The organism is Mesorhizobium sp. M0001 (genome assembly GCF_040324255.1).
Classification (GTDB): domain Bacteria; phylum Pseudomonadota; class Alphaproteobacteria; order Rhizobiales; family Rhizobiaceae; genus Mesorhizobium.
The window spans coordinates 112608-169742 of sequence record NZ_JAMYVS010000009.1 but is presented as its reverse complement, the minus strand read 5'-3'; the positions used below and the strand labels follow the sequence as shown (position 1 = coordinate 169742).

Genomic DNA, 57135 nt, shown 5'->3' with positions numbered 1-57135 from the left:
CGCAGCCCAGCCAGGCGGTGGTGATCGTGCATGGCATGGGCGAGCAGCGGCCGATGGGTACGCTGAGGGGATTCGTCCAGGCGGTCTGGAGCAGCGATCCCACCCGTGCTCCACCCTACGCCCAGATTCCCGATCCGGCCGTTTCCGGCGCCACGATCAACCAGAGCTGGATCACGCCCGACAGCCGGACCAAGTCACACGAGCTGCGCCGCATCACCACGCCCTACGACGTCGATGGCCGCCGTACCGATTTCTACGAGCTTTATTGGGCCGACATCACGCAAGGCACGACGCGCGGCCGGCTGGCCGCCTGGGTGACGAACCTGTTGTGGCGCAAGCCCGCCGACATTCCGCCCGACGCCCGCAAGCTTTACGTCGCCACACTTCTGATCGTTATCGTCATTCTGGGCGCAGCACTCGTGCTGGCAACATCGGTCTGGCAACAGGCCGTTACCTTGACGACCGGCCTGATGATCACCACCCTCGCTTCTTTTGTCATCTGGGCGGTGGATCAGTTCGCCCTGCCCTATTTCGGTGACGTCGCAGCTTATGTGCGCGCCGAGGCGGCGGCGATCGAGAAGCGTGCGCTGATCCGCGACAGAGGCCTGACGTTGCTCAAGACGCTGATGAAGGACGATGCTTACGACCGCATCGTGCTGGTCTCGCACAGCCTTGGGTCGATCATCGCCTATGATTTGCTGCAGATCCTGTGGGCCGAGTTCCGGCCGCGAAGGCTGGAAGCGGTCCGCGACAAGGCCAAACTGGCGGCGGTCGAGGCCGTCGACAAGGCAACGCTCGGCTCTGATGGGTCAGCGTGGCCAAAGAACCTTGAAGACCTCGCCGGATTCCGGCGCGGTCAATGGGCGCTCTACCAGCAGCTTCGGACCAAGGACGCCGACCACCCGCTGCCCTGGAAGATCAGCGATTTCGTCACGCTTGGCAGTCCGCTCTCCCACAGCGAATTCCTGGTGACCTACAATCTCGCCGAATTCAGGCGTGGCCTTGCCGAGCGCCTGTTCTCGGCTTGCCCGCCGATTGCCGATGACGGGCGCCCCGGCGGCACCGTGCTTTACCGGGAAGGACACAGCCAAGGCAAGGCGCAGCGCGCGGTGCATCATGGCGCGGTGTTTGCGGCAACGCGCTGGACGAACGTCTACGACCGCGGCAATGGCTGGGCGACAGGCGATCCGATTTCCGGTCCGATGACGGAAAACTTCGGCCCCGGTGTGGAGAACATCCAGATCGAGCTTCGCAGCTCACTTGGCCGTATCTTCACCCACACGCTTTATTGGTCATCGACGGCAAACGGCGTCGAAATCGCCCTGCCGGCGGGCACCGCGCCGCGCTCGCATCTGCAAGTGCTGCGCGACGCGGTGGACCTTGGTCGGAAGCTGGAGCCAAAGGCCTGACCCGGAGTGGAGCTCCGGCGGCAAGGCCCCCAGCCCTCAAATGTCCAGATTGGCAACTGACAGCGCGTTGTCCTGGATGAATTCGCGCCGCGGTTCGACCTCGTCGCCCATCAGCCGCGAAAACAGCGAATCCGCATCGGTGGCGTCATTGACCTTGACCTGCAGCAGCGAACGCACATTCGGGTCGAGCGTGGTTTCCCAGAGCTGCTCGGCATTCATCTCGCCGAGGCCCTTGTAGCGCTGCATGGTCAGGCCCTTGCGGCCGGTCGCAAACACCGCGTTGAGCAGCGCCAGCGGCCCCGAAATGGTTTCGGAGACATCCTTGCGGCGCAGCACCGGCGGCTCGCCATAGACTTCCATGAGGCGCGGGGCATAGCGGTCGAGCTGGCGTGCGTCGGCCGAATTTATCAGCCCGGCATCGAGCTGCGCGAATTCCTTGACGCTGCGCACCGTGCGTTCGAACACATAGCCGCCGACGCCTTCATTGGAGGTCGACAGCCGGCCGGTCCAGCCGCGCTCGGTGTCCTCGGCAATGATGTCGAGGCGCTGGGCGACGCGTTCGGCCATGGCATTGGCGCGGCCGAGGTCGTTTAGCACATCGGCGTTGAGCGCGCCGGCGATCGCCGCCTGTTCGACCACGCCCCTGTTGTAGCGCGTGTGCAGCCCGTTGATGAGCTGGCGCACGGCCAGTGCATCATCGATCGAGCCGCGCAGATCCTGTCCGGCCCGCGCCTCGCCGGAGGCAAGCGTCAGCGACGCCTCCTCCAGCCCGGAGCCGATCAGGAACTCCTCGAAGGCGCTCTCGTCCTTGATGTATTGCGAGCTTTTTCCGCGCGTCACTTTGTAGAGCGGCGGCTGGGCGATGTAGAGATGGCCGCGCTCGATCAGCTCCGGCATCTGGCGGAAGAAGAAGGTGAGCAGCAAGGTCCTGATATGGGCGCCGTCGACGTCGGCGTCGGTCATCAGGATGATCTTGTGGTAGCGCAATTTGTCGGCGTTGAACTCGTCCTTGCCGATCGAGGTGCCGAGCGCGGTGATCAGCGTGCCGATCATCTCGGAGCCGAGCATGCGGTCGAAGCGGGCGCGCTCGACATTGAGGATCTTGCCGCGCAACGGCAGGATCGCCTGGTTCTGGCGCGAACGGCCGCCCTTGGCCGAGCCGCCGGCGGAATCACCCTCAACGATGAAGATTTCGGATTTCGCCGGGTCGCGCTCCTGGCAGTCGGCGAGCTTGCCAGGCAGCGAGGTGACGCCGAGCGAGCTTTTGCGGGTGATGTCGCGGGCCTTGCGCGCGGCTTCGCGCGCCGCAGCCGCCTGGATCACCTTGTCGATGACCACCTTGCCCTCGGTCGGGTGTTCTTCCAGCCAGGTGCCAAGCGCCTCGTTGACCAGGCCTTCGACCACGGGCCGCACCTCTGACGAGACCAGCTTGTCCTTGGTCTGCGAGGAGAATTTCGGATCGGGAACCTTGACCGACAGCACCGCCGTCAGGCCCTCGCGGCAGTCGTCGCCGATCAGCGCCACCTTTTCCTTCTTGGTCAGGCCCGACGATTCGCCATAGCCGGTGATCTGGCGCGTCAGCGCGCCACGGAAGCCGGCCAGATGGGTGCCGCCATCGCGCTGCGGGATGTTGTTGGTGAAGGCCAGCACGTTCTCGTGGTAGCTGTCGTTCCACCACATCGCCACTTCGACGGTGATGCCGTCGCGCTCGGCCTTGATGGCGATCGGCTTGTCGATCAGCGGTTTCTTGACCCGGTCGAGATATTTGACGAACTCTTCCAGGCCGCCATCATAGTGCAACTCGTGGCGCACGAGATCGGCATGGCGGGCATCGGTCAAAATGATGCGCACGCCGGAATTCAGGAAGGCGAGCTCGCGCAGCCGGTGCTCCAGCGTGCCGAAGTCGAACTCGACCATGGTGAAGGTTTCGGACGACGGAAAGAAGGTGATCTCGGAACCGCTGCGGCCCTCATAGGTGCCGGGCTGCTTGTTCTGCTCATAGCTGCCGGTCGCCTTGAGCGGCGCATCGGCATTGCCATGCGTGAAGCTCATCTCGAAAATCTGGCCGTTGCGGCGGATTTTCAGCTTCAGCCAGGCCGACAACGCGTTGACCACCGAGACGCCGACGCCGTGCAGGCCGCCAGACACCTTGTAGGAATTCTGGTCGAATTTGCCGCCGGCATGCAGCTGCGTCATGATCACTTCGGCCGCCGAAATGCCTTCGCCAGTGTGAATATCGGTCGGAATCCCGCGGCCATTGTCGATAACGGTGACCGAACCGTCGGGATTGAGCGTCACCGTGACCAGATCGGCATGGCCGGCCAGCGCCTCGTCGATGGCGTTGTCGACCACCTCATAGACCATGTGATGCAGGCCCGAGCCGTCGTCGGTGTCGCCGATATACATGCCCGGCCGCTTGCGGACAGCGTCCAACCCCTTCAAAACCTTGATGGAATCGGCGCCGTATTCGGCCTCAGCGCCGTTGGCGTTGTCGCTTTGATCGCTCATGAAAACCTGTCTGATTGATGCCGCATGCTCAGCGCGAAAAAATGGCTTCGAATCACGCCGCTTTGATGTCCTAGATATAGGCGCAAAAGGCGGTTTTTCCAAGGTTTGCGGGCATTTCAGGGCTGAATCCCGAGCTGGCAGCCGGCTATTTTTTCGCGGCTTTCAATTTGGCCAGAAGACCGCGCAGATATTTGATAGTGGGTTTGTCCCTCGGCGCCAGTTTGCCTGTGCGGTCAAGCTCCAGCGTCAGGTCTAGCGCCTGCGACAACACAGCCTTCGGATTCTTCGCCACATAGGCATAGTTGATGTAGGCCTGTACCAGATCGAATTGCCAGATCGCATTGTCCGGATCGGACAGGGCCAACCGCTGGCGGATGGCCAGGCTGGCTTCGAAGGCCTTCTTCGAGCCCTCATAGTGGCGCTGCTTGGTCTCCAGCAGGCCTATTTCCTCGAACGTGATCGACAGGTCGCGCTGCCAGTCGGAATTGCCCGGGTCGAGATTTGCCAAACGGTTGGCAATAACGAGACTGTCCTGATAGTTCTGCAAAGCACCGGCGATATTGCCCTCGGCATCAAACACGCCGGCAATTTTTTCCAAACAGACCGACAGGTCGCGCTGCCAGTCGGTGTTGCCTGGGTCGCTGGCGGCAAGGTCTCGCGCCGTGGCCAGCGCTTGCTGGTAGGCCTCCAACGCGAGTGGCCAGTCCTTCTGGTCGCCGTAAGCATTGCCGATCTTGGCGTAACCGACCGACAGGTCGCGCTTCAAATCGGTGTCGTTTGAGTCGCGGCGCACCAGCGCTTCGGCGATTATTTGGCTCTTGTTGTAGGCGTCGAGCGCGCCCGCAGCGTCGCCACGCTCGCGCAGAACGTCGCCGATCCTTGTGTAGCTGACGGAGACGGCGCGCTGATGCCTGGGGTCGTCGGGGTTGTTCTGCGCCAGCGCCAGCCGAATTCTCAGGCTCTCTTCGAATGCAGTCTGGGCGCCATCCAGCTGGCCGGCGGTACGGGCAAGACCGCCGATTTCGTCGTAGGTAATGGTCAGGTCGCGCAGCAGATAGACGCTGTTCGGCTCGGCATCGGCCAATTGCTGCTTGATGGACAGGCTTTGCTGGTAGGCCTGGGCTGCCGCACCCACGTCGCCTTGCGTGGCCAGCACATTGCCGATCTTGTCATTGGCCATGGCGAGATCGCCGAGCCAGTCCTTCTTGTCCGGCACGTCTGTGGTCAGGCCCTGCAACATGTCCCTGGCCGCCTCATAGTTTTGCAGGGAGGCCGGCAGATCGCCTTGCGCCATCTTGATGTTGGCGAACTTGATATGGCCGATGGCCAGGTCGCGCTTGACGCTCGGATCGGTTTCCTGGCGCGCTCGCTGCTCAAGATTGGCGACCAGCGCCGCAAAGGCGCGGCTGGCGGCGTCGGTGTTGCCGACCGTTGTGTAGAGGATGCCGAGCTCTTCCAGCGTGCGGCTTTGGCGGTCGGCCTGTTCCAGGCTGAGCGAGGTCTGCCCGGCTTCGCCATAGAGCGCCAGCACCGTTTCATAGTCCTTGATGGCGGTTGCATAGTCCAGGGTGGCACGCGCCGCGCCGCCCGAGAGAAATCGCGTCGCGGCTTCGGACAGGGTGCGGCTGACGAAATTGGCCTTCAACGCCTGGCGCGAGACATTGTCGACGTCGGCGGCCTTGGCGAGGATCACGCGTGCGCCATCGAAAGCGCCGAGCGCCAACTGTTCCTCGGCCTGGCGGCGCAGTTCGGTCACCTGCGGGTCGTCGGCGGCCAGCGTCTTCATCTCGCCGCGCACCTTGACGAAGGCGTCGGCCGCCTCGCGCAGCTTGGCGTCCAGGCTTTCGCCGGAGAGATGGCTGGTGTCGGAACTGATCAGCGCGCCATAGAGCGGCGCCAGCGGCATGTCGGCATCGCTGGCGACCCGTTCGACCGCGCCGCGCATTTCCGGCGTCACATCGGCCATGGCAAGCAACAGCCGCTCGCGCTCCGGCAGTTGTTCCTTGGCCGCCGAGGCGAAGAACAGCTTCGGCAGCCCGCTCTCGACGTAGGGCAGCTGTTTTCCGCGCGAAAGGTCGTAGACCTCCTGCTGCACCAGCGTCAGCACCGAGCGGATTTCGAGCCCGTCGGTGCCGAGGTATTTGATCAGCGCCGCTGTAAAGGGCGAATTCGCACCGGTACCGTCGGCAGCCGTCTCGCCGGGCGCCGCCGAAAAGGCGAACAGGATGTTTTCCGCCTTGCCGACGCGTCCGAGGCCCGGCTTGATCTTGTCCACCAGGTCCTTGATCAGCGATGTGGCGCCACGCCCGTCGCCGCTGCCGCCTGTGAACGGATCGCTGCGGCAGGCGTCGAGCACGATCAGCCCGACCTTCGCCGTGGCGGCAACCGCATCGCGCACTTCCTCCAGCGGCAGGCTGGTCTTCTCCAGCTGGTCGAGCGAGGAGGCATCGGCATCGACCGGCAGAAGACGGTTGTCGCCGGAGATTTCGACGCCATGGCCGGAGAAATACACCAGCGCCACGTCGGCGCCCATGGCGTCCTCGCGAAAATCGTCGAGAGCCCGGCGCATGCGCCTGAGATCACGATTGGTCTCGACCACGACCTCGAAGCCGAGCTTCTTCAGCGCCACTTCCATCACCTCGCCGTCATTGACAGGATTGGCCAGCGGCCGCACCAGCCGGTAGTCGTCCTCGGCAATGACCAACGCCACGCGCCGCTCCGCCACCGCTGTGGCGGTGGTCGCAAGCATCAACAGCAAGGCAAACAACAGGCGCAAATCGAACCGCCCCCGGCTCAGTCACCTGCCGACCATTCCACCTCTTTATGGCATGAGCAAGCCGGGGCCGGCTGCGTTACGTAGCCCGCATCGGCTTCAGCGCCCCGCTCCAGCGCGAGAGCTCGTCCAGCATGGTCTTGGTCCCACCCTCTACCTGCTCACTAGCCTGGAAGGAGCCGTCGCTCTCCAGCAGTTTCTGATACATCGGCAGCGCGACGCCTTCCGAGATGGGCATGACGCCCACCGCGGTCAGCAGCGGCTTCAGCGCCTGCGCGGCGCGCAGGCCTCCGGAAACGCCGCCATAGCTGAAGATGGCGGCTGGCTTGTATTTCCATTCGCGCGCAAGGTAGTCGATGGCGTTGACGATCGCAGGCGCCACGAAATAATTGTACTCCGGCGCCACGAACACGAAGGCGTCGGCGGCATCAATGACCTTCGACCAGGCTTTGGTGTGGTCGTTCTGGTAATTGCCGAGCCTGGGGTGATGCGGCTCGTCCAGAACCGGCAGATGGAACGTGGCAATGTCGGTCAGCACCGGTTCGAATTTGCCGTGCTCGCGGGCAAAATCCTCCAGCCAGTGGGCGAAGACCGGCCCGGCGCGGCCCGGCCGCGTGCTGCCGATTATGATGTTCAGCTTGTGCTTCAAGCGGACTCTCCTGGGCGATTGGCAGTAGCTGTTGGTAACTGTCACCTATGGCAGAGTGTCCAACCGGACAAGCCGCAACCGTTTCACCGGCGGTCACGATCCGATGAACACACCGTCTGTCGGGCACACCGGGCGCTGCAGCGTTTCAGTTTGCCGTTCGGTCACATGGACGCCCGGATTGCCAGCCACTACATCTGAGCTATCAGCGGAGCACCTCATGGACACGCAGCCCGTCCCCTTCGTGCCGCCGGCGCCCAGGCCGCGCACGACGCCGCCTTCGACGCTGGAGATGATGCGGATCGTCTACCGCAATCCGCTCGAACTGTGGGGCGAGCACACCTACAACGAGCCCTGGATTTCGGCGAATGGCGTCGGCGGGCATCTGATCGTCGCCAACGATCCCGGCCTTATCCGCCACGTGCTGATCGACAACGCCAAGAACTACAAGATGGCGACGGTGCGCCAGATGATCCTGCGACCGATCTTGCGCGACGGGCTGTTGACCGCCGAAGGCGAGGTGTGGAAGCGCTCGCGCAAGGCGATGGCGCCGGTGTTCACGCCGCGGCATATCTTCGGCTTCGCCGAGCCGATGCTGCGCCGCACGATGCAGTTCGTCGCCCGCTATGACGAAGGCGGCATGACCGATGTCGCCCATGACATGACGCTGCTCACCTACGATATCCTGGCCGAGACGCTGTTTTCGGGCGAGATTGCGGGCGAGCCCGGCAGTTTCGCGCAGGAGATCGACCGCCTGTTCGAGACCATGGGCCGCGTCGATCCGCTCGACCTGTTGCGCGCGCCCGAATGGCTGCCGCGGCTGACCCGCATCCGCGGCCGCAAGACCATGGCCTATTTCCGCAAGATCGTCACCGATACGGTCAAGATGCGCGAGGAGCGGCTGAAGCGCGACCCCGACACCGCGCCGCAGGATTTCCTGACGCTTCTGCTGCGCGCCGAAGGCCCCGACGGGCTGACGCGGGCGGAAGTCGAGGACAACATCATCACCTTCATCGGCGCCGGCCACGAGACCACCGCGCGGGCACTGGGCTGGACGATCTACTGCCTCGCCGAAGCGCCGTGGGAGCGCGAAAAGGTCGAGCGCGAGATCGAGGCCGTGCTGGCGCGCGAACCCGACCCAACGAAATGGCTCGAGGCAATGCCGTTCACCCGCGCCGCCTTCGAGGAGGCGCTGCGGCTTTATCCGCCGGCGCCGTCGATCAACCGCGAGCCGATCGAGACGGAGACCTGGAACGATCTGGTGCTCCCCAAGCGCGCGGCCGTACTGGTGATGCCTTGGGTCGTCCACCGCCACAGAAAACTGTGGGACATGCCCGACGCCTTCATGCCCGAACGCTTCCATCCGGGAAACCGCGAGAAGATCGACCGCTTCCAGTATCTGCCGTTCGGCGCCGGTCCGCGCATCTGCATCGGCGCCAGCTTCGCCATGCAGGAGGCGATCATTGCGCTGGCCATCATGCTGTCGCGCTTCCGCTTCGATGTGACCGCCGAGACCAAGCCGTGGCCGGTGCAGAAACTGACGACACAGCCGCAAGGCGGCCTGCCGATGCAGGTGACGCGGCGCGTTTAACGGCGCAACGCCTTGTTACGCGATGCCGGCGGGCTTGCGCTGGAACTGGCCTGCGGCGCGGAAGCGCCAGAGATAGCTGGGCAGGATTGTGCCGATAGACTGCGGCTGGATGTCGAGGCCGGCAAGGTTCCGGTTGGCCTTGTTGGCCTCCTCCGACACAATGTTGGGCTGGCGCAGCAGCAGCACCTGGTCTTTGGTCAGCAACGGGTTGGGCAGCAGGCCGAGGATCGAGGCCTGCAGATTGGCCATCCACCACGGCACCGGCACCAGGAGCCGCTTGCGCTCGATGACGGTGAGCAGCTCTTCTATGCACTGCTTGAAGGTGAGCACTTGCGGCCCGCCGAGTTCATAGATCTGGCCGCCCTTGATCTTGCCCTCGACCGAACGCGCCACCGCTTCGGCGACATCGCCGACATAGACCGGCTGGAACTTGGTCTGGCCGCCGCCGATCAGCGGCAGCACCGGCGAATAGCGCGCCATGTCGGCGAAGCGGTTGAAGAAACTGTCCTCGGGTCCGAAATTGATCGACGGACGGAAGATGACGGCGTCGGCGATCGTCTCCAGGACAGCCTTTTCGCCGAGCGCCTTGGTGCGCGCATAATCGGACTCGGCGTTGAGGTCGGCGCCCAGCGCCGAAATATGGGTCAGTCCTGCGCCGACCGAGCGCGCGGCTTCGGCGACGGCGCGGGCGCCGAATTCGTGCACGGTGTTGAATTTCTGCCGGCCGCTTTCATGCGGGATGGCGACCAGATTGATGACATGGTCGGCGCCCTGCACGGCGCGGTCGACGGACCAGCGCACGCGCACATTGGCCTGCACCGGCTGGATCTGGCCGACATTGCCGAGCGGCTGCAGATGTCCCGCGAGATCGGGCCGGCGCACCGCCACCCTGATGCGGTAGCCGCGCTTGGCCAGCGCCCGCACGATGTGGCGGCCGACGAAGCCGGAGCCGCCGAAGACGACCACGAGCTTGGGGATCTGCAGGATTTCGGTCATGGCTGGCTCCGGCGCTCGAAAGCTTGGCTGAAGCCGTTTCATAGTCCGTTTTGGGCCAAAGGCAAAGGGTGACGCGTCGTCGCTGCCACCCTCTTATAGACCCTTCAGAACGCCTCGCCGATGCGCGCGTCGAACGACTGGCGGTTGCCGCCGCGGATGACGAAGAACAGCAGGATCGCCGCCCACAGCAGCGACTTTTCAGCGCCGGAAAAGCCCTGGCCGACAGTGATCCAGTGGAACCAGACGGTGACCAGCAGCACGATCATGCCGGCAAAGGCGGCGGGCCGAGTCAACAGGCCGATGGCGATCAGAATGCCGCCGAAGAATTCGGTGCAGGACAAAAGCAACGACCAGAACGCGCCGGGATAGAAGCCGAGGCCCTTCGACCATCTCGGCGCCGAAAGGGTTGGTGATCTTCTGCGAGCCGTGAATGGTGAGAAACCCGCCGGCGACGACGCGCAGAAGGGTTTCGGCGCCATCATGCAGCGACGAATACAGGCGGCCAAACACCGGAATGATCAGTCTGCCGCGGGAGCGTCGGTGGTTGCGGACATCGTAGCTCCTGTTGTTGTGATGACCTCTCGCAAACGCCCGATGGTTCCGGCAAGTCAAGTTAACACGAACGCAGAAAACCCCGCCGAAGCGGGGTTTTCCGGGTGACGCAACTGTCGGGACAGAGCGCAACGCGGCGGATAACCTGAGACGGCATACGCCCGCCCGGGCCCTAAACGCATCCGACAGAAGACACCGACCGGGCAAACCCGACCCGGCAGCTATTGGTCGTTGCGATCGGTAGAAAGGTTCAGCCAGGTCGCGTAAAAATTCGTTGTCGCAGGACTGCTTCAGCCCGAATAGCGCTCGGCGAATTCGGAAATGCGCTGCACTACGGCTTTGGAGGCATTGATGCCGCGCGCCTGCGCCTTCTCGGCCGCTTCGGCCCGCGCCCGGCCCGGCACGTGCACGCCAAAGCGCCGGCGCAGCCGGTCGAGCTGGTCCTTCATGCGCTGCTCGAAATCCGGGTCGAGCAGCTTGGGCTCGACAGCGAGCACGAACAGGCCGGTTCCGGGGCTGTCCGGTCCGCCGGAGAACCACGGCGCGTCGAGCGACCAGTTGGCGCCCGACAGGCCGGCAGCCAGGACTTCGACCATCAGCGCGATGTTGGCGCCACGCTGGCCGCCGAAGGCCAGCATGGCGCCCTTCATGGCCGCGGCCGGATCGGTGGTCGGATTGCCGCTGGCGTCCAGCGCCCAGCCTTCGGGGATCTTCTTGCCGTCCTCGGCCGCCTTGCGGATGTTGACGAAGGCGGTGGCGCTCGACGACTGGTCGATGACCAGCGGCGCGCCATCGGCGGCGGGTGCCGCAAACGACATCGGGTTGGTGCAATAGACCGGCTTGACCGAGCCCGAGCCTGCCAGCACCGCCGGCCCGTTGGTGGCGGCGAAGGAGACCAATCCCAGCTGCGCCAGACGCCCAGTGAAATAGCCTAGTGCGCCGCAGGTATAAGCGTTCTTCTGCGAGAAGATGGCGACGCCGAACAGCTTTGCCGCCTTGGCGAGGTCGTCGATGGTGCGGTCGAAGCCGGTATGGGCGAGGCCGCCACGCGCATCGGATTGATAGACGGCGAGCGCCGGCCTGGTGATCACGGGATCGGCATTGCCGTCGATGCGGCCGGCTTCCAGCGCTTCGAGGTAATCGATGAAATGGGTCAGCCCGACGGTCGAAAGCCCTTCCGCCTCGGCGGCAATGATCGAGGCGGTGAGCGACTTCGCCGCCTCCTCATTGGCGCCGGCGCCGAGCGCCGCCATCCGGCACAGCCCTGTTGCCTGGTCGAGAGAGAGTTGCATGGTGCGGACCCGATTGGTGGTGAGTGATTAGGGAGTAGTCAGTAGGGAGTAGCGAAAGCAAGCGGTTTCCCGGTCATATGCTGACTACTCACTACTGCCTACTCACTATTCCCTAGCCCACCTTGTTCGGTATGCGCGCCTCGATCTTGCTGAATGCAAACACCAGTATGCCGGTGATGATCATGTAGATCAGCGCCAAAAGCAGCAAGGGTTCGTAGGTGAGGTAGGTGTCCTGCCGGACCTTGGACGAGACTGCGAAGATGTCGATGACGCTGATCGTCGCCACCAGCGGCGTCGACTTCAGCTGCAGCACGGTTTCGCCGGTCAGCGTCGGCAGCGCCCGGTAGATGGCCTGCGGCAGCCAGATGCGGCGGAAAATCTTCCAGCGGCTCATGCCGAAAGCGCGGGCCGCCTCTAACTGCCCCTTCGGCACGCCGGCAAAGGCGCCGCGCATCACTTCGCCCTCATAGCCGGCGAAGGACAAGGTCAGCGCCAGCACTCCATAAGGCCAGGCTTGCCTCAGATACGGCCACATCCAGGATTCGCGGATCCAGGGAAATTGCGGAAACAGCGAGCCCAGCCCGTAATAGAGCAGCCATAGCTGGATCAGCAGCGGCGTGCCCCTGATGACGGTGCAGAATGTCCTGGCGGGCGCGGAAAACCAGAAAAAGCCGGCGGCCTGCGCGAGCCCGAGCGGCACGGCGAGCAGGAAGCCGAGAAAGCAGGTGACGGCCAGGATCCACAGCGACCGCCAGATGCCGAGAAGCCCCATTTCATAATATTGCGGCAGCCAGTCCCAGCGCATGAAGAAGGCGGCGCTCAGCACCAGCCCGATCGCGATCAGGATCAGCACGATGCGATGCGGCTGCAGCCACAGCGACGTCCGCGCGGCAACATTGATGATGATCGCTTCTCCGGCCATCAGCGCGCATCCTTGAGCGACGGCATACCGCGCCGCGACCAGGCCTCGAGGCGGCCGATGAGCAGGTTGGAGACCAGCGACAAGATGAGATAGAGCACGCCCGCGGCGAAAAAGAAGGTGAAATAGGCTTTGGTGACGCCCGCCGCCTGCCGCGTCGCCAGCGCCAGTTCGTAAAAGCCGACGACTGCCAGAAGGGCCGTATCCTTGGTGGCGATCAGCCACAGATTGGCGAGCCCGGGTATGGCGAAGGGCAGCATCGCCGGCAAGGTGATGCGCCGCAGCATGAGCCCGGGTGACATGCCATAGGCGCGAGCGGCTTCGATCTGGCCCTGCGGTATGGCCAGGATGGCGCCACGGATCACTTCGGTCGAATAGGCGCCCTGGACAAAGCCGAGCACGGCGATGCCTGCCGCAAGGCCGCTGACGTCGACGCGCTGGTAGCCCATTGCCGTCAGCGCCTGGTTAATCAGGTCTGTTCCGGCATAATAGAGCAGCAGGATCAGCACCAGTTCGGGCACGGCGCGCACGATGGTGGTGTAAACCGCCAGCAAGTCGCGTACGACCGGCCCGCCGTAAAGTTTGCCAAAGGCGCCACCGGTGCCGATCAGGAGACCAAGGACCGTGGCGCCGAGCGCGATCTCGATCGAATGGAGCAGCCCAAGCAACAGCGTGCCGCCCCAGCCCGGCGGATTGGGCGAGAGAAGTTCTATGATGCCGGCCGCCGAGGCCGAAAGAAGTGCGTCGATCAGCGTCGCCCCCGGATTGCTGGCTTCAACCACCGCCGACGGCAGCGTCGGTGGCAGCATGTCTGGGAAAGGTCGGGCAGGAGGGGCATGGCGTTGGCGCCGTGCCCCTCAGCTCATGCGAGGATCGTCAGTTCGACTGCGCGCCGCCACCACCGTAAATGTCGAAATCGAAGTATTTCTTCGATATCTCGTCATATTTGCCGTTCGAGCGGATCGCCTTGATGCCGGCGTTGATCTTGGCCTTAAGGTCGGTGTCTTCCTTGCGCACGCCGGCGCCCACGCCCGGTCCGAGCACTTCATCGTCCGGAGCCACCATGCCCTTCAGATCGCAGCAGGCCTTGCCCTGGTCCGACTTCAGGAATGCGTCGAGCGCGATCGAATCCGCCTGGACGGCGTCGAGGCGGCCTGCGGCCAGATCGTTGTTGGCTTCGTCCTGGGTCTGGTATTCCTTGATCTCGGCGGCCGTGGGGCCGAAATGCTTCTTGGCATAGGCCGAATGGGTGGTCGACACCTGCACGCCGAGCACTTTGCCCTTGAGATCGTCCGGCGTGGCGCCGAATTTCTGGTCCTTCGGGCCGATGATGGCGGTCGGCGTGTTGTAGTACTTATCCGAGAAGTCGATGGTCTTCTCGCGTTCGGCGGTGATCGACATCGAACTGGCGATGACGTCGATCTTCTTGGTCGTCAGCGCCGGGATGATGCCGTCCCAGGCGACAGGCGTGATGACGCAGTCGAGCTTCTCCTCGGCGCAGACGGCGTCGATGAACTCGATTTCCCAGCCAACCCATTTGCCGGAAGCGTCCGGCGAGGTGAAGGGCGGATAGGGCTCGGCGGCGACACCGATCTTGACCGGATCGGCCTTGGCCACGCCCATGGCGGCAACGCCGAGCAGCAGCGCTGCGGCGAATGTTTTCAGAACAGTCTTCATGTCACGACTCCCAGTTTGTTGTTGGTTCCCGGTTTTCTTCCGTCCCGGCTTGTCCTAGCCGATGTTGCGGATGAACTGCTTCAGCCTTTCGGATTTCGGTGCGCCGAATATCTGCTCCGGCGGCCCCTCTTCCTCGACCAGCCCGTTGCAGAGGTAGACGACATGGGTCGCGACCTCGCGGGCGAATTTCATTTCATGCGTGACCAGCACCATGGTGCGGCCCTCGCGCGCCAGGTCGCCGATCACCTTCAGCACCTCGCCGACCAGCTCCGGGTCGAGCGCCGAGGTCGGCTCGTCGAACAGCATGACGCGCGGGTTGATGGCCAGGGCGCGAGCGATCGCCGCGCGCTGCTGCTGGCCGCCCGAGAGATAGGCCGGATAGACGTCGCGCTTTTCGGCCAGGCCGACGCGCGCCAAAAGCTTTTCGGCTTCCCTGATCGCCACGTCGCGCCTGACGCCCAGAACATGCACCGGAACCTCGATGACGTTCTCGATCAGCGTCATGTGGCTCCACAGGTTGAAGTTCTGGAACACCATGCCGAGCTTGGCGCGGATGCGTTCGATCTGCCGGCGGTCGGCGGGCACGGTGTGGCCGTGGCTGTCGGCCTTGAGTTTGATCTCCTCGCCATTGACGCGGATGATGCCGCTGGTCGGGTTTTCCAGGCAGTTGATGCAGCGCAGCAGCGTCGACTTGCCGGAACCCGAGCCGCCGATAATGGCGATCACCTCGCCGTCGCGCGCCGACAGCGAAACGCCTTTCAGCACATGCAGATGGCCGAATTTCTTGTGCAGGTTCTCGACATGGATGGCTTCGGCGGCGCCGTCCTGCGCCTTGCCGGATTGGACTGCGGCGGTTCCCGCCGCGCTCACCGGGGAACCTCTGCCACAGGGTCCACGGCAGATCGTCGAACGTCTATCCGGCTAATCAACATACGCTGTAATGCCCACTCCAGACTTCAGCATGGACCCAACAGCGCGAGCCCGTCAATCCCGCTCATTACGGCACTTGCGGCCTTATTGTGCAAGTGTATAAATAGCCTCCGATGAAAATTTTTCCATTTTTTTCACCTTGAACACGGCATTGAAAAGGGCACTGATGAGCGCTTTCGGATCACAATCCATGGCGGCGCCGTTGCGGCGCGTGCTGATGCGGTCGGCGGCCAATGCCATGCGCGGTGCCGACCGGGCTACCTGGCACTATGGCCCGGGTTTCGACCCGGCGAAAGCGGCGGCGCAGCACGCGGCTCTCGCTGAGCTGGTGACGGCGTCCGGCGCCGAAATCGAATGGATCGATGACAAGGCCGACGGGCTGTCGGATTCCGTATTCACCCACGACCCGTCGCTGATGACCGACCGCGGCGCGCTGATCCTGTCCATGGGCAAGCCATTGCGCGCCCGGGAGCCATCGCTGCATGAGGAAACCTACACACGCCTGGGTATTCCCATCCTCGGCCGCGTCCAGGCTCCCGGCCAGGTCGAAGGCGGCGATTGCGTATGGCTGGATGCCAGCACGCTGGTGATCGGGCGCGGGGTGCGCTCCAACCAGGAAGGCATACAGCAGGTTTCCAACCTGCTGACGCCGCTCGGCATTTCCGTCTACGGCTTCGATCTGCCGCTGTGGCAGGGCGAGGAGGCGTGCCTGCATCTGATGTCGGTGATCAGCCCGCTGGCCGACGACCTGGCCCTGGTCTATTCACCGCTTTTGCCGGCGCCGTTCTATCAGTTGCTGAAGGCGCGCGGCATCCGGCTGGTGGAAGGCGACGCCGAAGAGTTTGCCGCGTCCAACGGCCTCAGCCTGAACGTGCTGCCGACCAGCCCGCACAAGGTCATTGCCGTCGCCGGCTTTCCCAAGACCAAGGCCGCGATGGAAGCCGCCGGCTGCACGGTTCAAATCTTCGAGGCGGATGCCCTCTGCATCGCCTGCGAAGGTGGGCCGACATGCCTGACGCGGCCCATCCTGCGGCAATGAATGAGCGCCGCAAGTTCCGCCGCGAGGGCGAGGAGCGGCGGCGGCAGGATTTGATCGACGCGACCCTGGACAGCGTGGCCGAACATGGGCTGGAGGGCGCCAGCCTGCGCACCATCGCACTGCGCGCCGGCGTCACCGCGGGGCTGATCCGGCACTATTTCCCCGGCAAGGAAGACTTGCTGCAGGAAGCGTACGCGGCGGTGATGGGCCGTATGACCGAGCAGGCGAAGGCAGCATTGCTCATGGAAGACGCCGCGCCGCGCCAGCGCCTTGCGGCCTTCGTTACCGCCAACCTCAACGCCCCGATCATCGATGCACGCGTGTTTTCGCTCTGGGCAACCTTCATCGGCCGCGCCGGCGCGGATCCGAGCCTGGCTCGCGCCCACCGCGAAGGCTATCTTGGCTTTCGCAACGAGGTGGAAGCAGTCGTTGCTGAAGTGCTCGGCGCCGAGCAGCGCAGGCCAAACGCAAATGAACTGCGCCGCCATGCCATTGCCATCAACGCGATCATCGACGGGCTCTGGATCGAAGGCTGTATGGCCGCAGAGATGTTCTCGCCTGGCGAATTGGCGGCGATCGGCGTCAAAGCCATAGAGGCCGAGCTCGGCCTCGCACCGCAAAAGGGAGAGAAGCCATGACCACCATCGGCGAAGCGCTGATCACGCTGCTCGAAGCGCATGGCGTCGACACCGTTTTCGGCATTCCTGGCGTCCACACTGTCGAGCTTTACCGCGGGCTGGCGCGTTCAAAGATACGCCATGTCACGCCGCGTCACGAACAGGGCGCCGGCTTCATGGCCGACGGCTATGCCCGTGCCAGCGGCCGGCCGGGCGTTGCCTTTGTCATCACCGGACCGGGGCTGACCAACACCATCACCGCAATGGGCCAGGCGCGCGCCGATTCGGTGCCGATGCTGGTGATTTCGGGCGTCAACGCGATGCCGACGCTGGGAAAGGGGCTGGGCTTCCTGCACGAACTGCCGGACCAGCGCGGCATGATGGAGAAGGTGGCGCTGTTTTCGCAGCGTGTCACCGAGGCCAGCGAATTGCCTGGCGCTTTGGCGCGGGCCTTCGCGCTGTTTTCGTCGTCGCGGCCGGGCCCCGTCCATATCGAGATCCCGACCGACGTCATGGTCAAACCGGCCGACGGCATCGCTGCTTCGCTCACCAATGCAGCGCCGCCGGCGCCGGATGGCGCAGCCATTGCCGAGGCAGCCAAACTGATCGCAGCCGCGCGCCGGCCGCTGATCCTTGCCGGTGGCGGCGCCAAGCGCGCCGAACAGCCACTGCAGCGCCTGGCCGAGCGGCTCGGCGCACCTGTCGTCCAGACCGCCAATGCGCGCGGTCTGCTGCACGCGCATCCGCTTTGCGTGCCGGCCAGCCCCAGCCTGAAGGCGGTGCGTGCGCTGATGGCAGACGCCGATCTGGTCATCGCCGCCGGCACCGAATTCGGCCCGACCGACTATGACGGTTACAGCGACGGCGGCTTCGTGCTGCCCGCCAATCTGATCCGCATCGATATCGGCGCCGACCAGCTCGCCCGCCGCCCGGTGAGCGTCGGCATCCAGGCCGATTGCGCGGAGGCGCTTGGTGCACTGCTAGGCGCGCTCCACCCTGATCATGCCGCAGCGAAGGACGGCGAGAGCCGCGCAGCCGCGTCGAGGAAGGCGGCCTTTGCCGAGCTCAGCCCGGCCTATGCCGCGCAGGTGCGTGCGGTGGAAACCATCCGCGACGCACTGCCGGGCGCCATCATCGTCGGCGATTCCACGCAGCCGATCTACGCCGCCAATCTCTATTACGACCATGACCGGCCAGGCGGCTGGTTCAACGCCGCCACCGGTTTCGGCGCGCTCGGCTACGGGCCGCCGGCGGCGATCGGCGCAGCGCTCGCCACGCCCGGCGTGCCGGTGGTTTGCCTCACCGGCGACGGCGGCTTTCAGTTCACCTTGCCGGAGCTGGGCGCGGCGCTCGATGCACCCGCACCGGTCATCTTCGTCGTCTGGAACAACAGAGGCTATCGCGAGATCGAAACGTCGATGCTCGATGTCGGCGTCGAGCCGGTCGGCGTGTCCCCGGCGCCGCCGGATTTCTGCAAGCTGGCCGATGCCTACGGCATATCAGCCGAACGGCTTGCCGGTACTGCCGGTCTCGCCGATGCGCTCAAACGCGCACGCGCAACGGGCATGCCTCACGTCATCGAAATCACCATCGACTGACGCCTGGCCGCGCGCCGTACGTCCATGCGCGGGGGTCGGAAGGGGCGGTCGGCGGCTTCGAGCGATGCAAAGACGCAACAACTGCCATGTCGAGATGTCGGTTGAGTGATCGTGCAAAAGGCGCGACGCTCTGCGTCGGGTCGGCACGACAAGCGACATAATCATAAGAAACGACAGGAGCGTCCAGGATGACGGAAACAGTTCAGGGCAAGCATATCGTGGTGACCGGTGGCACCGGGGCGCTGGGTGCCGCGGTCGTCGGCAAATTGCTGGCGGACGGCGCGATCTGCCATGTGCCCAATGCCCACGCGTCGGCCCCCACGCATTTCCCCTTCGCGGCCCATGATCGCGTCCGGCTGGCGCACAATGTCGATCTCGCCGATCCTGCCAAGGTCGATGCCTTCTATGACAGCGTTCCCGAATTGTGGGCCTCCATCCATCTGGCCGGCGGCTTTGCCATGGCCCCCGTCGAGAAAATCGAATCCGCATCCTTTGCCGAAATGATGGACACCAACGCCCGCACCGCCTTTCTGTGCTGCCGCGCGGCAGTGCGCTCCATGTTGGGCTCGAACACAGCGGGCCGCATCGTCAATGTCACGGCACGCGCCGGGCTCGACCCGCGCCGAGGCGCCGGCATGGTCGCCTATACCGCGAGCAAAGCGGCAGTGGCGGCGATGACCGTGGCGATGGCGGAAGAGCTGAAGCACAAAGGCATACTGGTCAACGCGGTGGCGCCCTCGACGCTCGATACGCCGGCCAACCGCGCCGACATGCCGGATGCCGATTTCGGCAAATGGGTCAGCCTCGAAGCCGCCGCCGAGGCAATCGCCTATCTGGCATCACCGGCCAATCTGGCAATGAGCGGAACGCTGGCGCCACTTTACGGCCGCGCCTGAAGTTCCGCCGCGCAGGCGACTCATTTGGTTTGGCTTCCGATGGCGGCCTTTGCCGACCTCGCCTGAGTCTACAGCGGAGGTTGGCCATTCAATCATGGCGTCCGCCGACGCCTCCACGGCATTAGAAGGCCTGCGACTACGTCAGGTTCGAGACGCCCGCTTCCACGACCTCGACTGCGTCGCCGATGGCGATCGCGCCGGCGTTGTTGGGAATCGCATTCTGGCCGAAGATGATGCCGCCCTTGGCGGAGCAGTGGAGTTTGCCAAGCGTCTGCAACGGCTCGCGCGGGTCCGGCTGCTCGCCGCTCAACGGATCTCGGGTGGTGATGACGCAGCGCGAGCAGGGCTTTGCGATCCGCAACTCCACCGTGCCGATGCGGATCGTCTTCCAGCTGTCTTCAGGCCATGCGCCTTCTGCGTCGACGACGATGTTTGGCCGGAACCGCGCCATCTCGATGGGCCTGGCAAGATGGCTGTTCAGATGGTTCAGCGAGCCTGTCGTGGCGATCAGCAGCGGAAAACCGTCGGCAAAGCCGACGAAATCGCCGGGCTGGCCGAATTCCGCATCGACCGGCCGGTTTTGCGGATCGTCGAAATAGACGAGATCGACAGGCCGGCCAAGAATAGCCGAGAGATAGGCGCCGGCGGCCGGATCGCCCGGCCGCGCGGCAGCCATATCCTTCCAGATCTTGACTTGCCGGAGCGCGGTGCCGGGAGCCGGAGCCTCGACGAAGTGCGAGCCATGCCTGTCATGTTTCAACAGGATGCCCGTTCCGCGATGCTCGACGTCGATCGTCGTCATATCAGGTATCTGGCGAATGGTGAGGAACTGCCCATCCTTGTCGACGACCATCCAGCGGCGGTCGCCTTCCATGCCCATTGTCTCGATGTCGGCGCTCGGCACGGCATGGCCGCGCAGGCTCTTGACCGGATAGCGATAGAGTTCGACGACCTTCATCGCGCATGCTTCTCCGTTGCCCGAAGGGCCGGACTTCCGTGTTTACGTCTGCAACGACGGCCGAGCCTACAACCGCGCGTGTGGAATTGAAGGGGTTGCACAGTCTTAGTCTAGTGCCAATCGCGCAGCCGAGCATGAAAAACCCGCGAGCCTTGCGGCCCGCGGGTTTTCTTGTTCAGGCTGCGCGCGAGGCGCAGCCGAGGCTTACGCTTGCGCGAAGCGGCTTACGCGCTGCGCGCAAAGCGGCTTAGCTGCCCTGCTTCTTCAGCGCGGCGCCAAGGATGTCGCCCAGCGAAGCGCCGGAGTCGGTAGAGCCGTACTGTGCGACGGCTTCCTTCTCTTCGGCGATTTCCAGCGCCTTGATCGAGACCTGCAGCTTGCGGGTCTTCTTGTCGAAGGCGATGACGCGGGCGTCCAGCTTCTGGCCGACCGAGAAGCGCTCGGGGCGCTGCTCGTCACGGTCACGGCTGAGGTCGTTGCGCTTGATGAAGGTCTCTATGCCGCTGTCGACCAGCCGCACTTCCAGGCCGCCATCCTTGATGCCGGTGACTTCGCAGGTGACGACCGCGTTCTTGCGCAGTTCGCCTGAAGTCGCCGCTTCGCCGACCGTATCCTTGGCCAGCTGCTTGATGCCGAGCGAGATGCGCTCCTTGTCGATGTCGACGTCGAGCACCTGCGCCTTGACCATGTCGCCGCGATTGTACTCTTCGATGACCTGCTCGCCCGGACGGGTCCAGTCGAGGTCCGAGAGGTGCACCATGCCGTCCACGTCGCCTTCAAGGCCGATGAACAGGCCGAACTCGGTCTTGTTCTTGACCTCGCCCTCGACCTGGCTGCCGACCGGATGGCTCGCGGCAAAAGCCTGCCACGGATTCTCGAGCGTCTGCTTGAGGCCGAGCGAGATGCGGCGCTTGGCCGGATCGACCTCGAGCACGACCACGTCGACTTCCTGCGTCGTCGACAGGATCTTGCCGGGGTGCACGTTCTTCTTGGTCCACGACATTTCCGAAACGTGGATGAGGCCTTCGATGCCCGGCTCCAGCTCGACGAACGCGCCGTAGTCGGTGATGTTGGTGACGGTACCCTTGATCTTCTTGCCGATCGGGAACTTGGTGCCGATCTCGGACCACGGATCGCTCTCGAGCTGCTTCATGCCGAGCGAGATGCGGTGGGTTTCCTGGTTGATGCGGATGATCTGCACCTTGACCGTCTGACCGATGTTGAGGATCTCGGTCGGGTGGTTGACGCGGCGCCATGCCATGTCGGTGACATGCAGCAGGCCATCGATGCCGCCGAGGTCGACGAACGCACCGTAATCGGTGATGTTCTTGACGACGCCTTCGACAACCTGGCCTTCTTCGAGGTTCTGCACGATTTCCGAACGCTGTTCGGCGCGGCTTTCCTCGAGCACGGTGCGGCGCGACACCACGATGTTGCCGCGGCGGCGATCCATCTTGAGGATCTCGAAGGGCTGCGGGTTGTGCATCAGCGGAGAGACATCGCGGATCGGGCGGATATCGACCTGGCTGCGCGGCAGGAAGGCCACGGCGCCGTCGAGGTCGACGGTGAAGCCGCCCTTGACCTGGTTGAAGATGACGCCTTCGACGCGCTCACCCTTGGTGAACTTCTCTTCGAGCTTGACCCAGCTCTCTTCGCGGCGGGCCTTGTCGCGCGACAGGACGGCTTCGCCCAGCGCGTTTTCGATGCGCTCGACCATGACCTCGACCGTGTCGCCGACCTTGAGCGTCGAGTCCTTGCCCTTGACGCCGAATTCCTTCAGCGGCACGCGGCCTTCGACCTTGAGGCCGACATCGATGATGGCCATGTCTTTTTCGATCGCCAGGATCGTGCCCTTGACGACCTGACCTTCGCCGGAGTGACCGGTGGTAAATGATTCTTCGAGCAGGCTCGCGAAATCGTCGCGAGTGGGATTTGCAGCTGACATATTTTCTCCTGGAGTGCCCCGCATCTGAAGCGGGACGGGCGCCGTGGGTTAGCGTTGCGTTGGCCTGCCGGCGTTCCGGGCTACAAAAGCCCTGGGCCGCCTAAGCGGCAATTCCGGCGCATGAAGAATGCTGGCAGGCTGGTTCGTGCCCGATATGGGTATTTTCTTCGCTTCCGGCAATCGGTGGAGCGGGAAAACCCTGGATCAGGCTTTGTCTCTCTTGGCCAGGGCGTCGTCGATGATCGCTTTGGCCGCCAGAAACGCGGCCTCTATAGCCATTTCGGAGGTATCAAGCAAGTGCGCGTCCGCCGCCGGCTTCAGCGGCGAGTCGGCGCGGCCCATGTCGCGCTCGTCGCGGCGCACAATATCGGCAAGAATTTCGGCGAAATCGGCGGTGCCGCCGATGCTTTCGATCTCGGCCAGCCGGCGCTGCGCCCGCACTTCGGCGCTCGCCGTCACATAGAGCTTTATGTCGGCGTCAGGGCACACAACCGTGCCGATGTCGCGCCCGTCGAGCACCGCGCCTGGCGGTGTCCTGGCGAAATCGCGCTGCTTTTCGACCAGGATGCGCCGGACGGTAGGGTAAATCGCGACCTTCGAGGCCGCCTCGCCAACCGCATGCGCCGACAGCACCGCACGGTCGAGCTTTGCCAGATCGACCTGGCGTGCGGCGGTTTCGGCTGCTGAGACATTGTCGAGTGGCAGCGCGTGCCGGATCAACGCATAGGCGACGGCGCGGTAGGTGAGGCCGGTGTCGAGCAGGTTGAGGCGGTAGTGGTCGGCCAGCCGTCGGGCCAGCGTGCCTTTGCCGGCGCCGGCGGGACCGTCGATGGCGATGGTGAAGGTCATTGGCGGGCCAACACGAAAGACAGACGCCGCGATCCTTCGCGCCCCCCTCTGTCCTGCCGGACATCTCCCCCTCCAGAGGGGAGATCAGAAGCTTCTGCGCCCCACTCTTTCCTGCAATTTCGAAAACTGGCGAAAGCCGCTGTGACGGCCGATCTCCCCCCTTGAGGGGGAGATGTCCGGCAGGACAGAGGGGGGCGCTGTCCCGCCGACATCTCTGCTTGCTTTGCGCTTGGCATCAACCTACCCGATCTCCGCACCGAGCCCCGTCATCAGACCCATGAACTCCGGGAAACTCGTCGCGATCATGGCGGCGTCGTCGATGGTCACCGGCTTTTCCGTTGCCAGCCCCATTACCAGGAAGCTCATGGCGATACGATGGTCGAGATGCGTCTGCACCGTCGTGTCCTGGCCATTGGGATGGCCGCCCAGCCCCTTGCCGCCGGGCTTTCCGCGCACCGCGAGCGAAGCTTCGCCTTCGGCGCAGTCGACGCCGTTGAGCTTCAGCCCATTGGCAACCGCTGCCAGTCGGTCGGATTCCTTCACCCGCAGCTCTTCCAGCCCCTGCATCAACGTCTCGCCCTCGGCGAAGCTTGCGGCAACCGCCAGCACCGGATATTCGTCGATCATCGACGGGGCCCGCTCGGGCGGCACGGTGACGCCCTTGAGCTCGGAGTAGCGCACGCGCAGATCGGCAACATCCTCGCCGCCGGCATTGCGCGGGTTCAAGATGTCGATCTGGCCGCCCATTTCCTGCAACGTTAGAAGCAGGCCGGTGCGGGTGGGGTTCATCAGCACGTTCTCGATGACGATGTCCGAACCCGGCACGATCAGTGCCGCGACCAGCGGGAAGCCGGCCGAGGAGGGGTCGCCGGGCACGGCGATGGTCTGCCCCGTCAATTTGCCCTGGCCCTCGATGAAGATGTGGCGCACGCCGCGCTCGTCGGTCTCGACCGAGAGATTGGCGCCAAATCCCCTAAGCATCTTTTCGGTATGATCGCGCGTCATCACCGGTTCGATCACGGTGGTGATGCCGGGCGTGTTGAGGCCTGCCAGCAGCACGGCCGACTTCACCTGCGCCGAGGCCATCGGCACGCGGTAGGTAATGGGTGCGGCGTGTTTCGGCCCATGCAGCGTGATCGGCATGCGGTCGCCCGGCGTCGCCTTCAGCACCTGCACGCCCATCTGGCGCAAGGGTTCGAGCACGCGGCCCATCGGCCGTCCCGACAGCGATGCGTCGCCGATGAAGGTCGTTTCCATGTCGTAAGTGCCGACGAGGCCCATTGTGAGGCGGGAGCCGGTACCGGCATTGCCGAAATCGAGCGGGCCTTCCGGCTGCAGCAGCGCGCCATTGCCGGTGCCGCGGATCACCCACTCGGCGCCGCGCTTCTCGATATGCGCGCCCATCGCCTTCATGGCGGCCGCCGTGCGCATCACATCCTCGCCTTCGAGCAGGCCGGTGACGCGGGTTTCGCCGGAGGCAAGGCCGCCGAACATCATGGAACGGTGCGAAATCGACTTGTCGCCCGGCACGCGAGCGGTGCCGGAAAGGGCGGATGATTTGCGGGCGGTGGCCGGCTTGGCAGCGGCGGCGTGAGACATGGAATTTCCCTGGACGGAATGCCGGCGCGCCGGCGCTTTTCATTTGTTGCGGCGGTCTCGTATCACGGCGGGCACGAATGGTCATCCCCATGGTCGTCGCTTGGCGCGAGGCCTTTCAGTGCTTGGTTTTGTGACGCCGGCTTTTCGCTTTGACAGCGCGGTAAACTGTGGTTAAGGGGACCACTCTTTTACTGACGAGGCTTGACGTGGCAAAAAACGAACTTGGCACAAAGCGTGTCGACCCTGAAACGGGCCGAAAATTCTACGACCTGAACAAGGACCCTATCGTCTCGCCCTATACGGGCAAGACGTATCCGCGTTCCTATTTCGAGGACGGCAAGATCGCCGCACTCGAAGAGGAAGAGGAAGTGGCCGAGAAGGAAGTGGACGCCGAGGAAGAAGAAGGCGTTGAAGTCGTCTCGCTTGAAGAGGCCGACGAAGACGTCAAGGCCGGCGACGAGCTTCCCGACCTGGGCGACGACGAGGACGATGTCGATCTAGGCGACGATGAGGACGATACTTTCCTTGCCGACGAAGAGGAAGAAGACGACGACGTCGCCGACATGATCGGCGTCGGCGACGACGACGACGAAGTCTAGGAACGCTTCGAACGCATGCATTTAGCGGCGTTGACGGGCTATGACGAAAAAGCGGCCCTCGAAGGCTTGATCTTCAGGGAAGGCGGGGTTAGAAGCCGCCTGCACTAAACGGCGCGGTCCTGAAACCCGCGCCGGACCTCTCGCCGGCAACGGCGACGGCTGACTGCCGGAGTGGGGCCATAGCTCAGTTGGGAGAGCGCTTGAATGGCATTCAAGAGGTCGTCGGTTCGATCCCGATTGGCTCCACCAAACAGTCTTTTTCCGACGCTCGGTTTCGCGGCATTCGTGCTTGTCGCCTGCCAGTCGGCGCCTGAACCATCATCGCCGCCGCCAACGCCCGCACCTCAGCCCATGGCGCCTGCCGCGATCTCTGCTCCTGATGGTGCGGCGGTCCTCGATCCATCCGTGCGGGTTATGCCGCCCGGCGAAGGCGTCCCGGCCAAGTATGTCGCGTTTTCCGGCATATGGGGCGGACAGCTGGACGGGATGTATGACGGCAAGCTCGCCGTGCTGACGATTACGCGCGGCGGCAATGTCACCGCCACCTATGCCTGGGGCGATGTCGCCGACAACAAACCGGGCGTGGCCGACGGCGAAGGCAAGATTTTCGGCAACACGTTGAAACTGCGGCGCCTTCCCAATGGCGCGGACGTCAGCGCGGTCATTCAGGCGGACGGAACGCTGGCCGTCACCTATGGGCTTGCCGACCGAACCTATACGGGCACGTTCACCAAGCAATAATTGCGAGAGCTAATCTTCCGGGGGAGCCACGGCTGGCCCCTTCCCCGATCAGTGCAGGCCGAATTCGCGCAGCAGTTCTTCGCGATAGCGCACGAAGCGGCTCTCGCTGCGCTCGCGCGGGCGTGGCAGGTCGATGTCGATCAACCGCGCCGCGCCGCCTTTCTCCTTGGGCAGGATCAGCACCCGGTCGGCAAGATAGATCGCCTCCTCCAGATCGTGGGTGACCATCACCATGGTGACGTTCTCCTCGCTCCAGATGCGCGCCAGTTCCTCCTGCATGCCGATCTTGGTCATGGCGTCCAGCGCCCCCAGCGGCTCGTCGAGCAGAAGGATCTCGGGCTGCACGGTGAGCGCCCGGGCGATGCCGACGCGCTGCGCCATGCCGCCGGAAAGCTGGCTCGGAAAAGCATCGGCGAATTCGGCAAGGCCGACCAGGGCGACGTAGAAGCGGGCGCGTTCCTCGGCCTGCCTCTTGGGAACACCGCGCACTTCGAGGCCGAACGCGACATTGCCGAGCACGCTCAGCCACGGCAGCAGCCGCGGCTCCTGGAAGATCACGGCACGCTCGGCGCCGACGCCATGCACCGGCTGGCCGTCGATCGCGACACCGCCGCTGTCGGCCGCCTCCAGCCCGGCCAGAATACGCAGCAGCGTGGTCTTGCCGGAGCCGCTGGCGCCGACAATGACCAGGCATTCCCCCGAACGAATGTCGAGGTTGAGCGTCCGCAGCACGGCAAGCTGGCGCCCGCCGAGGCTGAAGGATTTGGACAGGTCGCGGATCGAGACCTCCCCGCCGCGGTTGGAACCGGTCATCTCATCTCTCAGCTATTTCAGAGCTCAGTTGATCTTGGTTTCGCCGGGCCGGTACAGAATGTCGGCGGCTTTCAGCTTGCCCTTGGCCAGACGGCCGTCGCGCTCCAGCACGGCGACCCAGAAGTCGATGTCGCGGTCGGTCGCCTGCGCACCTTCGCGCAGACCAAAGCCGGTCCAGTAGCGGGCGAGATCGCCGTTTTCACCGCGCTTGTCGAGGATAGTGGCCAGCACCTTGCGGGCTTCGTCCGGGTTCTGGCGCGACCAGTCCGAGGCGCGCGCCGACTGTTCGACGAAGTTGCGCGCCGCATCCGGGTTGGCGGCAATGAAGTCGCGCCTGAGTACGACGAAGCCGCCGGCGAGCTCGCCGAGCACCTGCGTGTCGTCGAACACGCCGCGCACGCCGCCATTGGCGACCAGCGCGCCGGCAAAGGTCGCCTGCCAGTAGCCGAGGCCGGCAATGTCGACCTGGCGCGAGCGCAGCGTCTGCTCAAGCTGCGGGCCGGGCACGACAATGAGGTTGGCGGCGGTCGGCGGCAGGCCGACGCTGTGCAGGGCCTCACGCACCGTATAGTCGAGATGAGCGCCGAGCGTGTTGACCGAGATGGTCTTGCCGGCAATGTCGGCGATCGATTTGATCGGGCTGTCTTCCAGCACGTAGAAGACGCTCTTCACATCCTTGTTGATGCCGTTGCTCGGATACGCCGCGACGAAGTCGTTGCCGCCCGAGATTGAGTTGATCACCGCCGCGGTGGCGGCCGAGCCGATGTCGACGCTGCCGGAAGACAGCGCAAACAGCGATTCCGGTCCACCCGAGGAATAGCCGACATTCTCCAGCTCGACGCCGAGCCCTTTGAAGTAGCCAAGCTCGTCGGCCAGCTCGTGCGGGGAGATGCTGCCACGGCTGGCGAGGTAGCGGAACTTGACGGCTGCGGCTTGCGCAAAGGCCATGCGCGGCAGGCCGGCGGCGATGAGGCCGGCGGCAAGCGGCGCGCCGGCAAGCAGCGAACGGCGGGTGATTTTCATGATCGGGTCCTTCCTGGAGGTAAACGGTGAGGGGCGGACTGCTCAGTTGACAGGATTGCTCCAGCGACAGAGCCGCCGCTGCAGGGTGACCAATGCCTGGTTGGCGATCAGGCCAAGCCCGGCGAGGATGACGATTGCCGCAAACATCAGCGGGATCTGGAAATTGTACTGCGCGTTCATCACCTGGAAGCCGATGCCCTTGTTGGCACCGATCATCTCGGACGCGATCAGCAGCAGCAGCGCGGTGGTGGCGCTCAGCCGCAAGCCGACGAAGATCGACGGCACGGCGCCCGGCAGTACGACGCGGCGAAACACGGTGAGCCGGCTCGCACCATAGACGCGCGCCATTTCAAGCAGCTTGGGATCGACTTCCTTGACGCCGCTGGTGGTATTGAGCAGCAGCGGAAACAGCGTCGCCCAGAAGATGACGAAGATCTTCGAGGTCTCGCCAAGTCCCAAGAGCAGGATGAACACCGGGTAGAGCGCCAGTGCAGAGGTCTGCCGGAACACCTGCAGGATCGGATCGAGCGCGGTTTCGACCGGGCGCACCTGGCCCATGAACAGGCCGAGCGGAATGGCAACGGCTACAGCCGCCGCAAAGGCGATGCCGGCGCGTTGCAGGCTGATGGCGATGTCGCCGAGCAGGCTGCCGCCGGCAAGCCCCTTCCAGAGTGCGACGACGATCATGTCGATCGGCGGCAGCACCGCCGCGTTGACCCAGCCGACGCTGCTCGCCACCTGCCAGAGCGCCAGGAAGCCGGCAAGCACGCCGTAGCGCTTCAGGAAGCGAACAGCCGCCTTGCTGCCGAGGTTCAGGAAGTCGGTGCCGAGCCCAGTTTCGCCACCACTGCGGCGAACCGTGATCTGCCGATCGATGTGCTGCAGCGTCATTGCTTCACCCCTTCGATGCCAAGGTCATTCGGCGGCAAGGACGGTCGAGCGGGCGACGGTCCATGGATTTTCCGGGCGCCTGAGGCCGAGATTCTCGCGCAGCGTGCGGCCTTCGTAAGCCGTGCGGAACAGGCCGCGCCGCTGCAGCTCGGGAATGACCAGGTCGACGAAATCGTCGAGCGCGCCGGGCAGCCAGGGCGGCAGGATGTTGAAGCCGTCGGCCGCCTCGCTGGTGAACCATTCCTCCAGCTGATCGGCGACCTGCGTGACGCTGCCGACGATGGTGTAGTGGCCGCGCGCCGTCGCTACCCATTGGTAAAGCTGGCGGATGCTGAAATTGTGCTCGTCGGCAATCTGCCGGATCAGCGCCTGGCGGCTTTTCATGCCTTCGGTTTCCTTGCTCGGCGGCAACGGGCCGTCGAGCGGATAGCCCCTGATGTCGAGCGTCTGGCCGGCCAGCCCGTTGAGCAGGGCGACACCGTCCTCGGGCAGGATAAGGTCGTTAAGCTGTTGGTATTTGGCACGGGCCTCGTCCTCGGTGCGGCCGACGAAGGGCGCGACGCCCGGCATGATCAGCACCTGGTCGGGATCGCGGCCGACTTCAGCCACGCGCGCCTTGATGTCGCGGTAGAATTCCTGCGCCGTCTCGAGCTTCTGATGGGCGGTGAAGATGACCTCGGCCGAGTGCGCGGCAAGCCCACGGCCGTCTTCCGACTGCCCCGCTTGTACGACAACCGGATGTCCTTGCACCGGGCGCGGCACGTTGAGCGGACCCTTGACGTTGAAATGCTCGCCCTTGTGGTCGATGTCGTGCAATCTGTCCTTGTCGTAGAAACGGCCCGACTGCTTGTCGCGGATGAAGGCGTCATCCTCCCAGCTGTCCCACAGCGCCTTGACCGTCTCGACATGCTCATGCGCCCTGGCATAGCGCTCGGCATGGCTGGGCTGGACGTCGCGGTTGAAATTGCGTGCCGTTTCGTCGCCGGCCGAGGTCACCACGTTCCAGCCGGCGCGGCCGTTCGACAACAGGTCGAGCGAAGCGAATTTGCGCGCCAGCGTGTAAGGCTCCTCATAAGTGGTGGACGCCGTTGCGATGAAGCCGAGATGCGTCGTCAGCGGCGCCAGCGCCGCAAACAGCGTCACCGGCTCGAAGCCGGCGATCTTGGCGTTGCCGCCCTCGCGGGCGCCGAGGCCGACGGTCAGGTTGTCGGCCAGGAAATAGGCGTCGAACAGGCCGCGCTCGGCGGTCAGCGCCAGTTGCTTGTGGAACTCGAAATTGGTGGCGCCGTCGGCCGGCGCATCGGGATGACGCCAGGCGGCGATATGCTGCCCGCCGCCGGGCAGGAAAGCGCCGAGCTTGATCTGCCGCGGCCTGCTATCGGACTTGCTGGCTCGAGTCATTGCAGGCGTCCTTCTGGTCTATGCGGGATGGAATATTGCGTCGCGGATCGTGGTTTCAGGCGGCAAGGACGACGCTGTAGGGCACGCCGGCCACCCGGCATGCTTCGGCGACCGCCTGCCGGGCTCGCGCCTTGACTGCCTCTGACACCAGCACGCCATCTGCAAAGTCCTTGTCCGAGGCGTAGATCGCGGTCGGCAGGGTCTGCGCCTCGAAGAAGCCGAACAACGGCCGCAACTGGTGTTCGACGACAAGCGAATGACGCTCGCCGCCGCCTGTTGCCGCCAGGATGATCGGCTTGCCGCGCAGCGACGACGGGTCGAGCAGGTCGAAGAAGTGCTTGAACAGCCCGGTGTAGCTGCCCTTGAAGGTCGGGGAGCCGACCACCAGCACGTCGGCGCCGAGCAGCTGCTCGATAATACCGCGCGCCGCCGGATCGAGATCGCCAAGCTGTCTTGCAGGCGCAAAGGACGGGCCGAGATCCTCGATGTCGAAAACGCTCAAAGCCGAGCCGGCCCGGCTCGCCACCTCACCGGCGATGTGGCTGACGAATGCCTTCGTCTTGGACGGACGGGTCAGGTTGCCGGACAACCCCACCACCAGCTTTTTTGACATCCGAGGCTCCTTCTCGCAAACGCACTATCCGCATTAAGCCTACCGATTTTGTAGAATTAAATGAGCGAGAAGATTTCAAAACCGGGCTCTGAAGCGAATGGAGTTTGCGGTACATCGCCTTTGGTTGGTTCATTTGGCCCCAAAAGCGCCGCGGCAGATGCTGACGCGGTCGCGCAAGGCATCGCCGGGGACCATGGCCTTGGTCCTTTGCGCACCGATGGGTATCGTCGCGAAACCGTCAAGGGCCGGCGGCATTGACACTGCGTTGTGTGAGTGTCGATTGAACCCGATCGCGTGGGCGACGAAGTAGGCAACTGGAATCAAAGAACAGGATGCGCGCATGAAGAAGATCGGCCTTCTTTCTTTCGGCCATTGGTCGCCCTCGTCGCAATCGCAGACGCGCTCGGCTTCCGACGCGCTGCTGCAGTCGATCGACCTGGCCGTCGCCGCCGAGGAGCTGGGCGCGGACGGCGCCTATTTCCGCGTCCATCATTTTGCCCGCCAGCTCGCTTCGCCATTTCCGCTTCTGGCCGCGGTCGGCGCCCGCACCAGCCGCATCGAGATCGGCACCGCCGTCATCGACATGCGCTATGAGAATCCGCTGTATATGGCCGAGGATGCGGGTGCTGCCGACCTGATCGCCGGTGGCCGGCTGCAGCTTGGCATCAGCCGCGGTTCGCCGGAGCAGGTGATCGACGGCTGGCGCTACTTCGGCTACGTGCCGCAGGACGGCAAAAGCGATGCCGACATGGCGCGCAACCATGCCGAGGTGTTCCTGGACGTGCTGCGCGGCGAAGGTTTCGCGCAACCCAATCCGCGGCCGATGTTCCCCAATCCTCCGGGAATGCTGCGGCTCGAGCCGTTCTCGGCCGGCCTGCGCGACCGGATCTGGTGGGGCGCCGCTACCAACGCCACCGCCGAATGGGCGGGCAAGCTCGGCATGAACCTGCAAAGTTCAACGCTGAAGTTCGATGAGAGCGGCCAGCCGCTCCACATCCAGCAGGCCGAACAGATCCGCGCTTATCGCGCGGCGTGGAAGGAGGCCGGCCATGCGCGCGAGCCGCGCGTGTCGGTCAGCCGCAGCATCTTTGCGCTAGTGAACGACCGCGACCGCGCCTATTTCGGCGGCGGCAGCAGCGAAGATCATTTCGGCTATATCGAGCCTGAGAAGCTTGCCGTCTTCGGCCGCTCCTATGCCGCGGAGCCCGATGTGCTGATCGATCAGCTGAAAGAGGACGAAGCGATCGCCGAGGCCGACACGCTGCTTCTGACCGTCCCCAACCAGCTCGGCGTCGAGTACAACGCCCACGTCATCGAGGCGATCCTGAAGCACGTCGCGCCGGCTCTCGGCTGGCGCTGACAAGAGGCGCCAGCCGCCGGGGAAACAAAGAGATTGAGCGTTTCGCCGCCAAACGGTGAAACGCTCAAGAGAAGAGATGGCTAAACATCCGCCTTGAAGGTCTGCTTCTGCTGGCCGAGCCCCTCGATGCCCAGTTCCACCACATCGCCAGCCTTCAAGAACACCGGCGGCTTCATGCCCAGCCCAACGCCGGGCGGGGTGCCGGTGGAGATGATGTCGCCAGGATGCAGCGACATGAACTGGCTGAGATAGGAAACGAGATAGGCGACGCCGTAGACCATGGTCCTGGTCGAGCCGTTCTGCATCGTCTTGCCGTTGACCGTCAGCCACATTTTGAGGTTCTGCGGATCGGCAACCTCGTCCTTGGTGACAAGCCACGGCCCGGTCGGACCGAACGTGTCGCAGCTCTTGCCCTTGGTCCACTGGCCCTGGCGCTCGGCCTGGAAGGCTCGCTCGGACACGTCATGGGCAACGGCATAGCCGGCGACATAATCCAGCGCCTCGGCTTCGCTGACATATTTGGCTTTTCTGCCGATGACCACGGCGAGTTCAACCTCCCAGTCGGTCTTTTCCGAACCGCGCGGGATCAGCACGTCATCGTCGGGACCGACAATGGCCGAGCTTGCCTTCATGAAGATGATCGGCTCCGGCGGCACGGTGGCGCCGGTTTCGGCGGCATGGTCGGAATAATTCAGGCCGATGCAGATGAACTTGCCCGTGCCGGCGACGCAGGCGCCGAGGCGCGGCTTGCCGGAAACCGCTGGCAGCGAGTTCGGATCGAGCTTCGACAATGTCTCGAGCGACGCCGGATCGAGCGCCTTGCCGGCAATGTCGGTGACATGACCCGAAAGATCGCGGATCGTTCCATCCGCATCGAGCAGGCCGGGGCGTTCGCTCCCTATCTCGCCATAGCGCAGCAGTTTCATCTTGCTCTCCAAATTGCGGCCCAAGGCCGTTTTCAAAACTCGTTCCGCCAAGCGATGACTGGGTGGACTCTGGCTATCGGACCCGACCTAGGGCAAGCCGGACTTTAGAACTGTTCGAGCCTGGACCTGCGGATCGAGGCTATTGCTCAGATCGACCAGCCGCCGTCGATATTATAGGCCTGGCCTGAGGTGTACGTGGCGCCGGCGAGGTAGACGGCAAGGTCGGCGATTTCCTCGGGCGTGCCGAGACGGCCCATCGGCTGGCGGGCAATGAAGGCCGCGCGGGCCGCCTCGTAATCGCCCTGCGCATGCATGCGGTCCTGTAGCGACGGGCTCTCGACGGTGCCGGGGCAGATGGCGTTGCAGCGAATGCCCTTGGCGACATAGTCCGCGGCAATCGCCTTGGTGAGACCGATCACGGCCGCCTTGGTGACGCCGTAGGCGAAGCGGTTGGGCACACCCTTGCCGGCGCCGGCGACGGACGACATGTTGATGATCGAGCCATCGCCGCGCTCCAGCATGCCGGGCAGTACGGCCCGAATGGTGCGGATCATGGCGCGGACATTGAGGTTGAAGGCGAAATCGAGATCGGCGTCCTTCATCTCGAGGATGGACCCGGAATGGACGAAGCCGGCGCAGTTGAACAGCACGTCGACGCGGCCGATTTCGGCGAAGCCGGATGCCACCGCATCGTCGTTGAGAACGTCGAGCTTGCGGGTCTTGATGCCGGAGGTCTTGGCGAGTTCGGCCAGCAGCGCCTCGTTGATGTCGGTGGCGTGCACGATGGCACCTGCCTTGGCGAAGGCCAATGCGCTCGCTCTGCCGATGCCTTGTGCCGCCGCGGTGACGACAACGACCTTGCCTGCCAGATCCGCCATGCGTTTCTCCTCGCCCTCTTTGGCCACTGCTCGGCCCGATTTACTGCCGGCTGACTGGGGCGTCCCGTGCCAGACAGGCGCGACTATGCGGCCCTGCACAATCCATCAGTCCATAACAAATGTTTTTTCTGGTTAAAGAACACATGTCCAAGCGTCAAGCCCGAACGCGATCACCTTCGCGACGGCTGATGTAATGCACATCGCTTGCTCTGATGCAACAACATGTATGACAACCGGACAACGAGTCACGCTGCCATGGTTCACTCAAGCACAGCGCGCTTCAGGCGGCATTAGTCGCCGTATGGCACCCAGACGTTCTTCACTTCGACGGCGCGGCGCAGCAGGGCATCGCCGGCGGCCTCGTCGGACGCCCAGTCGAGGCTGCTGCCGTTGCCGGTCCAGACGCGCTTGAGATTGCCGACGGAATCGGCCTCCGCCTTGGCGCAAGTGTCGGCATCGGCAAACAGCCAGAGCCCGTCGACATCGTCATGCTTGGCCAGCACGCCGGCAAGCTCCGCCGTGCGGCCGGTGACGATGTTGATGGCGCCTGCCGGAACGTCGGAATATTCGATCACCTGGTAGAGATCGGTGGCAAGCAGCGGGTATTTTTCCGACGGCACGGCCACTACCGTGTTGCCCATGGCAAGCGCAGGTGCGATCAGGGAGATCAAGCCGAGCAGCGGCGCGCTGTCCGGGGCGACGATGCCGACGACGCCGACCGGCTCGTGCAAAGCGAGCGTGACGGCGCGGGCCGGTGGCTGATGCACCCTGCCCTCATACTTGTCGGCAAGGCCGGCATAGAGGAACAGGCGCTCGATCGATTGTTCCACTTCCTCCCGCGCGGCCTTGGCGTTGGCGCCGGTCAGTTCGGTCAAGCGTGCGGTAAACTCGCCGGCACGGCCGGACAGATTTTCGGCGAGATAATATAGCACCTGGGAGCGATTGTAGGCGGTCGCCTCCGGCCACGCTTTGCAGGCGCGGGCGGCGGCAACGGCGTCGCGGATGTCCTTGCGGCTGCCGAGACCGACTTCGCCGGCCAGCTTGCCCCTGGCAGTGGCGACATAAACCGAGTAATTTCCATCGGGACGCACCTGCTTGCCGCCAATGAACAGCTTGGCCGTGCGGTCGATGGCGCCGCCATCCGATTGCTCGACGGGCTGCGCCGAAGACGCCGTCGGCTTGATCACCGGGCCGAGCGGCAGTTTTGCCGAGAGATATTCGAACATGCCCTCGCGCCCGCCCTCGCGGCCAAAGCCGCTTTCGCGATAGCCGCCGAAGCCGCAGGCGGCGTCGAACATGTTGGTGCCGTTAACCCAGACGACGCCGGCCTTCAATTGCGGAGCGACATGCAGCGCGAGGTTGATGTTTTCGCTCCACACCGAGGCGGCCAGCCCATAGCGCGTGTTGTTGGCAAGCTCGATCGCTTCCTCGGTGTTGCGGAAGGTCATGGTGGCCAGAACCGGACCGAACACCTCTTCCTGCGCCAGTATGTTTGCCGGCGAAACACCGGTGGCGAGCGTCGGCAGGTGGTAGTAGCCGGAAGACGGCAGCACCGCATCGGGCTGCCAGCAGACGGCGCCCTGCCTGGCGCCTTCGGCGACCAGACCCTTGACGCGGTCGAGCTGCGTGGCGTCGACCAGCGGGCCGACATCGGTGTTCTTGTCGAGCGGGCTGCCGACGCGAAGCCGGCTCATCCTGACCTTGACCTTGGCGATCAAGGCATCGGCAATGCCTTCCTGCACCAGAAGCCGTGACCCGGCGCAGCAGACCTGGCCCTGGTTGAACCAGATGCCGTCGACCAGTCCTTCGACGGCGCTGTCGAGATCGGCGTCCTCGAAGACGATGAAGGCCGATTTGCCGCCAAGCTCCAATGACAGCTTCTTGCCCGATCCAGCCGTGGCTTTCCTGATGATCTTGCCGACCTCCGAAGAGCCGGTGAAGGCGATCTTCTGGATGCCGGGATGGTTGACGATGGCGACGCCCGCTTCCGGCCCGCCCTGGACGATGTTGACGACGCCCTTGGGCACGCCGGCACGCTCGCAGATCTCGGCAAACAGGATGGCGGTGAGCGGCGTGAACTCGGCCGGCTTCAGCACCACCGTGCAGCCGGCGGCGAGCGCCGGCGCAATCTTCCATGCCAGCATCAGCAGCGGGAAATTCCATGGGATGATCTGGCCGACGACGCCGACACCCTTGTGGCCTGGGAAATCCTTGTCCAGCGCCTGTGCCCAGCCGGCATGATGGATGAAATGGCGGATGGCCAGCGGCACGTCGATGTCGCGGCTTTCGCGGATCGGCTTGCCGTTGTCGATTGACTCAAGCACTGCGAACAGGCGCTGATGACGCTGCATCGCGCGGCCAATGGCGTAAAGCACTTTTGCGCGCTGGTAGCCCGAGGATGCCGACCATTTCGGTAAGGCCTTGGTGGCTGCGGCGACGGCTGCGTCGATATCGGCGGCGCCGGCATCGGAGATCTTGGCCAGCAGCTTGCCGGAGGAGGGTTCGCTGGTCTCGAAAGTCTTGCCGCTGGCGGCCGCCTTCCAGCCGCCATCGATGAACAGCGCCTTGCCGAAATCGCGTCCGGCAAGCCAGGCATCGGCCTCGGTGCGGGCTTCCGGCGCCGGGCCGTATTCCATGGCGTGATAGCGTTCGAGAATGTTCATGACGCGCTCCAGATAATCTTCTTGGCAGGCGCTCTGTGGCGCCCCCCTCCTTCCTGCCGGACATCTTCCCCACAAGGAGGGAGATCAGCATTCGCGCCTGTCGGCTCCGAAACGTCGACGACTGGCGAAATCGTCAATGATAGCCAATCTCCCCCCAGGTGGGGGAGATGTCCGGGAGGACAGAGGGGGGCGCGAAAAAACTCGGCGTTCAAGGCCTTCACCCGCCTCACGCCATTGCGTGGCGGTGGTTGGCCGAATAATGCCCGGTCAGATGATGCTCGAGCTGGCGCTCGATATCGGTCAGCAGGCTCGAGGCGCCGAAGCGGAACAGGTCTGGCTCCAGCCATGGCCGGCCGAGCTCCTCCTTCATCAGCACCAGCCAGTCGAGCGAAGCCTTGGCTGTAGAGATGCCGCCGGCCGGCTTGAAGCCGATGAGAAAGCCGGTCTCCTCGAAATAGGCTCGGATGGCGCGCACCATGGCAAGGCCGACGGGCAGCGTGGCGTTGACGCTTTCCTTGCCGGTCGAGGTCTTGATGAAATCGGCGCCGGCCATCATCGCCACCATCGAGGCCAGCATGACATTGCGCAGCGTGGCGAGGTCGCCAGTGCCGAGAATGACCTTGAGATGCGCATCGCCGCAGGCTTCGCGCATCGAGACGATCTCGTTGTAGAGCTCCTGCCACTTGGCGCCGAAGACCAGGCCGCGCGGGATGACGACGTCGATCTCGTCGGCGCCGTCGCGCACCGATGCCTCGATCTCCTGCAGGCGGGTCGACAACGGCGCAAGGCCGTGCGGGAAAGCGGTGGAGACGGCGGCGACATGGATGCCGGTGCCGCGCACGGCATCAACAGCCGTCGCGACGAATGGATGATAGACGCAGACCGCCGCCGGGCGGATTTTTTCGCCCTCGATGCCAAGCCCCTCGACGATGTCGCGGCGGAACGGGTTGATCGCCTTGGCGCATAGGCGGCGCACCCGCTCTTCGGTGTCGTTGGAATTCAGAGTCGTCAAATCCATGCAGGAGACCGCGCGCAGCAGCCAGGCGGCCTGGTTGTCAGCCTTGATCGAGCGCCGCTTTGTGAGGCTGGCGACCCTGCGTTCCAGCGCCGAGCGGTTGACCGAGCGCACCGATTCCATGAAGCCGAGATCGAGCCGCATGCCGGTGTTGCGGGCAATACCGTGGCTTTGCGGCACGGGCGTGTTGGCTGCGGCACGCGCCGGCAGCGGCGTGACCTTGGACCCGCCGAGATCGGCTTCGCGGATTGTGCTGCTCATCTCCTGCCCTTTCGCTCGACGATTTTACGTCGTGGTGCGTGTCGTTGCTCCCGGACTTGGGCGACACACACCGAAGATAGCCCGTGAATCGATGCTTCACGAGTCCTTCAAGGGCTCATAACGGAAAAAGGCGGCAAAAGCAGCTGAATTTTGACCACATGGTCAAAACGTCAATTCAAGACGTGGCGCCGAGGCGCCGGCTGATGTCAGCCGACGAAAGCGCGCTCGACGACGAAGGTCGAGGGATGGCTGAGCGAGCCCTCATGGAAGCCGAGGCTTTCGGCCATTTCCTTGACGTCCTTCAGCATATGCATCGAGCCGCAGATCATAATGCGATCCGTCTCCGGATTGAGCTTCTCGATGCCGAGGTCGTCGTAGAATTTGCCGGAGCCGATCAGCGCGGTGATGCGGCCCATGCGCGCCGACTCTTCGCGGGTCGTCGAATTGTAGAGGGTGACGCGGCCGCCGGTCAGTTCGCCGATCAGGGGATCGTTCTCGAGCGCGGCCACCAGTTCCTGGCCATAGGTCAGTTCGGCATTGTCGCGGCAGGTGTGGGTCAGGATGACCTGATCGAATTTTTCGTAGGTATCGGGGTCGCGCAGAAGGCTGGCGAAGGGCGCAATGCCGGTGCCGGTCGAGATCATGAACAGGCGCTTTGCCGGGGTCAGCGCGTCGACAACCAGCGTGCCGGTCGACTTCTGGCGCATGATGACGGTGTCGCCGACCTGGATCTTCTGCAGTTCGGAGGTCAGCGGGCCGTCCGGCACCTTGATCGAGAAGAATTCCAGCTCTTCGTCCCAGGCCGGGCTTGCCACCGAATAGGCGCGGTACACCGGCTTTTCGGCATTGGGCAGCCCGATCATGACGAACTCGCCGGAGCGGAAGCGCAGCGACTGCGGACGGGTGATGCGGAACGAGAACAGACGGTCGGTGTAATGCTTCACCGAGACGACGGTTTCGGCATAGACGTTGGCCGGAATCGGGAACTGCAGCGGACGGGCGCCGGCGGTGTTGAGTGCGGATGTGGTGTTCATCAAATCCAACTCTGTCTTGCCCACGCCTGTGCGGGCGCCAAACCGTTTCCTGCGCGCCCAGACCATTCAGGTCCCGGCGTGCCGTTCACACACTCCAAAGCAGTGAGCTCTTGTGTCTCAGATTTATTAGTATACAAACGATATTTGTGTCAAGATACCACGCTAAAACAGCTTTCCAAACTGCGGCATATTCGTAGTTCCGCCATTTCGGATTTCGACAATGAAAGAGAATTTTTCGGTGCAACAACCGGATTCCCTGGGTCACGTCGTTGCCGGCATCGATGTTGGCGGAACCTTCACCGACCTCATTTTGATCGACGGAAATGACGGCGGAAAGGTGCATATCGCCAAGACGCCGACGACGGTCGACAACCAGGCGTTCGGCGTGGTTTCAGCGCTGGGCGCCACAGGCTTTGCCATAGACGGCATCGACCTCATCGTGCATGGCACGACCACCACGACCAACGCGGTTCTGGAACGCAGGCTGGCGAAAACCGGCATGATCACCACGCGCGGTTTTCGCGACGTGATTGAGCTTGGCCGCCGCACACGGCCGCAGCCCTATGGCATGACCGGAAGCTTCGTTCCGATCATCCCGCGTGATCTCAGGCTGGAAGTTTCGGAGCGCGTCGAGGCGTCGGGCGCGGTGCGCACGCCGCTCGACGAGGCCGAGATGCGCGACGCCGTGAAGACGCTGATCGTCGCCGGCTGCGAGTCCCTCGTCATCCATTTCCTGCATTCCTACGCCAACCCTGGGCATGAGCGGCGCGCCGCCGAAATCGCCGCCGAGCTTTGGCCGAACGGCTACATCACGACTGGCCATGCGCTGCTGTCGGAAGCCCGCGAATTCGAGCGCGGCGTGACCGCCGCGGTGAACGCCTCGGTGCAGCCGATCCTCGAGCGCTATGTCGAGCGGCTGCGCAGGGAGTTGGCCGCCAAAGGCTATGCCCGCGACTTCCTGATCATGAACGGCAATGGCGGCATGATCTCGGCCCGCTTCGTCACGCGCGAGTCGGCCAAGACCGTGATGTCAGGCCCGGCTTCGGGTGTCATCGCGGCCGCCTATACGGGCAAGCGCGCCGGCTTTGAAAACCTCGTCACCTACGACATGGGCGGCACCTCGACCGACGTGGCGCTGATCCGGAATGCGGAGCCCGCCGTCTCGAACGAGATCGAGATCGAATATGCGATGCCGATCCATGTGCCGATGGTGGCGGTGCATACGGTCGGTGCCGGCGGCGGCTCCATCGCCCGGGTCGATGCCGCCGGCCTGATCCAGATCGGCCCGGAAAGTGCCGGCGCCAATCCCGGCCCGATCTGCTACGGCCGCGGCGGCCTGGAGCCGACCATCACCGACGCCAATCTGGTGCTCGGGCGGCTGGCGCCGAAGAAGCTGCTGGCGGTCGAAAATCCGGTCACCGTCGAGCGGGTCACCGGTATCTTCGAAGACAGAATAGGCAAGGCCGCCGGCCTCTCCGGCGTCGAAGCGGCGGGCGCGGTGCTGCGCCTCGGCAACATGAAGATGGCCGGCGCCATCCGCATGGTCTCGGTGTCGCGCGGCCATGATCCGCGCGATTTCGCGCTGTTCGCCTTCGGTGGCGCCGGGCCGCTGCATGCCTCCGCCCTGGCGCGCGAACTCGGCCTGCCCCGCGTGCTGGTGCCGGCGCGTCCGGGCATCACCAATGCGCTCGGCTGCGTCGTGGCCGATCTGCGCCATGACTTCGTCAACACCATCAACCAGCCGGTCGCCGTGCTCGATGAAGCCAGGCTTCGCGAGGTGCTGGAACGTCACCGCGGGGAAGGCGAGGAACTGATCGGCAAGGAAGCGGTGAAGCCGGAAACGATCCGCGTTACGCACTCTGCCGACATGCAGTTTGTCGGCCAGACCCACATCATCAACGTGGCGCTGCCGTCTTCATCGGTGACAAGGCACGAGTTGCAGGCGCTGTTCGAAAAAGCCTATTTCGCCCGCTTCAAGGTCGAGTTGCCGGAGATCCGCGCCAATCTGGTCAACCTCAACACGTCGGTGACGGGCGTGCGGCCGGCAATCGACCTGTCACGGCTGATCGACCCGGCCGGACGTACAAAGACGCTAGACGAGGCGCTGCGCGAGACAAGGCCGGTCTGGTATGCCGGACGCTGGCACGATACGCCGATATACGCACGCGAAAAATTGCCGCTCGATGCCGTTATCCAAGGGCCGGCGATCCTCGAACAGATGGACGCCACCACCGTGCTCGAACCCGGCGACCGCGCAAGATCGGACGCCGACGGCAACATCATCATCGATATCGGCGAGGCCTGAGATGCAAAAGCTCGACGCCATCACGCTTTCGGTCCTGCAGGCAGCCTTGCAGCAGGTCTGCGACGAGATGGATCTCACTTTCTCCCGCGCTGCCTTCTCGCCTGTCATCGCCGAGGCCAATGACCGCTCCGACGGCATCTACTCGGCCGTCGATGGTTCGTTGATCGCACAAGGCAGCCAGGGCCTGCCGGTGTTCGTCGGCGTCATGCAGTATTCGACCAAAACGGTGATCGAGATGATCGCCGACGGCCGCTGCCTGCCGCCGGAACCCGGCGACATCTACATCGTCAACGATCCCTATCTCGGCGGCACGCATCTGATGGACGTGCGCTTCGCCATGCCGGTCTACCGCGGCGGCAAGATATTTTGCTGGCTATCGAATACCGGCCACTGGCCCGATATCGGTGGCTCGGTGCCGGGCGGCTTCTCCGCCTCCGCCACAGCCGTCGAGCAGGAAGGCCTGCGGCTGCCGCCGGTCAAGCTGTTCAAGAAGGGCGTGCTCGACTCCGAAATCTACGCCATCATCTGCTCCAACATCCGCGTCGCCGACCAGCGCATCGGCGATATAAGGGCGCAAGCCGCGGCACTGTTGATCGGTCAGGACCGGCTCAATGGAATCCTCGATCGTTACGGGGACGAAACCGTCGTCGGGGCGATCGCCGAACTGCGTCGCCGCGCCGCCGAGCAGATGCGCGCCAACATCTCCGCCATTCCCGACGGCACCTACAGCTCGAAGGCCTTTGTCGACTCGGACGGCGTGGTCAACGAGCCGCTGACCATCGCGCTCGCGGTGGAGAAGAAGGGCGACACGCTGACCTTCGATTTCACCGGTTCGTCAAAACCCTGTGCCGGGCCGATGAACAGCGTGCTGGCGACGACTTTGTCGTCGGTCTATCTCGCCATGCGCCATATTTTCCCGGATGTACCGATCAGCGCCGGCGCCTTCGAGCCCCTGATCGTCAAGCGGCCGGAAGGCACGTTCCTCGACGCCAAATACCCACGGCCGGTCTCGGGCTGCGCGGCTGAAGTCTCGCAGCGCATCGCCGAGGCGGTGTTCGCGGCGATGGTGCAGGCGCTGCCGGAAAAGGTGACGGCTGCACCCGCCGGCTCCAGCGGCAATTTCGCGCTGGGCGGCAACGATCCGGCGCGCGGCCGCGACTATGTGATGTATCAGATCTCCGGCGGCGGCTATGGCGGCAATTCAGGCCATGACGGGCTGACCAATGGCTGCTCTACCATCGGCATTTCCAAATCGCCGCCGGTCGAGATCATGGAGCAGGCGTTTCCTGTGCTCTACCGCCACTATGCCTTGCGCGAAGGCTCGGGCGGCGCCGGCAAGCAGCGCGGCGGCTTCGGCCTCGCCTATGAGGTCGAGATCTTGCGAGGCGAAGCGCGCGCGTCCTTCGTCATGGACCATGGCCGTTTCGGCCCGCAAGGCGCGCTCGGCGGCAGGGACGGCGCGGTCAACACGGTGACCGTGTTCCGCGCCGGCGAGGCACATGTGCCGCCGCATCTGTCCAAGGAACAGGACATCGCGCTCAAGGCCGGCGACCGCGTGCGCGTCGGCACGCCGGGCGGCGGCGGCTATGGCGATCCGCGTGAGCGCGACCCGAAACTGGTCGCCGAAGACATCAGGCTTGGTTACTACACCGTTGAACAAGCCAAAGAGCTGTTCGGAACCTGACAGCCGACAGGCCCGAGCCGCGTCAGGTCTGCAGCTTGGCCTTCAGCGCATCGGCGAATTTTTGCGCGATCTTCTTGAAGCCGGCGGGATCGGGATGCAGTTCGTTGGCCCAGTCGGCCACCTTCAACGTTCCCTGCGTGTCGACCAGATGGAAATTGTTGTTGGGATCGTCGGCCAGGCGCTTCACCACATCGCGGAACGCCGCCAGCGCGTCGTGAACGATGACCGTGCCCTTGGCGACCGTCCAGTTGCAGAAATCGAGCGACGGTTTCAGCCACGGGCCGACACAGGACGGATGCGCTCCGTTCGGGATCGGAAAATCATAGCAATGGCCAAAGATCGGCACGCCTGGCGCGACGCGGTCGCGCAGCGCGAACAAATCGAGATAGCAGGCCTCGACCATGCCGAGCGCCTTGGTGAAGCGGTTCTTGTTCAGCCCGGGGGCGTGGCCGTCATTGAAGTCGAGGAAGATGCAGAACTGGTCGCCGGCAATGTCGTTGCCACCGGCAGAGAACAGGATGGCATCGGGCTTGCCGTCCAGCCAGTTGGCCTTGTTGCGCAGGGCGGCGATCATGCGCTGCTGCTTGGGCAGCGACATCTCGTCGGTCGCCGCATCGCCATGATGGGCAAGGTTGAGGATGGTCGGCGGCATCGAGCCGATGCGGCGCAGCTGCGCGATCACGTCGGTGTCGACGAACGGAAAGCCGTTGCCGGTGAGCGGATAGTCGAACCAGGAATCGCCCTGCGCCAGCATCACCAGCGGCCGGTTGGCGACGGCCGCCTCGAGATTGCCGGCGCTTTCCCTTGCGGTTTCGAGCCGCTCGATGTTGGCCTGGTGAACCTTGATGCGCTTGGCGATGTCGTCGTCTATGCGCCGCTGCGCGGCTTCCTGCACGAATTCCTGCTGGTCCATCCCCAGGTCCCTCCCACGACCGTCTACTTCCAGCTGAGCATGCGCCCATGTCCATGATCGGTCTGTAATTTAGATCACAGTAAGATTCCTGGGGAAGGACGGCTTGCCGCGCCGTGATCGCCGCAGAGCATGTCGTTTCCGTCTCCGTGGGGCCTGCAAAAGACCATAGACTTCTATCCTTGTTTTCGCGCAATTCCGGACGGGAAACCGCCAACACCTTCCCTGGAATTGCTTAGTCAACGGAGATCAGGAACATGCGTCTTTTCGGTCGTTTCGTGCTTGCCGCTTCCGCCGCCCTGCTGCTTGGGACCGGTGCTGCCTCCGCCGAGAAACTCAGGATCGGGACCGAGGGCGCCTATCCGCCTTTCAACTATGCCAATTCGGACGGCACGCTGGGCGGCTTCGACATCGACCTCGGCAAGGCGCTGTGTGCCGAGATGAAGGCCGAGTGCGAATTCTCCGTACAGGATTTCGATGGTTCCATTCCGGCGCTGCAGGCCGGCAAGTTCGACGCCATCATCAACATCACCATCACGCCGGAACGGGCCGAGAAGGTCGAGTTCACCCACAAATATTACCAGACGCCGCCGGCCATCGCCGTGCCGAAGGATTCGACCATCGCCGGCACATCGCCGGACGATCTGAAGGGCAAGGTGCTGGGCGTGCAGAGCGCAACCATCCACCAGAATTTCGCCGAGCAGAAATACTCCGGCTCGACCGTGAAAGCGTATCCGACCGGCGACGACGCCCGCACCGACATGGCCAATGGCCGGCTCGACGCGATGATGGACGGCTCGATCATCCTGACCGAATGGCTGAAGAAGCCCGATGGCGCCTGCTGCAAATTGCTCGGCACGCTCACCGCTGATCCGGCCATTCATGGACCCGGCGTCGGCATCGCCCTGCAAAAGGGCAACAAGGAACTGGCCGACAAGTTCAATGCCGCCATCGACGCCCTGCGTGCCAACGGCAAGTACAAGGAAATCAACGACAAGTACTTCGCCTTCGACGTCTACGGGGGTTAATCCCTCAGCCAACCCGACCTCGGCAGCGCCACCCGGCGCTGCCGTTTTCATGAGATGACGGAGAAGTTTCTTGGTTGAGCGGCGCTCCCCTTTCTACACCAGCATCGTTGGCCTCGGCGCCACGATGGGCCGGGTCGGCGGCGACTTCGTCTCGGCCAAAACTTATTCCGGCATCGCCGACGAGCATCTGAACACGCGCAAGAATGTCGGCGTGCAGGATCTCAGCACCATGGGCAAGATGGACATCAAGGGGCCGGAAGCCGAGGCGCTGGTCAACCACATCATCGTCAACGATGCCGCCGCGATGAAGCCCGGCCAGGTGCGCTATTCCACCGTCTGCCGCGACGATGGCGGCATCATGGACGACCTCACCGTGTTCCGGCTGGCGCCTGAGCATTTCATGCTGGTGACCGGCTCGGTCAACCGGCTGAAGATGCTGCCCTGGCTGCAGCATCATGCTGAAGCGCGAAAGGCCTATGTCACCGACATCACCGCGGCCGTCGCCTTCCCGACCATACAGGGGCCGCGCTCACGCGAGCTGCTGAAAGCTATAGTGTCGGATGCCGATCTCGAAGAGTTGAAACGCTGGGCGTTCACTTCAGGGCGCGTCGGCGAGACCAAAGTCCTGATCTCACGCACCGGGGTGACCGGCGAGCTCGGCTTCGAACTGTTCGTGCCGGCGGACGAGGCCACTTCCGTCTGGGACGCGCTGATGCGGACCGGTAGCGATTTCGGCCTGAAGCCATACGGCGTGCTGGCCATGTTCACGCTCGGGCTGGAAAAGGCCTATCCGGCGCATGGCATCGACATGGACGAGAGCCGTACGCCCTTCCATGTCGGGCTCGATCGCTGGATCAAGTTCGACAAGGGCGAGTTCATCGGCCGCGAGGCATTGCTCACAATTCGCGGCAAGGGGCTCGACGAACGCTGGACCGGGCTGATTCTCGACGGTGACAAGCCGGCCGCGACGGATGCCAGGGTTTTCGCCGACGGCGAGGATGCCGGTGTCGTCACCTATAGCGATCACGGCTATTCGCTGGGCAAGGTGCTGGCGACCGCGCATCTGCGGCTGCCGTTCACCGCCATCGGCACCGAACTCAGCACCGACATTGACGGCAAGCGGACACGCGCGGTGGTGGCGCCGATGCCGTTCTTCGATCCAGAAGGCACGAGACTGCGCGCCTAGGCGAGTTTCGCCAGCAGCCGCATAAACGTAGCGGCCTCCTTGGCGGTCAGCGGCGCCAGCGTTTCCTGGGTGATGGCGCGGGCCAGCGGGATCAGCCGCTCGATCGCCTCGCGTCCCTCTGGCGTGAGGTTGACCAGCAGCCGCCTCTTGTCGACCTCGTGTTTGGTCAGATCGACCAGGCCACGCGCCTTCAGCCGGTCGATGACGCCCTTGACCGTCGCCGCATCCATGGCGATCAGCGTGCCCAACTGGTTCTGCGAGGTCTCGCCGACGTCGTGCAGCTTGGCAAGTGCAGCGAATTGCGGCGGCGTCAGGTCGCTGATCTGGGCGGCAAAGATCGAGACATGGCGCTGATGCGCCTTGCGCAGGATGAAGCCGACCTGCTCCTGCAGGCGGTAGTCATGTTCGTCGGGCTCTTCGGCCTCGACGAGCTTGAGAAGATTGTCCCCGCCGCTCATCGCAAGCCGTCCCAGGCCTTGATGTCGCCGACCGCCAGGCCGCCCATGCGGTCGTGCACGCGGGGGCCGCAGCTCATGGCGAGGCAGAACAGGATTTCGTCGGCGCGCGGCCCGTCGCTGAGACCGACCTCCATGGCGTCGAAATGGCTACGCACATAGGCGGCGTTGGTGTGGCCGAGCGGCACGTCGAGCCGCGAGCCGAAGGCGCCGACCTTGGTTGCCGACGGCACGATCGCCTTGGCGTCGCCCAGCCGCTCGCGCATGGCGTAACCGCCCGGCACATGCCACAGCGCGCCGTGTTCCAGCTCCCCTGACGAACCGACGATGGTGCCCTTGCCGTAGGCGTCGATCTGCTTGATGTCGCCGCCCAATGCGGCAATGAGCTTGTCGGTGAGCAGCAGGCCGAGCGGCTTCAGATCGTCCATGGCGCTCTGCAGTTCTTCGACGTAGCGGCCGGCGAACGGGTTCTTCACCAGGGCCACGGCTGCAGCGCGGCGGCGCGGCAGAGCAGCGACCGGCCCGCCATCGTGAAAGATCTCTTCGGTCAGAACCGCGATCTTGCGGATCGGAAACTCAGGCATGGGCAACTTCCTTCCCTGGATTTTTGTTGGGCGCGGCAAGCGCCATGGAACCACTGATGCGGGCTTCCCCACCTAGAAACAGCGCCGATGCGGCAATCAGGCCGCGCCGGCGAAAATCTTCGGCGACGGCAAGGCCATTGTCCAGCGCCCGCTCCACATCGCCACGCGCGAGCATGCCGACGGCTTGTGTCACCAGCCGCGCGCCGAGATCGCTGTCGGGCGCCAAGTCCTGCGCGGGAATGCGCTTGATGGCGGGATTGCCGGGCAGGTCGACGGCGTTGGCAATGAGTGTCGCGGCCGCATCGGCCTCGGCGCCGGTGTGCGCCAGCACGGTGACGGCGTCGGCAATGCCAAGCGAGAACGAACGGCCGCGCCAGCCGCTGGTGGCGACGCCGCGCACGCCGTCCGCCGAGCGAATGGTGAGGCGGTCGGCCATGCCGTTGCCGGTGCCGGCGATCGCCAGGTTCATCGACTGGCCCTTGCCGATATGGAGGGCGCTGTCGCCGCCATTGTTGACATAGGCCCGGTCGAGCTTGCGACCGGCAAGCAGCGCGGCGAGCACTTCGTCGGCTACTGATCCGGCGACGGCGGCCATCGGCGTGATGAAGCATTCCGCCAAGGGCATGACGGCTGCTTCCATGCGCCGCGCAGTCGGGCCGGCGAAGGTGCGCGGCGCCAGGAAAAATGCCGGCAGCCGCAATTCGGGAAGCTCCTCGACCAACTCGATCAGGATCGTCTGGAAGCGCTCGATCGCCTGATCGTAGGCGGCACGACACTCAGCCGCCTCACCAAAGGCCTCGACGATCAGGTCGATCGGCCCGTGGTTGAGGTGCAGCCGCTTGCCGTCCTGCAGCCAGTGGACTTGCGGGCCTTGCATCAAGAGGCCCCGTTCGAGCCGACGCGGCGCAACTGCGCCAGCGGCGGCCATGGATTGTGGGCCTCGGCGCCTGAGCCGCGGCGCGGGTTGAGATATTCGCCGCCTTTGGCAACGATATCCTCGACGCTGCGTATCTCGGCCTCGTAGCCGCCCAGCCGGACATAGTCGTCGCGGCGTAGCGTGAATTCGATCGGCGCCACCAGCGCCGGCGTCGGCACATAGCCGAAGGCGCCTTCCGGCACGCGCATGACGTCGACCATCAGCGTGATGCCGCCGCCCGGCCAGACATAGACCGGCGCGCCGCCAACGGTAACATAGGTATTCAAGCCCTGCACCGAGCGGGTGAGATTGACCGGGTTTTCGGTGACGCCGGCGCGCAGCGAACCGCCGGCGCCGCCGATGAACAGCACGGTGCAGAGCGCCGGCTCGCAATTGTCCTCGATCAGGCCGACCGATTTCTGCAGCCGCTCGGGGAACGGTTTTTCCACCGGCTTCAACTCGTCGTCGAGCTCGTAATAGGCGAACTGCTCGCCGGTGGTCGACACCATCAGCAGCGACAGGCCGGGGCGGGCGCCCTTCTTGGCGTTCCATTCGCCGAGGATCGACAGCGGGTCGGAAATCGAGGTGCCGCCCCAGCCGAGGCCGGGCTCGGAAACCTTGAAATAGCGGCCCGGCGTCGAACGGCGGCCGATGATCTTGATGCCGGTATCCTGCCAGCCCAGCACCTTGCCGGCCTGATGCTCGGAGACGACGCCGGTGATATGGTCGTCGACCACCACCACCTCGTCGACAAGGCCGCGCCATTGCGTGGCGAACATGCCGATGGTGGCCGACCCGCAGCCGACCCGCATACGGTGTTCCTGCTTGCCGTCGATGACAGGTGGTTTGCCGGCTTCGACGATGATGGTGGCGCCGCCATCGATGGTCAGTTCGACCGGCTTGCGATTGCACAGACTGAGCATCGCGTCGCAGGTTGCCCGGCCTTCGGCCTTAGAGCCACCGGTCAAATGATGCACTCCGCCGAGCGACAGCATCTGCGAGCCGTATTCGCCTGTCGTGACGTGGCCGATCGGCTCGCCTTGCGCGCGCACGATTGCCGTTTCGGGACCGAGATGGCGGTCGGTGTCGATCTTCACCTTGACGCCGCAGTACGAAAAAATGCCTTCGGTGACCACGGTCACCAGATCGACCCCCTCGACCTCCTGGCTGACGATGAAGGGAGCCGGCTTGTAGTCGGGATAGGTGGTGCCGGCGCCGATTGCAGTGACGAAGCGGCGGCCGGTGTTGACCAGTTCGCCGTCCCATTGCTCGCCCTCGGCAGTGAAAGGCACGACCGCGGCGCCGCTCTCTGCCGCATGGTCGAGGATGGTCAGCGGGTCCATACGCACGATGCGGCCACCGACATTGCCGTAGCGGTCGCAGGCGCCGGTGCGGCCATCGGCGATGTAGCACATCACCGGACAGGCATCGCAGCGGATCTTTTCCGCCACCAGCTTTTCGCCCGGATCGTGGGTTTCGAAGCGTTCGGCAAGCTCGCTCATCGGCGTGCCTCCTTGTCGCGGATGCCATCTTTTTCGCGGATGGCGGCGCGGATGCGCGCCGGCGTCGCCGGAACCTTGGTGATGAGAACGCCGGTGGCGTGGCGTATGGCGTTGAGGATGGCGGGTGCGGTCGGGATCAGCACATGCTCGCCCAGGCCCTTGGCGCCGAACGGTCCCTCCGGATCGGGAACCTCGATCAATATGTGCTCGATCTCAGGCACATCGCCGATGGTCGGGATGAGATAGTCGTGCAAATTCTCGGTGCGACCGGGGATGTATTCCTCCATCAGCGCCATGCCGATGCCTTGCGCGATGCCACCTTCGATCTGGCCTTCGACCAGCAGCGGGTTGATAGCCTTGCCGACATCGTGCGCGGCGGTGATTTTCAAGAGCTTCACCGTGCCGAGCTTGAGATCGACTTCGAGTTCGGCGATCTGCGCGCCATAGCCATAGACGGCGTAAGGCTTGCCCTGGCCCTTGGCATCGAGCGGCAGCGTCGGCGGATCGTAGGTCTCCTCGGCGCGGAAGACGAAACCGCCCGCATCGACATCGAGGGCGGGGAGATCGATGCGCCGAGTGGCTTCGCCCTCGCGAATGACGATCACCGGACCGTCCAATTGCAGGGCAGCTTTCTCCGAGACATTGGCAAAACGCAGGATCTTTTCGCGCAAGGCGCGGCCGGCTTTTTCGGCCGCCTTGCCGGTGACAAAAGTCTGGCGCGAGGCCGATGTTTTGCCGGCGTCCGGGCTGATCGCGGTGTCGGCGCTTCTCAGCTTGAATTTTTCCAGCGGCAGGCCGAGTGCGTCGGCGCAGATCTGGGCGATGACGGTGTTGGAGCCCTGGCCGATATCGACGGCGCCCTGGTGCAGGATGACGTCGCCGTCTGGCGAGATACCGACCCTTATGGTCGACGGATTGGGCAGCGAGGTGTTGCCGCAGCCATACCAGCAGGACGCGATGCCGACGCCGCGCCTTTTGCTCGTATTGGCATTGTTGAATGTATCTGCGTCGACCTTCGCGCGAGCCCAATGCGGCCGCAAGGAGTCGAGGCACTCGAAGATACCGACTCCCGACTCCAGTCGCTGTCCGGTAACCGTTTCGGATCCGTTCCGAAGGCAGTTCTTCAGCCGAAAATCGAGCCGGTCCATGCCGAGCTTGCCGGCAAGCTCATCATAGAGCGTCTCCTGCATGATCGTCGCCTGCGGCACGCCGAAGCCACGGAAGGCGCCGGAAATCGGCCCGTGGGTGTGGATGGCGCGGCCTTCGGCGCGGTAATTCGGCGTCGCATAGGGACCGGAGGCATGCACCGGCACGCGGTTGGCGACAGTCGGCCCCCAACTGGCATAGGCGCCGGTGTTGAAATCGCCGGAAAAGATCATGCCGGTGACATGGCCTTCGGCGTCAGTGCCGATGGTCGCCTTCATCTCGGCGGGGTGGCGCTTGGTGGTCGACATCATCGATTCGGTGCGGGTGTAGGCAAGCGCCGCCGGCCGGCCGGTTTTCAGTGCCACAAGGCCGATGAGCGGCTGCAGCGACACGTCGAGCTTCGAGCCGAAGCCGCCGCCGGTCGCGGTCGGCACGATGCGCACCTTGTCGACGGCAAGACCGAGCACCTTTGCCGTTTCGTCACGGTCCATGTAGGGGGCCTGGGTGCAGGCGACGACGACCAGCGTGTCGCCGTCCATGTAGGCATGGCCGGCTTCCGGCTCGATATAGGCGTGCTCGACATAGGAGGTGTCGATGGCACCGGACACCGTGTAAGCAGCCTCGCCAAGCGCCGCCTCGGGGTCGCCGCGCTCGACAAAGCCCTTGGTCAACAAATTGGCCGGGCGGTTCGCGTGGATGAGCGCAGCCCCTTCTGCCTGCGCGTCGCCGGGCTGCAGAAAATGCGGCAGCTCGGTCCAGCGGACCGGGAAATCCTGGAGGTCGAGATCGAGCATGGCCTCGCGCTCGCCGGCGACCAGCGCCACTGCCTCGCCGCGCAGCCGCGCAAAGCCTTCGGCCAGCGCCGGCTGGTCGGCAAACGGGCCGATGACGCCGAAACAGTTTTTTCCCGGAATGTCGGCGGCGGTGAAGACGCCGGCGATGCCGGGATGCGACTTCACCCAGCCCTCCAGGTCGCCGAAGGCGAAGCCGGCATGATAATGCGGCGAGCGGACCACCAGCACAGCCAGCGCATCGGCGGGAAAGGAATCGCCGCCGAATTTTTCAGCGCCGGTGACTTTTGGCACGCCGTCGAGCCGGACCGGGGAGGCGCCTACAGCATTCCCTGTGGTTGGCATTCTACGTTCAAAGTTGAATTCCAACGAATGACGTTGGCGCTGCCCCTCACCCTTACCCTCTCCTCGTGAAGAACGGGGAGAGGGGAGCGTCGGCGCTGGAGCACTTCCCTTCTCCCCGTCACTATACAGGGTTAAGGTGCCGGCAGGCGGATGAGGGGCAGCGCCGTCGGTCGACGTCTCGAACCGTCCCGCATCCATCACTGCCGCAATGATCTTTCTGTACCCGGTGCAACGGCACAGGATGCCACCCAGCGCATCCTGCACCTCGGTCTCGGTCGGATTCGGTGTGCCATCCAGCAGCGCAGTTGCCGCGACCAGCAGCGCCGGCGTGCAGATGCCGCATTGCGCGGCGCCATGTGCCAGGAAGGACGCCTGCAGCGCCGAGAGCCGGCCATCGGCGAGGCCTTCGACGGTCGTTACGGACGTCCCGGCTGCGGAGGCCGCCGGCATCAGGCAGGCGCAGACGGCGTCGCCGTCGACCAGCACCGTGCAGGCGCCGCAATCGCCGGCGTCGCAGCCGACTTTGGTGCCGGTCAGCTGCAATTCATCGCGCAACACCTGCGACAGCCGGCGCAACGGCGGCACATTGACCGAGACGGCGCCGCCATTGACCGCGAAGACGATGTCTACGCGCTCGGGGCCGAAACCCGGCACGAGATCAGGCAGGGCTTCAATCATCTCGGAGTGGCTCATGCCGCCACCATGCTGTTGTCGTTCGTCAGCCCGCAAGCCCCCAGCACGGCGCGGGCGACAAGCTCGCGCGCTGCGTCGAGCCGGTATTCGGCGCTGCCGCGCACGTCGGCGATCGGCGAGAGCTCGTTCATCGGCGCGGCCAAGATCGCACCGGCGAGTGCCGGGCGGACAGGCTTGCCCACCAGCACGGCTTCGACAGCGGCGAGCCGCTTGGCCACGGCCGAGCAGGACCCGACCGCGACAGCGGCTTCCATGACGATGCCAGCCTCGGCAACGAGGCGCGCCGCCACCATGGCGATGGAGATGACGAGGTAGCGCCGCGCACCGAGCTTGACGAAGGCCGACGTGCCGGCGGCCCTGGGCTTCGGCACCCGGATGGCGGTGACCAGCTCGCCCGGTAGCAGCGCGGTGCGGCGGTTGCCGAGAATGAACTCCTGCAGCGGCAGATTACGCGTCGCGGCTGCAGAGCGCAGCTCGACCTCGGCGTCCAGCACCAGCAGTCCCGGAACGCCATCGGCGGCAGGCGAAGCATTGCAGAGATTGCCGGCGATCGAGGCGACATTCTGGATCTGCAGGGAGCCCACTTCGCGCGCGGCCTGCTTCAGCGCATCGAAAGCCGCCGGCAATGGATGGCGGACAAGGTCGGTCCAGGTGGTGCGGGCGCCCAAAACCCAATGGGTTTCGGTCTCGGCAATGCCGCGCAGCGAGTGCAGGCCGTTAATATCGAGAACATTGTCGCGGAACGGTTTGGCGCCCTGCGCTGGATAGAAATCGGTGCCGCCGGCAAGCACGCGCCAGGCGCCCTCGCCCAGCAGAGCGAGCGCCTCGTCGAGCGTGGTGGGTTTCGCGTAACGGATCACGCTTTGCCTTCCAAAAAAATCGGCCTTCCCATTGGGGCCTTCAAAGGTGGGGACTTCCCGAACCCGCCAGTGTCTGATCAGGCCAAATTCATTCGTATGCAAATGATATCAAGCTGGCGGAAATTGTCAAAGCCGGAGTTTAAGGGAACCCGGCCGCCAAGCATTTCTTACGCTTGCAGAGGTTGACGCAGGCGGCCATCCGGTCAAGTTTCAGCATCCGGTCGCATCAGCGGCGTATTTCACTCGATCCCCCGTTCGAGACGTAGAAGAGGAGAGGCGCCATGGCCGACGAAGCGCTTGTTGTCATCGACCTGCAAAACGACTTCTGCCCCGGCGGCGCACTGGCGGTTGCCGGCGGCGACGAAATCGTGCCGCTGGTCAACGATCTGATTCGGCATGCCGAGCATGTCGTGCTGACGCAGGACTGGCACCCGGCCGGACATTCGAGCTTTGCCTCCAGCCATCCGGGGGCGCAGCCCTTTAGCGCGATCGAGATGCCCTATGGGCCGCAGACGCTGTGGCCGGACCATTGCATCCAGGGCAGCCTCGGCTCGGATTTTCACTCGGGGCTCGCCTGGACCAAGGCCGAGCTGGTGATCCGCAAGGGATTTCGCCCTGATATCGACAGCTACTCCGCCTTCTTCGAGAACGACCACAAGACGCCGACGGGGCTCGCCGGCTACCTCAAGGAGCGCAGCATCGACAGTGTGACCCTGGTTGGCCTGGCGACCGACTTCTGCGTTGCCTTTTCGGCCCTCGACGCGGTCAAGCAAGGCTTCAAGACGACGGTGCGGCTCGACGCGTGCCGCGGCATCGATCTAAACGGTTCGGTCGAGGCGATGCTGAAGAGGATGCGCGATGCCGGGGTGAAGCTCGAAGACCCGATCTCGGAGTGACTGGATCGTGACGCATCGAGGGGGCTGCACACAGTTGGGGAAGGCTTTCGCGGCAGGTGTACTCGCTTCCGCTGTGTCTCCGCAAATGGCCTTCGCGGCCGAGGCCCGCGGCCTGCCCGATGCTGCCATGTCGCTGTGGTGGGCGCTGCCTTTCGCCGGCCTGCTGCTCTCGATCGCCACCGGACCGCTGCTGTTCCACTATGTCTGGGAGCATCATTACGGCAAGATCGCCGCCGGCTGGGCAGCGCTGGCGGTCATCCCGCTGATGGTTGCATTCGGCGTTCCGGTAGCCGGTGAAGCCGTGCTGCACACGCTGCTCACCGAATACATGTCCTTCATTATCCTGCTGTTCGCGCTCTACACCATTTCGGGCGGCATCCTTGTCGCCGGCAACATCCATGGCACGCCGCTGGTCAATGCCGGGCTGCTGCTCGTCGGGGCGATGCTGGCCTCGGTGATCGGCACCACCGGCGCCTCGATGATCCTGATCCGGCCGATGCTGCGCGCCAACGACAACCGGCAGTTCAACGCCCATGTCGTCATCTTCTTCATCTTCCTGGTGTCCAACATCGGCGGCTCGTTGACGCCCTTGGGCGACCCGCCATTGTTCGTCGGCTTCCTGCGCGGCGTCGACTTCTTCTGGACGTCGGCGAACCTCTGGCGCGAGACGCTGTTTACCGGCGGCCTGGTGCTGCTTGTCTTCCTGGCCATCGACATCATGCTGCATCGCCGTGAAGGCGGCGCGCCGAAGATCAAGGATCCGACGCCGGATACGAAGGTGCGCCTTCGCGGCCTGGCCAATCTGCCGCTGCTGGCCGGCGTCATTGCCGCGATCCTGCTGTCGGCAGCGTGGAAGCCGGGCGTGAGCTTTTCAGTGCTGGGCGTGAGCCTCGAACTGCAGAACCTGGCGCGCGACGCCATTATCCTGGGGCTCGCCGGACTGTCGCTTGTCGTGTCACTCAAGAGCCATCGCGAGGCCAACGGCTTCACCTGGGGCCCGATCGCGGAGGTGGCGAAACTGTTTGCTGGCATCTTCATCTGCATCGTGCCGGTCATTGCCATCCTTCGCGCCGGCCATGACGGCGCGCTGGCGCCGCTGGTCGCGCTGGTGACGTCACCCACCGGGCAGCCCAATGATCTCGCCTATTTCTGGCTGACCGGCGGGCTGTCGTCCTTCCTCGACAATGCGCCGACCTATCTGGTGTTCTTCGAACTCGCAGGCGGCGACGCGCGGCACCTGATGACGGAGGCGGCCTCGACGCTGGCCGCGATCTCGGCCGGCGCGGTGTTCATGGGGGCCAACACCTATATCGGCAATGCACCCAACTTCATGGTCTACGCCATCGCCCGACACCGCGGTGTGAAGATGCCGGGCTTCTTCGGCTACATGGCATGGTCAGGGCTGGTGCTGATCCCGATCTTTTTGATCGCCGGGTTCCTGTTTTTCGGCTGATCAGCCGACGCCGACATAGCGCCTGACTGCCGATGGGTCGGCGCGCAATTGCTCGACATCGACGGTCTCGCGGTTGCGGCCGTTTTCGATGAAGCAGACGCGGTCGGCGACCGACAGCACGGCGTCGACGCGCTGTTCGACCAGAATGGTGGAGACACCTAGCTCACGCAGCTTCACCACCGTCTCGCGGATCTTGGCGATCATCGACGGCATCAGCCCTTCGGTCGGCTCGTCTAGCAACAGCACCTGCGGCTCCAGACAAAGCGCGCGGGCCATGGCCAGCATCTGCTGTTCGCCACCGGACAAAGTGCCGGAGCGCTGCCGCAGCCGCTGGCGCAGCAGCGGGAAGAGGTCGAGCACGCTCTCGCGCGTCGCTCTTCCCTTGCCGCGCGCCATCAGGCCGATCTCGATGTTTTCCGCCACCGTCATCTCGGCGAACAGCCGCCTGCCCTGGGGCACATAGGCGACGCCGGCCTTGGGCACCTCATGCGCCGCCAGGCCGGTCAACTCCTTGCCGGCGAGCCGGATCGAACCGGCGCTCGACCGAACCAGCCCCATGATCGCTTTCAGCGTCGTCGTCTTGCCGGCGCCGTTGCGACCGAACAGGCACAGCACCTCGCCCTTGTTGAGCACTAGGTCGAGCCCATAGAGCACCTGAACCTCGCCATAGAAGCAGTCGAGCCTGGAGATAGTCAGCGCTTCAGTCTCGTGGGCTTCAGTCTTGGGGGCTTCGCTCATGGCGCCGTCCCCAGATAGGCTTCCTGCACCTGTGTGTTGGCGCGAACCTGTTCGGGCGTGCCTTCGGCCAGGATCCTGCCGGCGTTGAAGACCGTGATGCGGTCGGCCAGCTGCATGACGACAGGCATGTTGTGCTCGATCAAAAGCACGGTGGCGCTCTTGGCGATCTCGCGCACCAGTTCGATGAAATTGTCGATCTCGCTGTCGGCCAGCCCTTGCGTCGGCTCGTCGAGGATCAAAAGCCGCGGCTTCAGCGCCAGGCCCATTGCCACTTCCAGCAGGCGCTGATGGCCGTAGGAAAGCTGGCCGGCCGGCATATGGGCGCGGCCGGCCAGTCCGGTGCGTTCCAGCGCGGCCATGACGCCGGTGCGCACCGCACCTTTCGAGCGGGCATCGGTCAGCGTGCGCTGCACCGGCAGCGCGACATTATCGTAGGCAGAGAGGTTGGCGAAGACGCTGGTGATCTGGAAGGTGTAGGCGATGCCCCGGCGCACCCTGAGATAGGCCGGCTGGCTGGTGATGTCGGCGCCGTCGAAGACGATCATGCCGGACGATGGCTGAATGCGGCCGCTGACCAGGCTGACGAAGGTGGTTTTGCCAGCGCCATTGGGACCGATGACGGCGCGGATCT

At 64.4% G+C, this 57135-nt stretch carries 48 protein-coding genes, 1 tRNA gene and 1 pseudogene (2 of these 50 running past the window's edge); 16 read left to right on the top strand and 34 right to left on the bottom strand.

The genetic code is table 11. The annotated features are described in order from the left end of the window. A protein-coding gene (locus NKK50_RS23550) for a hypothetical protein (protein ID WP_023729731.1) crosses the window boundary here: on the top strand, positions 1–1409 show its 3' portion. 37 nt of this gene lie to the left of the window's left edge; 1409 of the gene's 1446 nt are visible here — the last part of the coding sequence; the start codon falls outside the window, past its left edge; the stop codon is at positions 1407–1409. 36 nt (positions 1410–1445) lie between these two features. On the opposite strand, the gene gyrB is transcribed toward NKK50_RS23550, so the two are convergent. The 3 genes from gyrB to NKK50_RS23535 all read right to left on the bottom strand — a co-directional run bounded on the left by gyrB (position 1446) and on the right by NKK50_RS23535 (position 7339). Continuing rightward, positions 1446–3917 (bottom strand): DNA topoisomerase (ATP-hydrolyzing) subunit B, encoded by a 2472-nt coding sequence (gene gyrB / locus NKK50_RS23545; RefSeq protein ID WP_023671333.1) that lies wholly within the window; start codon positions 3915–3917, stop codon positions 1446–1448. A 145-nt stretch (positions 3918–4062) separates the two neighbouring features. Next, the gene (locus NKK50_RS23540) at positions 4063–6693 is read right to left on the bottom strand and encodes a caspase family protein (RefSeq protein WP_352543912.1); all 2631 of its coding nucleotides are present in this window, start codon (positions 6691–6693) and stop codon (positions 4063–4065) included. Between the two features lie 76 nt (positions 6694–6769). Next, positions 6770–7339, bottom strand: coding sequence for an NADPH-dependent FMN reductase (locus NKK50_RS23535; protein ID WP_023745825.1), 570 nt, complete (start codon positions 7337–7339; stop codon positions 6770–6772). Positions 7340–7556: 217 nt separating this feature from the next. On the opposite strand from NKK50_RS23535, the gene NKK50_RS23530 reads away from it, so the two are divergent. Then, complete coding sequence (locus NKK50_RS23530; protein ID WP_023671330.1) at positions 7557–8927, top strand: cytochrome P450; 1371 nt, start codon at positions 7557–7559, stop codon at positions 8925–8927. 15 nt (positions 8928–8942) lie between these two features. Here the strand turns inward: NKK50_RS23530 and NKK50_RS23525 are convergent, their stop codons facing one another. From NKK50_RS23525 to NKK50_RS23490, 8 genes and pseudogenes are all read right to left on the bottom strand, one after another. Then, a complete protein-coding gene (locus NKK50_RS23525; RefSeq protein ID WP_023729735.1) occupies positions 8943–9923 on the bottom strand; it encodes a complex I NDUFA9 subunit family protein in 981 nt (326 codons plus the stop codon). Positions 9924–10027: 104 nt separating this feature from the next. Beyond that, a pseudogene (locus tag NKK50_RS23520) lies at positions 10028–10477 on the bottom strand (DoxX family protein). Positions 10478–10765: 288 nt separating this feature from the next. Continuing rightward, positions 10766–11767, bottom strand: a complete 1002-nt coding sequence (locus NKK50_RS23515) for an Ldh family oxidoreductase (protein ID WP_023745829.1) — start codon at positions 11765–11767, stop codon at positions 10766–10768. A gap of 112 nt (positions 11768–11879) precedes the next feature. Beyond that, complete coding sequence (locus NKK50_RS23510) at positions 11880–12689, bottom strand: ABC transporter permease (protein WP_023745830.1); 810 nt, start codon at positions 12687–12689, stop codon at positions 11880–11882. Beyond that, entirely contained in the window at positions 12689–13354 is a 666-nt protein-coding gene (locus tag NKK50_RS23505) for an ABC transporter permease (RefSeq protein ID WP_032893169.1), read from the bottom strand. The genes NKK50_RS23510 and NKK50_RS23505 overlap by 1 nt, the downstream gene beginning before the upstream one ends. Before the next feature lie 208 nt (positions 13355–13562). Further along, positions 13563–14363, bottom strand: coding sequence for a transporter substrate-binding domain-containing protein (locus NKK50_RS23500; protein WP_023671323.1), 801 nt, complete (start codon positions 14361–14363; stop codon positions 13563–13565). Positions 14364–14417: 54 nt separating this feature from the next. Next, positions 14418–15233: an ABC transporter ATP-binding protein gene (locus tag NKK50_RS23495; RefSeq protein WP_023671322.1), complete on the bottom strand. Its 816-nt coding sequence runs from the start codon at positions 15231–15233 to the stop codon at positions 14418–14420. Between the two features lie 144 nt (positions 15234–15377). Then, on the bottom strand, positions 15378–15533 hold the full coding sequence (locus tag NKK50_RS23490; protein ID WP_196815015.1) for a hypothetical protein: 156 nt from the start codon (positions 15531–15533) through the stop codon (positions 15378–15380). Here NKK50_RS23490 and NKK50_RS23485 point away from each other — a divergent pair. From NKK50_RS23485 to NKK50_RS23470, 4 genes are all read left to right on the top strand, one after another. After that, the gene (locus NKK50_RS23485) at positions 15460–16332 is read left to right on the top strand and encodes a dimethylarginine dimethylaminohydrolase family protein (RefSeq protein WP_023725952.1); all 873 of its coding nucleotides are present in this window, start codon (positions 15460–15462) and stop codon (positions 16330–16332) included. The genes NKK50_RS23490 and NKK50_RS23485 overlap by 74 nt on opposite strands. Then, positions 16302–16970: a TetR family transcriptional regulator C-terminal domain-containing protein gene (locus NKK50_RS23480; RefSeq protein WP_023834789.1), complete on the top strand. Its 669-nt coding sequence runs from the start codon at positions 16302–16304 to the stop codon at positions 16968–16970. Before NKK50_RS23485 ends, NKK50_RS23480 begins: the two co-directional genes overlap by 31 nt. Next, the gene (locus tag NKK50_RS23475) at positions 16967–18547 is read left to right on the top strand and encodes a 5-guanidino-2-oxopentanoate decarboxylase (RefSeq protein WP_023834788.1); all 1581 of its coding nucleotides are present in this window, start codon (positions 16967–16969) and stop codon (positions 18545–18547) included. Before NKK50_RS23480 ends, NKK50_RS23475 begins: the two co-directional genes overlap by 4 nt. Before the next feature lie 188 nt (positions 18548–18735). Beyond that, positions 18736–19443 carry an SDR family NAD(P)-dependent oxidoreductase gene (locus tag NKK50_RS23470; protein WP_023742299.1) on the top strand — a complete coding sequence of 236 codons (708 nt, stop codon included), beginning with the start codon at positions 18736–18738 and terminating at the stop codon, positions 19441–19443. Positions 19444–19579: 136 nt separating this feature from the next. On the opposite strand, the gene NKK50_RS23465 is transcribed toward NKK50_RS23470, so the two are convergent. The 4 genes from NKK50_RS23465 to aroA form a co-directional block, all read right to left on the bottom strand. Further along, positions 19580–20401 carry an MOSC domain-containing protein gene (locus NKK50_RS23465; protein ID WP_023742298.1) on the bottom strand — a complete coding sequence of 274 codons (822 nt, stop codon included), beginning with the start codon at positions 20399–20401 and terminating at the stop codon, positions 19580–19582. Positions 20402–20648: 247 nt separating this feature from the next. Further along, positions 20649–22346: a 30S ribosomal protein S1 gene (gene rpsA, locus NKK50_RS23460; protein WP_023671316.1), complete on the bottom strand. Its 1698-nt coding sequence runs from the start codon at positions 22344–22346 to the stop codon at positions 20649–20651. A 204-nt stretch (positions 22347–22550) separates the two neighbouring features. Next, complete coding sequence (gene cmk, locus NKK50_RS23455) at positions 22551–23195, bottom strand: (d)CMP kinase (RefSeq protein ID WP_023671315.1); 645 nt, start codon at positions 23193–23195, stop codon at positions 22551–22553. A 240-nt stretch (positions 23196–23435) separates the two neighbouring features. Next, positions 23436–24794, bottom strand: a complete 1359-nt coding sequence (gene aroA, locus NKK50_RS23450; RefSeq protein WP_023671314.1) for a 3-phosphoshikimate 1-carboxyvinyltransferase — start codon at positions 24792–24794, stop codon at positions 23436–23438. A gap of 206 nt (positions 24795–25000) precedes the next feature. Here aroA and NKK50_RS23445 point away from each other — a divergent pair, with 206 nt between their 5' ends. From NKK50_RS23445 to NKK50_RS23435, 3 genes are all read left to right on the top strand, one after another. Then, positions 25001–25393 (top strand): TIGR02300 family protein, encoded by a 393-nt coding sequence (locus NKK50_RS23445; RefSeq protein ID WP_023683538.1) that lies wholly within the window; start codon positions 25001–25003, stop codon positions 25391–25393. 173 nt (positions 25394–25566) lie between these two features. Further along, a tRNA-Ala gene (locus NKK50_RS23440) sits at positions 25567–25642 on the top strand. Between the two features lie 102 nt (positions 25643–25744). After that, positions 25745–26134: a hypothetical protein gene (locus NKK50_RS23435; RefSeq protein ID WP_023683541.1), complete on the top strand. Its 390-nt coding sequence runs from the start codon at positions 25745–25747 to the stop codon at positions 26132–26134. Positions 26135–26182: 48 nt separating this feature from the next. On the opposite strand, the gene NKK50_RS23430 is transcribed toward NKK50_RS23435, so the two are convergent. Genes NKK50_RS23430 through msuE form a run of 5 tightly spaced genes read right to left on the bottom strand, consistent with a single transcriptional unit; the run spans position 26183 to position 30875 of the window. Further along, entirely contained in the window at positions 26183–26947 is a 765-nt protein-coding gene (locus tag NKK50_RS23430; protein WP_023683542.1) for an ABC transporter ATP-binding protein, read from the bottom strand. 24 nt (positions 26948–26971) lie between these two features. Then, positions 26972–27970 (bottom strand): ABC transporter substrate-binding protein, encoded by a 999-nt coding sequence (locus tag NKK50_RS23425; protein WP_023732650.1) that lies wholly within the window; start codon positions 27968–27970, stop codon positions 26972–26974. A 42-nt stretch (positions 27971–28012) separates the two neighbouring features. Next, positions 28013–28861 (bottom strand): ABC transporter permease, encoded by an 849-nt coding sequence (locus NKK50_RS23420; RefSeq protein WP_023711343.1) that lies wholly within the window; start codon positions 28859–28861, stop codon positions 28013–28015. Positions 28862–28885: 24 nt separating this feature from the next. Beyond that, complete coding sequence (locus tag NKK50_RS23415) at positions 28886–30262, bottom strand: LLM class flavin-dependent oxidoreductase (RefSeq protein ID WP_023834787.1); 1377 nt, start codon at positions 30260–30262, stop codon at positions 28886–28888. A 55-nt stretch (positions 30263–30317) separates the two neighbouring features. Continuing rightward, positions 30318–30875, bottom strand: coding sequence for an FMN reductase (gene msuE / locus NKK50_RS23410; protein ID WP_023683545.1), 558 nt, complete (start codon positions 30873–30875; stop codon positions 30318–30320). A 340-nt stretch (positions 30876–31215) separates the two neighbouring features. Between msuE and NKK50_RS23405 the strand changes: the two genes are divergently transcribed. Further along, complete coding sequence (locus tag NKK50_RS23405; protein ID WP_023671305.1) at positions 31216–32235, top strand: LLM class flavin-dependent oxidoreductase; 1020 nt, start codon at positions 31216–31218, stop codon at positions 32233–32235. An 80-nt stretch (positions 32236–32315) separates the two neighbouring features. Here the strand turns inward: NKK50_RS23405 and NKK50_RS23400 are convergent, their stop codons facing one another. From NKK50_RS23400 to NKK50_RS23380, 5 genes are all read right to left on the bottom strand, one after another. Next, positions 32316–33161 (bottom strand): fumarylacetoacetate hydrolase family protein, encoded by an 846-nt coding sequence (locus NKK50_RS23400; protein WP_023671304.1) that lies wholly within the window; start codon positions 33159–33161, stop codon positions 32316–32318. Positions 33162–33307: 146 nt separating this feature from the next. Further along, on the bottom strand, positions 33308–34039 hold the full coding sequence (locus tag NKK50_RS23395) for an SDR family oxidoreductase (RefSeq protein WP_023671303.1): 732 nt from the start codon (positions 34037–34039) through the stop codon (positions 33308–33310). Between the two features lie 290 nt (positions 34040–34329). Beyond that, positions 34330–36702, bottom strand: coding sequence for an aldehyde dehydrogenase family protein (locus NKK50_RS23390; RefSeq protein WP_023732652.1), 2373 nt, complete (start codon positions 36700–36702; stop codon positions 34330–34332). Between the two features lie 226 nt (positions 36703–36928). Beyond that, positions 36929–37978: a deoxyribose-phosphate aldolase gene (deoC, locus tag NKK50_RS23385; protein WP_023689207.1), complete on the bottom strand. Its 1050-nt coding sequence runs from the start codon at positions 37976–37978 to the stop codon at positions 36929–36931. Between the two features lie 206 nt (positions 37979–38184). Continuing rightward, complete coding sequence (locus NKK50_RS23380; protein ID WP_023671300.1) at positions 38185–39012, bottom strand: ferredoxin--NADP reductase; 828 nt, start codon at positions 39010–39012, stop codon at positions 38185–38187. A gap of 220 nt (positions 39013–39232) precedes the next feature. Between NKK50_RS23380 and NKK50_RS23375 the strand changes: the two genes are divergently transcribed. Together NKK50_RS23375 and NKK50_RS23370 are read left to right on the top strand one after the other, a co-directional pair. Beyond that, positions 39233–41317 (top strand): hydantoinase/oxoprolinase family protein, encoded by a 2085-nt coding sequence (locus tag NKK50_RS23375; RefSeq protein ID WP_352543911.1) that lies wholly within the window; start codon positions 39233–39235, stop codon positions 41315–41317. A gap of 1 nt (position 41318) precedes the next feature. Continuing rightward, positions 41319–43001, top strand: coding sequence for a hydantoinase B/oxoprolinase family protein (locus tag NKK50_RS23370; protein WP_023834785.1), 1683 nt, complete (start codon positions 41319–41321; stop codon positions 42999–43001). A 22-nt stretch (positions 43002–43023) separates the two neighbouring features. Here NKK50_RS23370 and NKK50_RS23365 read toward each other — a convergent pair whose 3' ends face one another. Beyond that, on the bottom strand, positions 43024–43914 hold the full coding sequence (locus NKK50_RS23365; RefSeq protein ID WP_023671297.1) for an SGNH/GDSL hydrolase family protein: 891 nt from the start codon (positions 43912–43914) through the stop codon (positions 43024–43026). Between the two features lie 254 nt (positions 43915–44168). On the opposite strand from NKK50_RS23365, the gene NKK50_RS23360 reads away from it, so the two are divergent. Both NKK50_RS23360 and NKK50_RS23355 read left to right on the top strand, forming a co-directional pair. Continuing rightward, positions 44169–44939 (top strand): ABC transporter substrate-binding protein, encoded by a 771-nt coding sequence (locus NKK50_RS23360; RefSeq protein ID WP_023683553.1) that lies wholly within the window; start codon positions 44169–44171, stop codon positions 44937–44939. A gap of 70 nt (positions 44940–45009) precedes the next feature. Then, positions 45010–46125 carry an aminomethyl transferase family protein gene (locus tag NKK50_RS23355; protein ID WP_023834784.1) on the top strand — a complete coding sequence of 372 codons (1116 nt, stop codon included), beginning with the start codon at positions 45010–45012 and terminating at the stop codon, positions 46123–46125. On the opposite strand, the gene NKK50_RS23350 is transcribed toward NKK50_RS23355, so the two are convergent. From NKK50_RS23350 to NKK50_RS23325, 6 genes are read right to left on the bottom strand one after another with little or no spacing between them, the layout of a single operon-like run. After that, the gene (locus NKK50_RS23350) at positions 46122–46583 is read right to left on the bottom strand and encodes a MarR family winged helix-turn-helix transcriptional regulator (RefSeq protein ID WP_023671294.1); all 462 of its coding nucleotides are present in this window, start codon (positions 46581–46583) and stop codon (positions 46122–46124) included. The genes NKK50_RS23355 and NKK50_RS23350 overlap by 4 nt on opposite strands. Next, positions 46580–47164, bottom strand: coding sequence for an amino acid synthesis family protein (locus tag NKK50_RS23345; RefSeq protein ID WP_023683555.1), 585 nt, complete (start codon positions 47162–47164; stop codon positions 46580–46582). Before NKK50_RS23345 ends, NKK50_RS23350 begins: the two co-directional genes overlap by 4 nt. Further along, on the bottom strand, positions 47157–48041 hold the full coding sequence (locus NKK50_RS23340) for a UPF0280 family protein (RefSeq protein WP_023683556.1): 885 nt from the start codon (positions 48039–48041) through the stop codon (positions 47157–47159). The genes NKK50_RS23345 and NKK50_RS23340 overlap by 8 nt, the downstream gene beginning before the upstream one ends. Beyond that, positions 48041–49582, bottom strand: a complete 1542-nt coding sequence (locus tag NKK50_RS23335) for a hypothetical protein (protein ID WP_023739686.1) — start codon at positions 49580–49582, stop codon at positions 48041–48043. Before NKK50_RS23335 ends, NKK50_RS23340 begins: the two co-directional genes overlap by 1 nt. After that, positions 49579–52542: a molybdopterin-dependent oxidoreductase gene (locus NKK50_RS23330; protein WP_352792331.1), complete on the bottom strand. Its 2964-nt coding sequence runs from the start codon at positions 52540–52542 to the stop codon at positions 49579–49581. Before NKK50_RS23330 ends, NKK50_RS23335 begins: the two co-directional genes overlap by 4 nt. A gap of 11 nt (positions 52543–52553) precedes the next feature. Beyond that, on the bottom strand, positions 52554–53417 hold the full coding sequence (locus NKK50_RS23325; RefSeq protein ID WP_352543909.1) for an FAD binding domain-containing protein: 864 nt from the start codon (positions 53415–53417) through the stop codon (positions 52554–52556). Positions 53418–53698: 281 nt separating this feature from the next. Between NKK50_RS23325 and pncA the strand changes: the two genes are divergently transcribed. Both pncA and NKK50_RS23315 read left to right on the top strand, forming a co-directional pair. Next, a complete protein-coding gene (pncA, locus tag NKK50_RS23320) occupies positions 53699–54313 on the top strand; it encodes a bifunctional nicotinamidase/pyrazinamidase (RefSeq protein WP_023683560.1) in 615 nt (204 codons plus the stop codon). A gap of 85 nt (positions 54314–54398) precedes the next feature. Continuing rightward, complete coding sequence (locus tag NKK50_RS23315) at positions 54399–55766, top strand: sodium:proton antiporter (RefSeq protein ID WP_050588706.1); 1368 nt, start codon at positions 54399–54401, stop codon at positions 55764–55766. On the opposite strand, the gene NKK50_RS23310 is transcribed toward NKK50_RS23315, so the two are convergent. Both NKK50_RS23310 and NKK50_RS23305 read right to left on the bottom strand, forming a co-directional pair. Then, complete coding sequence (locus NKK50_RS23310) at positions 55767–56504, bottom strand: ABC transporter ATP-binding protein (protein ID WP_023683562.1); 738 nt, start codon at positions 56502–56504, stop codon at positions 55767–55769. Next, positions 56501–57135: the 3' portion of an ABC transporter ATP-binding protein gene (locus tag NKK50_RS23305; RefSeq protein ID WP_023683563.1), read on the bottom strand. 91 nt of this gene lie beyond the right edge of the window; 635 of the gene's 726 nt are visible here — the last part of the coding sequence; its start codon lies beyond the right edge, outside the window; the stop codon is at positions 56501–56503. Before NKK50_RS23305 ends, NKK50_RS23310 begins: the two co-directional genes overlap by 4 nt.

What these genes read in the sequence shown, in the direction of transcription:
- gyrB (WP_023671333.1), bottom strand. Translation starts at nt 3,917, where the DNA reads ATGAGCGATCAAAGCGACAACGCCAACGGCGCTGAGGCCGAATACGGC.
- NKK50_RS23530 (WP_023671330.1), top strand. Translation starts at nt 7,557, where the DNA reads ATGGACACGCAGCCCGTCCCCTTCGTGCCGCCGGCGCCCAGGCCGCGC.
- NKK50_RS23525 (WP_023729735.1), bottom strand. Translation starts at nt 9,923, where the DNA reads ATGACCGAAATCCTGCAGATCCCCAAGCTCGTGGTCGTCTTCGGCGGC.
- NKK50_RS23515 (WP_023745829.1), bottom strand. Translation starts at nt 11,767, where the DNA reads ATGCAACTCTCTCTCGACCAGGCAACAGGGCTGTGCCGGATGGCGGCG.
- NKK50_RS23510 (WP_023745830.1), bottom strand. Translation starts at nt 12,689, where the DNA reads ATGGCCGGAGAAGCGATCATCATCAATGTTGCCGCGCGGACGTCGCTG.
- NKK50_RS23500 (WP_023671323.1), bottom strand. Translation starts at nt 14,363, where the DNA reads ATGAAGACTGTTCTGAAAACATTCGCCGCAGCGCTGCTGCTCGGCGTT.
- NKK50_RS23485 (WP_023725952.1), top strand. Translation starts at nt 15,460, where the DNA reads ATGAGCGCTTTCGGATCACAATCCATGGCGGCGCCGTTGCGGCGCGTG.
- NKK50_RS23490 (WP_196815015.1), bottom strand. Translation starts at nt 15,533, where the DNA reads ATGGCATTGGCCGCCGACCGCATCAGCACGCGCCGCAACGGCGCCGCC.
- NKK50_RS23480 (WP_023834789.1), top strand. Translation starts at nt 16,302, where the DNA reads ATGCCTGACGCGGCCCATCCTGCGGCAATGAATGAGCGCCGCAAGTTC.
- NKK50_RS23475 (WP_023834788.1), top strand. Translation starts at nt 16,967, where the DNA reads ATGACCACCATCGGCGAAGCGCTGATCACGCTGCTCGAAGCGCATGGC.
- NKK50_RS23470 (WP_023742299.1), top strand. Translation starts at nt 18,736, where the DNA reads ATGACGGAAACAGTTCAGGGCAAGCATATCGTGGTGACCGGTGGCACC.
- NKK50_RS23465 (WP_023742298.1), bottom strand. Translation starts at nt 20,401, where the DNA reads ATGAAGGTCGTCGAACTCTATCGCTATCCGGTCAAGAGCCTGCGCGGC.
- rpsA (WP_023671316.1), bottom strand. Translation starts at nt 22,346, where the DNA reads ATGTCAGCTGCAAATCCCACTCGCGACGATTTCGCGAGCCTGCTCGAA.
- cmk (WP_023671315.1), bottom strand. Translation starts at nt 23,195, where the DNA reads ATGACCTTCACCATCGCCATCGACGGTCCCGCCGGCGCCGGCAAAGGC.
- aroA (WP_023671314.1), bottom strand. Translation starts at nt 24,794, where the DNA reads ATGTCTCACGCCGCCGCTGCCAAGCCGGCCACCGCCCGCAAATCATCC.
- NKK50_RS23435 (WP_023683541.1), top strand. Translation starts at nt 25,745, where the DNA reads ATGGCGCCTGCCGCGATCTCTGCTCCTGATGGTGCGGCGGTCCTCGAT.
- NKK50_RS23430 (WP_023683542.1), bottom strand. Translation starts at nt 26,947, where the DNA reads ATGACCGGTTCCAACCGCGGCGGGGAGGTCTCGATCCGCGACCTGTCC.
- NKK50_RS23425 (WP_023732650.1), bottom strand. Translation starts at nt 27,970, where the DNA reads ATGAAAATCACCCGCCGTTCGCTGCTTGCCGGCGCGCCGCTTGCCGCC.
- NKK50_RS23420 (WP_023711343.1), bottom strand. Translation starts at nt 28,861, where the DNA reads ATGACGCTGCAGCACATCGATCGGCAGATCACGGTTCGCCGCAGTGGT.
- NKK50_RS23415 (WP_023834787.1), bottom strand. Translation starts at nt 30,262, where the DNA reads ATGACTCGAGCCAGCAAGTCCGATAGCAGGCCGCGGCAGATCAAGCTC.
- msuE (WP_023683545.1), bottom strand. Translation starts at nt 30,875, where the DNA reads ATGTCAAAAAAGCTGGTGGTGGGGTTGTCCGGCAACCTGACCCGTCCG.
- NKK50_RS23405 (WP_023671305.1), top strand. Translation starts at nt 31,216, where the DNA reads ATGAAGAAGATCGGCCTTCTTTCTTTCGGCCATTGGTCGCCCTCGTCG.
- NKK50_RS23400 (WP_023671304.1), bottom strand. Translation starts at nt 33,161, where the DNA reads ATGAAACTGCTGCGCTATGGCGAGATAGGGAGCGAACGCCCCGGCCTG.
- NKK50_RS23395 (WP_023671303.1), bottom strand. Translation starts at nt 34,039, where the DNA reads ATGGCGGATCTGGCAGGCAAGGTCGTTGTCGTCACCGCGGCGGCACAA.
- NKK50_RS23390 (WP_023732652.1), bottom strand. Translation starts at nt 36,702, where the DNA reads ATGAACATTCTCGAACGCTATCACGCCATGGAATACGGCCCGGCGCCG.
- deoC (WP_023689207.1), bottom strand. Translation starts at nt 37,978, where the DNA reads ATGAGCAGCACAATCCGCGAAGCCGATCTCGGCGGGTCCAAGGTCACG.
- NKK50_RS23380 (WP_023671300.1), bottom strand. Translation starts at nt 39,012, where the DNA reads ATGAACACCACATCCGCACTCAACACCGCCGGCGCCCGTCCGCTGCAG.
- NKK50_RS23375 (WP_352543911.1), top strand. Translation starts at nt 39,233, where the DNA reads ATGAAAGAGAATTTTTCGGTGCAACAACCGGATTCCCTGGGTCACGTC.
- NKK50_RS23370 (WP_023834785.1), top strand. Translation starts at nt 41,319, where the DNA reads ATGCAAAAGCTCGACGCCATCACGCTTTCGGTCCTGCAGGCAGCCTTG.
- NKK50_RS23365 (WP_023671297.1), bottom strand. Translation starts at nt 43,914, where the DNA reads ATGGACCAGCAGGAATTCGTGCAGGAAGCCGCGCAGCGGCGCATAGAC.
- NKK50_RS23360 (WP_023683553.1), top strand. Translation starts at nt 44,169, where the DNA reads ATGCGTCTTTTCGGTCGTTTCGTGCTTGCCGCTTCCGCCGCCCTGCTG.
- NKK50_RS23350 (WP_023671294.1), bottom strand. Translation starts at nt 46,583, where the DNA reads ATGAGCGGCGGGGACAATCTTCTCAAGCTCGTCGAGGCCGAAGAGCCC.
- NKK50_RS23345 (WP_023683555.1), bottom strand. Translation starts at nt 47,164, where the DNA reads ATGCCTGAGTTTCCGATCCGCAAGATCGCGGTTCTGACCGAAGAGATC.
- NKK50_RS23340 (WP_023683556.1), bottom strand. Translation starts at nt 48,041, where the DNA reads ATGCAAGGCCCGCAAGTCCACTGGCTGCAGGACGGCAAGCGGCTGCAC.
- NKK50_RS23335 (WP_023739686.1), bottom strand. Translation starts at nt 49,582, where the DNA reads ATGAGCGAGCTTGCCGAACGCTTCGAAACCCACGATCCGGGCGAAAAG.
- NKK50_RS23330 (WP_352792331.1), bottom strand. Translation starts at nt 52,542, where the DNA reads ATGATTGAAGCCCTGCCTGATCTCGTGCCGGGTTTCGGCCCCGAGCGC.
- pncA (WP_023683560.1), top strand. Translation starts at nt 53,699, where the DNA reads ATGGCCGACGAAGCGCTTGTTGTCATCGACCTGCAAAACGACTTCTGC.
- NKK50_RS23315 (WP_050588706.1), top strand. Translation starts at nt 54,399, where the DNA reads ATGGCCTTCGCGGCCGAGGCCCGCGGCCTGCCCGATGCTGCCATGTCG.
- NKK50_RS23310 (WP_023683562.1), bottom strand. Translation starts at nt 56,504, where the DNA reads ATGAGCGAAGCCCCCAAGACTGAAGCCCACGAGACTGAAGCGCTGACT.